The 57,671-nt window shown below is 45.6% G+C and carries 58 protein-coding genes (2 of these 58 cut by a window edge); 20 read left to right on the top strand and 38 right to left on the bottom strand.

All coding sequences use genetic code 11. The features are described 5' to 3' along the window. The 11 genes from slmA to glgC all read right to left on the bottom strand — a co-directional run. A protein-coding gene (gene slmA / locus C7H79_RS01725) for a nucleoid occlusion factor SlmA (RefSeq protein WP_242447086.1) crosses the window boundary here: on the bottom strand, nucleotides 1–43 show its beginning. It extends 560 nt beyond the left edge of the window; 43 of the gene's 603 nt are visible here — the first part of the coding sequence; it begins with the start codon at nucleotides 41–43; its stop codon lies off the left edge, out of view. A 183-nt stretch (nucleotides 44–226) separates the two neighbouring features. After that, nucleotides 227–544, bottom strand: coding sequence for an HNH endonuclease (locus C7H79_RS01720; protein WP_172592320.1), 318 nt, complete (start codon nucleotides 542–544; stop codon nucleotides 227–229). Nucleotides 545–632: 88 nt separating this feature from the next. Beyond that, a complete protein-coding gene (locus C7H79_RS01715) occupies nucleotides 633–983 on the bottom strand; it encodes a hypothetical protein (protein ID WP_106705568.1) in 351 nt (116 codons plus the stop codon). Between the two features lie 264 nt (nucleotides 984–1,247). Further along, nucleotides 1,248–1,667: a VOC family protein gene (locus tag C7H79_RS01705; protein WP_106705567.1), complete on the bottom strand. Its 420-nt coding sequence runs from the start codon at nucleotides 1,665–1,667 to the stop codon at nucleotides 1,248–1,250. An 82-nt stretch (nucleotides 1,668–1,749) separates the two neighbouring features. Continuing rightward, nucleotides 1,750–2,070, bottom strand: a complete 321-nt coding sequence (locus tag C7H79_RS01700) for a DMT family transporter (protein WP_106705566.1) — start codon at nucleotides 2,068–2,070, stop codon at nucleotides 1,750–1,752. 131 nt (nucleotides 2,071–2,201) lie between these two features. Continuing rightward, nucleotides 2,202–4,001 (bottom strand): c-type cytochrome, encoded by a 1,800-nt coding sequence (locus C7H79_RS01695; protein WP_106705565.1) that lies wholly within the window; start codon nucleotides 3,999–4,001, stop codon nucleotides 2,202–2,204. Nucleotides 4,002–4,031: 30 nt separating this feature from the next. Next, nucleotides 4,032–5,507 (bottom strand): glycogen synthase GlgA, encoded by a 1,476-nt coding sequence (glgA, locus tag C7H79_RS01690; protein WP_106705564.1) that lies wholly within the window; start codon nucleotides 5,505–5,507, stop codon nucleotides 4,032–4,034. Nucleotides 5,508–5,518: 11 nt separating this feature from the next. Beyond that, nucleotides 5,519–7,153: a glucose-6-phosphate isomerase gene (gene pgi / locus C7H79_RS01685; RefSeq protein WP_106705563.1), complete on the bottom strand. Its 1,635-nt coding sequence runs from the start codon at nucleotides 7,151–7,153 to the stop codon at nucleotides 5,519–5,521. Nucleotides 7,154–7,201: 48 nt separating this feature from the next. Further along, a complete protein-coding gene (locus C7H79_RS01680; RefSeq protein ID WP_106705562.1) occupies nucleotides 7,202–9,208 on the bottom strand; it encodes an alpha-amylase/4-alpha-glucanotransferase domain-containing protein in 2,007 nt (668 codons plus the stop codon). Between the two features lie 74 nt (nucleotides 9,209–9,282). Then, entirely contained in the window at nucleotides 9,283–10,995 is a 1,713-nt protein-coding gene (locus tag C7H79_RS01675; protein ID WP_106705561.1) for a glycoside hydrolase family 57 protein, read from the bottom strand. Between the two features lie 136 nt (nucleotides 10,996–11,131). Beyond that, entirely contained in the window at nucleotides 11,132–12,451 is a 1,320-nt protein-coding gene (gene glgC, locus C7H79_RS01670) for a glucose-1-phosphate adenylyltransferase (RefSeq protein ID WP_106705560.1), read from the bottom strand. 148 nt (nucleotides 12,452–12,599) lie between these two features. Between glgC and glgB the strand changes: the two genes are divergently transcribed. Next, nucleotides 12,600–14,798, top strand: coding sequence for a 1,4-alpha-glucan branching protein GlgB (glgB, locus tag C7H79_RS01665; protein ID WP_106705559.1), 2,199 nt, complete (start codon nucleotides 12,600–12,602; stop codon nucleotides 14,796–14,798). A 132-nt stretch (nucleotides 14,799–14,930) separates the two neighbouring features. Here the strand turns inward: glgB and C7H79_RS01660 are convergent, their stop codons facing one another. Both C7H79_RS01660 and C7H79_RS01655 read right to left on the bottom strand, forming a co-directional pair. Then, nucleotides 14,931–15,263 (bottom strand): SMR family transporter, encoded by a 333-nt coding sequence (locus C7H79_RS01660; protein ID WP_106705558.1) that lies wholly within the window; start codon nucleotides 15,261–15,263, stop codon nucleotides 14,931–14,933. A gap of 448 nt (nucleotides 15,264–15,711) precedes the next feature. After that, nucleotides 15,712–16,752 (bottom strand): 2-hydroxyacid dehydrogenase, encoded by a 1,041-nt coding sequence (locus C7H79_RS01655; protein WP_242447085.1) that lies wholly within the window; start codon nucleotides 16,750–16,752, stop codon nucleotides 15,712–15,714. A gap of 432 nt (nucleotides 16,753–17,184) precedes the next feature. On the opposite strand from C7H79_RS01655, the gene C7H79_RS01650 reads away from it, so the two are divergent. From C7H79_RS01650 to C7H79_RS01635, 4 genes are read left to right on the top strand one after another with little or no spacing between them, the layout of a single operon-like run. Then, the gene (locus C7H79_RS01650; RefSeq protein ID WP_106705556.1) at nucleotides 17,185–18,555 is read left to right on the top strand and encodes an HD-GYP domain-containing protein; all 1,371 of its coding nucleotides are present in this window, start codon (nucleotides 17,185–17,187) and stop codon (nucleotides 18,553–18,555) included. A gap of 53 nt (nucleotides 18,556–18,608) precedes the next feature. Continuing rightward, nucleotides 18,609–19,766 carry an efflux RND transporter periplasmic adaptor subunit gene (locus C7H79_RS01645; protein ID WP_106705555.1) on the top strand — a complete coding sequence of 386 codons (1,158 nt, stop codon included), beginning with the start codon at nucleotides 18,609–18,611 and terminating at the stop codon, nucleotides 19,764–19,766. Continuing rightward, nucleotides 19,766–22,834, top strand: a complete 3,069-nt coding sequence (locus C7H79_RS01640; protein ID WP_106705554.1) for an efflux RND transporter permease subunit — start codon at nucleotides 19,766–19,768, stop codon at nucleotides 22,832–22,834. The genes C7H79_RS01645 and C7H79_RS01640 overlap by 1 nt, the downstream gene beginning before the upstream one ends. An 8-nt stretch (nucleotides 22,835–22,842) precedes the next feature. After that, nucleotides 22,843–23,169, top strand: coding sequence for a P-II family nitrogen regulator (locus C7H79_RS01635; RefSeq protein ID WP_106705553.1), 327 nt, complete (start codon nucleotides 22,843–22,845; stop codon nucleotides 23,167–23,169). Between the two features lie 5 nt (nucleotides 23,170–23,174). Here C7H79_RS01635 and C7H79_RS01630 read toward each other — a convergent pair whose 3' ends face one another. The 14 genes from C7H79_RS01630 to rpsF form a co-directional block, all read right to left on the bottom strand. Continuing rightward, nucleotides 23,175–24,047, bottom strand: a complete 873-nt coding sequence (locus C7H79_RS01630; RefSeq protein ID WP_106705552.1) for a F0F1 ATP synthase subunit gamma — start codon at nucleotides 24,045–24,047, stop codon at nucleotides 23,175–23,177. A gap of 7 nt (nucleotides 24,048–24,054) precedes the next feature. Continuing rightward, complete coding sequence (locus C7H79_RS01625) at nucleotides 24,055–25,527, bottom strand: F0F1 ATP synthase subunit alpha (RefSeq protein ID WP_197714571.1); 1,473 nt, start codon at nucleotides 25,525–25,527, stop codon at nucleotides 24,055–24,057. Nucleotides 25,528–25,535: 8 nt separating this feature from the next. Further along, nucleotides 25,536–26,285 (bottom strand): F0F1 ATP synthase subunit delta, encoded by a 750-nt coding sequence (locus C7H79_RS01620; protein WP_106705550.1) that lies wholly within the window; start codon nucleotides 26,283–26,285, stop codon nucleotides 25,536–25,538. A 15-nt stretch (nucleotides 26,286–26,300) separates the two neighbouring features. Continuing rightward, nucleotides 26,301–26,567: an ATP synthase subunit C-like protein gene (locus tag C7H79_RS01615; protein WP_106705549.1), complete on the bottom strand. Its 267-nt coding sequence runs from the start codon at nucleotides 26,565–26,567 to the stop codon at nucleotides 26,301–26,303. A gap of 12 nt (nucleotides 26,568–26,579) precedes the next feature. Next, a complete protein-coding gene (locus C7H79_RS01610) occupies nucleotides 26,580–27,254 on the bottom strand; it encodes a F0F1 ATP synthase subunit A (protein ID WP_106705548.1) in 675 nt (224 codons plus the stop codon). Further along, entirely contained in the window at nucleotides 27,254–27,565 is a 312-nt protein-coding gene (locus C7H79_RS01605; RefSeq protein WP_242447083.1) for an AtpZ/AtpI family protein, read from the bottom strand. Before C7H79_RS01605 ends, C7H79_RS01610 begins: the two co-directional genes overlap by 1 nt. Continuing rightward, entirely contained in the window at nucleotides 27,532–27,939 is a 408-nt protein-coding gene (locus tag C7H79_RS01600; protein ID WP_106705546.1) for a F0F1 ATP synthase subunit delta/epsilon, read from the bottom strand. Before C7H79_RS01600 ends, C7H79_RS01605 begins: the two co-directional genes overlap by 34 nt. Next, nucleotides 27,936–29,333, bottom strand: a complete 1,398-nt coding sequence (atpD, locus tag C7H79_RS01595) for a F0F1 ATP synthase subunit beta (protein WP_309477315.1) — start codon at nucleotides 29,331–29,333, stop codon at nucleotides 27,936–27,938. The genes C7H79_RS01600 and atpD overlap by 4 nt, the downstream gene beginning before the upstream one ends. A gap of 122 nt (nucleotides 29,334–29,455) precedes the next feature. Next, the gene (locus tag C7H79_RS01590; protein WP_197714570.1) at nucleotides 29,456–30,679 is read right to left on the bottom strand and encodes a hypothetical protein; all 1,224 of its coding nucleotides are present in this window, start codon (nucleotides 30,677–30,679) and stop codon (nucleotides 29,456–29,458) included. Nucleotides 30,680–30,948: 269 nt separating this feature from the next. Continuing rightward, nucleotides 30,949–32,337, bottom strand: a complete 1,389-nt coding sequence (dnaB, locus tag C7H79_RS01580; protein ID WP_106705544.1) for a replicative DNA helicase — start codon at nucleotides 32,335–32,337, stop codon at nucleotides 30,949–30,951. A 111-nt stretch (nucleotides 32,338–32,448) separates the two neighbouring features. Then, the gene (rplI, locus tag C7H79_RS01575) at nucleotides 32,449–32,904 is read right to left on the bottom strand and encodes a 50S ribosomal protein L9 (RefSeq protein ID WP_106705543.1); all 456 of its coding nucleotides are present in this window, start codon (nucleotides 32,902–32,904) and stop codon (nucleotides 32,449–32,451) included. A gap of 10 nt (nucleotides 32,905–32,914) precedes the next feature. Continuing rightward, complete coding sequence (gene rpsR / locus C7H79_RS01570) at nucleotides 32,915–33,199, bottom strand: 30S ribosomal protein S18 (RefSeq protein ID WP_106705542.1); 285 nt, start codon at nucleotides 33,197–33,199, stop codon at nucleotides 32,915–32,917. Between the two features lie 18 nt (nucleotides 33,200–33,217). Continuing rightward, nucleotides 33,218–33,514, bottom strand: coding sequence for a primosomal replication protein N (priB, locus tag C7H79_RS01565; protein WP_106705541.1), 297 nt, complete (start codon nucleotides 33,512–33,514; stop codon nucleotides 33,218–33,220). Nucleotides 33,515–33,525: 11 nt separating this feature from the next. Then, nucleotides 33,526–33,939 (bottom strand): 30S ribosomal protein S6, encoded by a 414-nt coding sequence (gene rpsF, locus C7H79_RS01560; RefSeq protein WP_106705540.1) that lies wholly within the window; start codon nucleotides 33,937–33,939, stop codon nucleotides 33,526–33,528. Between the two features lie 245 nt (nucleotides 33,940–34,184). Here rpsF and C7H79_RS01555 point away from each other — a divergent pair, with 245 nt between their 5' ends. The 3 genes from C7H79_RS01555 to trpC are packed head-to-tail and all read left to right on the top strand — an operon-like array spanning nucleotide 34,185 to nucleotide 36,662. Then, on the top strand, nucleotides 34,185–34,748 hold the full coding sequence (locus C7H79_RS01555) for an anthranilate synthase component II (protein ID WP_106705579.1): 564 nt from the start codon (nucleotides 34,185–34,187) through the stop codon (nucleotides 34,746–34,748). A gap of 24 nt (nucleotides 34,749–34,772) precedes the next feature. Further along, nucleotides 34,773–35,798 (top strand): anthranilate phosphoribosyltransferase, encoded by a 1,026-nt coding sequence (gene trpD / locus C7H79_RS01550; protein ID WP_106705539.1) that lies wholly within the window; start codon nucleotides 34,773–34,775, stop codon nucleotides 35,796–35,798. A gap of 6 nt (nucleotides 35,799–35,804) precedes the next feature. Continuing rightward, entirely contained in the window at nucleotides 35,805–36,662 is an 858-nt protein-coding gene (trpC, locus tag C7H79_RS01545; RefSeq protein WP_106705538.1) for an indole-3-glycerol phosphate synthase TrpC, read from the top strand. 38 nt (nucleotides 36,663–36,700) lie between these two features. On the opposite strand, the gene C7H79_RS01540 is transcribed toward trpC, so the two are convergent. Then, nucleotides 36,701–37,525 (bottom strand): HDOD domain-containing protein, encoded by an 825-nt coding sequence (locus C7H79_RS01540; RefSeq protein WP_106705537.1) that lies wholly within the window; start codon nucleotides 37,523–37,525, stop codon nucleotides 36,701–36,703. Between the two features lie 193 nt (nucleotides 37,526–37,718). On the opposite strand from C7H79_RS01540, the gene C7H79_RS01535 reads away from it, so the two are divergent. Beyond that, nucleotides 37,719–39,281: a galactose oxidase-like domain-containing protein gene (locus C7H79_RS01535; RefSeq protein WP_242447082.1), complete on the top strand. Its 1,563-nt coding sequence runs from the start codon at nucleotides 37,719–37,721 to the stop codon at nucleotides 39,279–39,281. Between the two features lie 64 nt (nucleotides 39,282–39,345). Here C7H79_RS01535 and C7H79_RS01530 read toward each other — a convergent pair whose 3' ends face one another. Then, nucleotides 39,346–41,043, bottom strand: a complete 1,698-nt coding sequence (locus C7H79_RS01530; RefSeq protein ID WP_106705535.1) for a protein kinase domain-containing protein — start codon at nucleotides 41,041–41,043, stop codon at nucleotides 39,346–39,348. A gap of 353 nt (nucleotides 41,044–41,396) precedes the next feature. Here C7H79_RS01530 and C7H79_RS01525 point away from each other — a divergent pair, with 353 nt between their 5' ends. From C7H79_RS01525 to C7H79_RS01510, 4 genes are all read left to right on the top strand, one after another. After that, nucleotides 41,397–41,888, top strand: a complete 492-nt coding sequence (locus C7H79_RS01525; RefSeq protein ID WP_106705534.1) for a low molecular weight protein-tyrosine-phosphatase — start codon at nucleotides 41,397–41,399, stop codon at nucleotides 41,886–41,888. 15 nt (nucleotides 41,889–41,903) lie between these two features. Further along, nucleotides 41,904–43,010 carry an S-(hydroxymethyl)glutathione dehydrogenase/class III alcohol dehydrogenase gene (locus C7H79_RS01520; protein ID WP_106705533.1) on the top strand — a complete coding sequence of 369 codons (1,107 nt, stop codon included), beginning with the start codon at nucleotides 41,904–41,906 and terminating at the stop codon, nucleotides 43,008–43,010. Between the two features lie 2 nt (nucleotides 43,011–43,012). Continuing rightward, nucleotides 43,013–43,855, top strand: coding sequence for an S-formylglutathione hydrolase (gene fghA / locus C7H79_RS01515; protein WP_106705532.1), 843 nt, complete (start codon nucleotides 43,013–43,015; stop codon nucleotides 43,853–43,855). 202 nt (nucleotides 43,856–44,057) lie between these two features. Further along, nucleotides 44,058–45,419 (top strand): hypothetical protein, encoded by a 1,362-nt coding sequence (locus C7H79_RS01510; RefSeq protein WP_106705531.1) that lies wholly within the window; start codon nucleotides 44,058–44,060, stop codon nucleotides 45,417–45,419. Between the two features lie 267 nt (nucleotides 45,420–45,686). On the opposite strand, the gene rdgB is transcribed toward C7H79_RS01510, so the two are convergent. From rdgB to C7H79_RS01490, 4 genes are all read right to left on the bottom strand, one after another. Next, nucleotides 45,687–46,289, bottom strand: coding sequence for an RdgB/HAM1 family non-canonical purine NTP pyrophosphatase (gene rdgB, locus C7H79_RS01505; RefSeq protein ID WP_106705530.1), 603 nt, complete (start codon nucleotides 46,287–46,289; stop codon nucleotides 45,687–45,689). Nucleotides 46,290–46,299: 10 nt separating this feature from the next. Next, the gene (rph, locus tag C7H79_RS01500) at nucleotides 46,300–47,022 is read right to left on the bottom strand and encodes a ribonuclease PH (RefSeq protein ID WP_106705529.1); all 723 of its coding nucleotides are present in this window, start codon (nucleotides 47,020–47,022) and stop codon (nucleotides 46,300–46,302) included. Nucleotides 47,023–47,047: 25 nt separating this feature from the next. Next, nucleotides 47,048–47,854, bottom strand: coding sequence for a type I methionyl aminopeptidase (gene map / locus C7H79_RS01495; protein ID WP_106705528.1), 807 nt, complete (start codon nucleotides 47,852–47,854; stop codon nucleotides 47,048–47,050). Between the two features lie 101 nt (nucleotides 47,855–47,955). Then, nucleotides 47,956–48,450: an SPOR domain-containing protein gene (locus C7H79_RS01490; protein WP_242447081.1), complete on the bottom strand. Its 495-nt coding sequence runs from the start codon at nucleotides 48,448–48,450 to the stop codon at nucleotides 47,956–47,958. A 235-nt stretch (nucleotides 48,451–48,685) separates the two neighbouring features. On the opposite strand from C7H79_RS01490, the gene C7H79_RS01485 reads away from it, so the two are divergent. Continuing rightward, nucleotides 48,686–49,363, top strand: coding sequence for a c-type cytochrome (locus C7H79_RS01485; protein WP_106705526.1), 678 nt, complete (start codon nucleotides 48,686–48,688; stop codon nucleotides 49,361–49,363). 95 nt (nucleotides 49,364–49,458) lie between these two features. On the opposite strand, the gene hemL is transcribed toward C7H79_RS01485, so the two are convergent. Genes hemL through thiD form a run of 3 tightly spaced genes read right to left on the bottom strand, consistent with a single transcriptional unit; the run spans nucleotide 49,459 to nucleotide 52,263 of the window. Beyond that, the gene (gene hemL / locus C7H79_RS01480; protein WP_106705525.1) at nucleotides 49,459–50,739 is read right to left on the bottom strand and encodes a glutamate-1-semialdehyde 2,1-aminomutase; all 1,281 of its coding nucleotides are present in this window, start codon (nucleotides 50,737–50,739) and stop codon (nucleotides 49,459–49,461) included. Between the two features lie 47 nt (nucleotides 50,740–50,786). Continuing rightward, nucleotides 50,787–51,446, bottom strand: coding sequence for a thiamine phosphate synthase (gene thiE / locus C7H79_RS01475; protein WP_242447080.1), 660 nt, complete (start codon nucleotides 51,444–51,446; stop codon nucleotides 50,787–50,789). Further along, nucleotides 51,400–52,263, bottom strand: a complete 864-nt coding sequence (gene thiD, locus C7H79_RS01470) for a bifunctional hydroxymethylpyrimidine kinase/phosphomethylpyrimidine kinase (protein WP_106705523.1) — start codon at nucleotides 52,261–52,263, stop codon at nucleotides 51,400–51,402. The genes thiE and thiD overlap by 47 nt, the downstream gene beginning before the upstream one ends. A 52-nt stretch (nucleotides 52,264–52,315) precedes the next feature. On the opposite strand from thiD, the gene C7H79_RS01465 reads away from it, so the two are divergent. Both C7H79_RS01465 and gloA read left to right on the top strand, forming a co-directional pair. Beyond that, nucleotides 52,316–52,504: a rubredoxin gene (locus C7H79_RS01465; RefSeq protein ID WP_106705522.1), complete on the top strand. Its 189-nt coding sequence runs from the start codon at nucleotides 52,316–52,318 to the stop codon at nucleotides 52,502–52,504. Beyond that, a complete protein-coding gene (gene gloA, locus C7H79_RS01460) occupies nucleotides 52,505–52,900 on the top strand; it encodes a lactoylglutathione lyase (protein ID WP_106705521.1) in 396 nt (131 codons plus the stop codon). A 38-nt stretch (nucleotides 52,901–52,938) separates the two neighbouring features. On the opposite strand, the gene C7H79_RS01455 is transcribed toward gloA, so the two are convergent. Then, a complete protein-coding gene (locus C7H79_RS01455; RefSeq protein WP_106705520.1) occupies nucleotides 52,939–53,643 on the bottom strand; it encodes an SAM-dependent methyltransferase in 705 nt (234 codons plus the stop codon). A 59-nt stretch (nucleotides 53,644–53,702) separates the two neighbouring features. Beyond that, a complete protein-coding gene (gene apaG, locus C7H79_RS01450) occupies nucleotides 53,703–54,086 on the bottom strand; it encodes a Co2+/Mg2+ efflux facilitator ApaG/CorD (RefSeq protein WP_106705519.1) in 384 nt (127 codons plus the stop codon). A 153-nt stretch (nucleotides 54,087–54,239) separates the two neighbouring features. Between apaG and rpe the strand changes: the two genes are divergently transcribed. The 4 genes from rpe to C7H79_RS01430 all read left to right on the top strand — a co-directional run. Next, nucleotides 54,240–54,917, top strand: a complete 678-nt coding sequence (gene rpe / locus C7H79_RS01445; RefSeq protein ID WP_106705518.1) for a ribulose-phosphate 3-epimerase — start codon at nucleotides 54,240–54,242, stop codon at nucleotides 54,915–54,917. A gap of 42 nt (nucleotides 54,918–54,959) precedes the next feature. Then, complete coding sequence (locus C7H79_RS01440; protein ID WP_106705517.1) at nucleotides 54,960–55,685, top strand: phosphoglycolate phosphatase; 726 nt, start codon at nucleotides 54,960–54,962, stop codon at nucleotides 55,683–55,685. An 8-nt stretch (nucleotides 55,686–55,693) separates the two neighbouring features. Further along, nucleotides 55,694–57,166, top strand: coding sequence for an anthranilate synthase component I (trpE, locus tag C7H79_RS01435; RefSeq protein ID WP_106705516.1), 1,473 nt, complete (start codon nucleotides 55,694–55,696; stop codon nucleotides 57,164–57,166). A 408-nt stretch (nucleotides 57,167–57,574) separates the two neighbouring features. After that, nucleotides 57,575–57,671: the 5' portion of an RNA methyltransferase gene (locus C7H79_RS01430; RefSeq protein WP_106705515.1), read on the top strand. It continues 629 nt past the right edge of the window; 97 of the gene's 726 nt are visible here — the first part of the coding sequence; its start codon is at nucleotides 57,575–57,577; the stop codon falls past the right edge of the window.

The following is a 57,671-nucleotide window of genomic DNA, read 5'->3' as shown; positions in this document are numbered from 1 at the left end:
CCCTTTTTTCACTTGATTTTACTGATGCAGATGAATGTTCCAATGAGATAACCGTAACGCAGGAATAAAGCTGGGAATATAGCAAAATACTGGATTGATGTGATAATTATTCCAATGTAGCGTGGCTTCTTGCCGAATGACATAGCGTCAGATGCTTTACTAGCGGCCTCACTACGCTTGCGAATTTTGGGCATTGGTGCTGATACAAACTGAATCAGGTGATTTCTTAGGGATATCCCGGTGGTTGTGGAAGAGCTTGTTTGACAATGTCAGCGACCGACTGCGGGGTAATGCTTTTGTTTAGGCAATAGGGCGACGCAATCCAGTCATCCAGCAACCTTGTCCCTTTGCTTGCATTGCAGGAAACGCAACAGAGGGCAATGTTTTCTCTTGTCACGATCCGTGCATCGTTGGTGATATGCTCCCACGAGGCCTTTGATTTTCTGGCACTACCCGAACCGAACTGAATACCGCAATAAACACAGCATATGTCTCTTGCAATCACTTCGTTCTCCAACCAATTTGGAATATTCCACCGGTTCATAATGGGTCAGCATACAAATGTCCTTCGTTTAATGTCTGAACTCACCGGGCTGCACAGCATTTCGCACACTCGAACCTCAATCAGTTGCTCAAAAAACCATCACATGATCAACCAAATACTTTCCGTTTTTATATACCAACACCATCTCTGCAACGTATTCACCCGATACTTTCGTGAACGATTGTTTCCACACAATGGCTGCTGAGTCCGGACGTCTGAATAAGGCAACAGACTTACGATTGGAAAAATATCCTTTTTCGGATTGATACTGCTGACAAATACGTTGAAAATACTCCGGGGTCACGATGGCTTTCATCCGCTCAGTAAAATCCCGGACATGCCTGGCATGATTGATATGGGTTGAAGCATCCATCAAGTTGTCCATGATGGGATTAGCGATATCCCATATTTGCTGATCACTCATTTCTTCGAAGTTCATATTGGTGTCATTTCTGCATGTCTCCGACCACGGATTGCATTTTGTACGTTACATACGAACTACCTGTATCCGGCAGGCAACGATCACGATCTGGCTGGTCCATCAACCGGTCACACTCCTTACATTGCCACGACTGAACATGGTATAAAGTTGCCGGGTTGAGCAACCCGCAAGAGTGATTGCAAATACCCTCGGCACGATTCCAGAAACCAACAAGCGCGGCTGTTGACTGCAGATCAGTTGCTCATTGATTAGAGGTAACCATCAAACCACGACGTTGATCATCCAACTGATACCAAAACGATCGGTAAGCATACCAAAACGCGGCGACCAAAATGCTTTGGCTAACGGCATTTGCACCTGGCCACCATCGGATAGCGCGGTAAAGAAACGCTCCGCTTCATCCTCCGTAGCAACCGAGATCGAAAGTGAAATGCCACTGTATTGCTGACCTTCTTCACATCCATCCGAAGCCATCAGCACGTTGTCGCCGATGCGAAAGCTAGCGTGCATCACTTTATTGTCAAATCCCGGCGGAAGCATGCCTGGGGGCGACGGTTCCGGACTGTCTTTGAAATGCATCAACATGTCAATCTGTGCGCCGAGTGCAGTGCGATAAAATTCCAGTGCTTCTTCGCAGCGCCCGCCAAACATGATGTAGGGTTGAATCAATGCGCCTGACATGTTATCTCCTTGATATTAGAATATTTGTGTCTTGCAACATTCACGATCATCGAGCCATTATTCTCAGCAATGAGTGAGGCTATTAATCCGGTGTTGTGAGTTTGAGGCCAACGATGCCTAAAATAATAATAGCAACGCTGATTAAGCGTGCCGCATTCACAGGTTCGCCAAACAGTACGACTCCGAGAATCACCGTGCCAATCATACCCACGCCTACCCAGATACTATAAGCAGTGCCAACCGGAAGCGATTGTATAGCAATGCCCAGCAACCAAACACTGGCGATGATCGCGAAAATTGCCCCAATCGTGGGCCACAATTGCGTAAAACCTTCCGTATACTTCAATCCGATGGCCCAACCAATCTCAAACAATCCCGCGGCAACAAGAATAACCCAAACCATATACACTCCTTCCGAGTAATGGAACAGTCCCCTGAAAGAATTGGAGCGATGAGGTCGTCCTCTCTGCTTGCTATAAATTATTTTACTCTTTTGTATAACAGCAATCACACACCGACTTATTCAGTATGTGATCACAAAGTCTTCAAATATTCAATAATAGCAAAAGCGCTTTGTTTGTCACCAGACCAATTGAGGCGATAAGTTTTTTCACCTTCCACAATATCCTTATCGTGCCCTTTGTTGCTCAAAGCCGGGATCACGTTGACCTGAAACAAATAGCCCTCGTTTTGATTGACTGTTTGTTCAGAATTCCAGGAAAAACCGAGATATTGGGAATCGTAATCGAGGCGGCTTTTGATAAAGCTGGTGGGGCGTTCTTCCGGAATTAGTAAGTGATAAATAGTCGGTACCGTGCCATTATGCAAATAGGGCGCTTGCGCCCAGATACCGCTTAATGGTCGGGCATTGTAGCCATGATGTTCATTATTGGGCGACATCAGCAAGTCTTTTTTACCCTCAAGAGAAATACCGTCAAACTCGGCACAGGGCTTGACATCTTTACCAGCCAACTGAATGGAAGTATCCGGTGCACAGTTTGCATACAATTGTTTGCGTGCGGCATAATTTAGCAGCGTTCCGACCACATAGGCCCTTTTCATGCTGGTACCGAGATTGTCGTACACTTTACCATTTTTAGGTTGATGGCAATCGGCGCAGTGTTGTGCAAATAGCGCTTGCCCCTTTTTAGCCTGCACGATATCCACATTAAAAGGATAAGGGCTGGCCGGTAAGCCATCGAGCAGTTCTTCGGCAAATGCAGCTACCCGCACATCGGTTTTTTCCAGCCCCAGGGTCAGCATCGCGATCAGGTTGCGGTAGATAGGCATCGGCACATTACCATTCCATTGACCGCCACCATTGATGAGTCTTTTATGACCTTCATCCCAGCCTGTACGGCGCTTATCTTGTTCCCATACTGACATGAAATCGGTAATGCCCGGCTGCGGCGGAAGTGAGACACTGGCAAACCATTTAACAACTGGAATCTTGCGCAGACTGACATAGCCATTGATGGCACTCAACCCCGTCGCATCCGCCATTCCGGGAAAACCAGCCAGCATTTCTGATTCAAGACCTTCGTAGTTCTTGGCGATTAGTGCACCAAAACCTTCGTATTCAGCTTCGGCACGCTGCGCAAACTGCTTGATTGTTTGCACAGCATCTTGTTTGAACAAGGCAATCTGCGCAGCTTCGTAGTCAGCGTCAAAATTTCTATTGCCTGTCTGGAAATTGTTATAAAAATAATGCGGATTGTTTTTCTGAACCGCATCCAATGCATCAAGCAACTTCTGCGTTAACAGTTGGTATTTGTTGTCACTGGTTTCACCCGCGTAGGCTGTTTGTAAGGTCTGATATAACTTGACGCGGAATAACGCAATATTGAAAGTCATATTCACGCCGCCATCGAGATAGTCTATTTGACCGTTTTCAAGTCGTACACGGCCGATGTGGCAGGCGCCACAGGTGAATGATGCATAATCGATATTGCCCTGCGCCTCAGTGCGAGACAAACCGCTAAAGCCAATGCCGCGTGCAATGGGATAGGATTGCTGTCGCTCATCAATAAACAGACCCACCACATCAAGAAAATTTTCTTCACCTCCCCATAATTCCGGTGCAAGCTTGGGCAAGAGTTTCAATGCGATATAAGGAATGCCATCGACTTCGCTAAAAGCAAAATTGCCAAACCAATCGTAAGCGGCTTGATGAGACTGAATATAGTTTGATTTCTCTTGATATCTTCCAGCTTGCGCCTGCTCCCAGTTTTCCGGTACTTCACTCACTGCAGCGGGTGGAAGTGGCGGCTCTAGCGGATGATCAATGCAGGAAAGCAGTAAAATGGCAAATAGAATGCTTAGCGTGATTTTCATAACACTGAATCCTATTAAATTAATCGTGCCTTAGCTTAACAGTAACCGATAAAGTTCTTGATAGGCTATCGCGCTTGCATTCCAGCTGAAATCTTTAGCCATGCCATTTTCCTGCAAGTTTTTCCAGGTCTTTTTATTGTGATAGGCATGCGTTGCACGTTTTATCGTGTCCAGTAAGTTAGCCGCTGTCAATGGGTGGAACACGAAGCCGCTGGCAGTGCGATTTGCAAGTGTAACGGAGGTGCAATCCACAACCGTGTCGAGCAATCCTCCCGTGGCATGAACTACTGGTGGAGTACCATAGCGTTGGCTATACATCTGATTCAATCCGCAGGGCTCGAACCGTGATGGCATCAGAAAGCAATCAAGACCGGCCTCTGTCAGGTGAGACAAGTTTTCGTTAAAACCGATATGCATTGCAATTGACTCAGGGTAGGTTTGTGCCAGCATGAAAAGCAGATGTTCCAGTTCGGCATCGCCACTACCAAGCACAACCAGTTGTGCGGGTATTTTTATTAATTGTGGTGCAATCTGGATCAGCAGATCAATCCCTTTCTGATGGCTCAAACGGCTGATAATGCCAAATAGAGGAATATTCGCGTTAACTGCTAATCCCATTTGTCGTTGCAGCGCAGTTTTATTAGCCACTTTATTCGACAGATTACTGCTACTGTAGTTTTTGACCAAATAACGATCTGTTGCAGGATCCCATTCAGTGGTAGCTATCCCATTGATAATACCGGTGAGATCAGGACGACGAGCGGTCAACAATCCTTGAAAGCCGAAGCCCAGCGGTTCAGTTTGTATCTCTTTGGCATAATTGGGACTGACTGTAGTGACCTGGTCGGCATAGTACAACCCCGCTTTGAGAAAAGAAAAATTACCATAGTATTCTACCCCGTTGATATCCAGACTATCCGATGGCAACCCCAACTGCACCACGCTTCCAGGTGGAAAAATGCCTTGAAATGCCAGATTATGAACGGTCATCATCGTGGCTGCTTTCTCCCCCGCATGAAAATGCAAATAAGCCGGGGTGAGTCCACTTTGCCAGTCATTGCAGTGCACTATGTGCGGACGCCAGGCGATCGGACTGATATCACTGGCCAGTATGGCGCCAATTTTTGACAACAGGCCGAAACGTAATGCGTTATCAGGCCAATTATGGCCAAACGCATCCAAGTAAGGTCCTCCCTCGCGATTATACAACCCGGGGCAGTCGATCACGAACACCGGAATGTTCTCGGTTTTACTCAACGATAATCGCGCCGACAACAATGAAGTGGGTGGAAACTGTGACAATGTGTTGAATTCAGCAACTTTGGATTTATATTTGACCCCAGCGATAACTTGTGGGTAGCCGGGTAGTAACAGCCGCACATCGCTGTGTAACGCACGTAATGCAGCGGGTAATGCTGCGCTGACGTCACCCAGCCCCCCCGTTTTGCATAAAGGGTACACTTCAGGAGTGATAAACAGAACACGAAGTTCTTGAGATCGCGGCATAGGTGATAGTTCTACTGATTTATCTTAAAGTAATTGATTAATCCATTGGTGGATGTATCATGCGCTGTCGCTGAACCCACAGGTTCCAATTCGGTTAGAATTCTTCCGGCAAGCTGCTTGCCCAGCTCCACACCCCATTGATCGAACGGGTTGATATTCCAGATCACGCTTTGCACAAACACTTTATGTTCATACAAGGCAATCAACGAACCCAATGTCTGGGGATCAAGTTTCTTGAATAATATCGATGTAGTCGGACGATTGCCGGGAAAGATCTTGTGCGGCAGCAGTTGCGCCACGGATTCAGCCGACATACCTTGCAGTTCAAGTTCGGCACGTACTTCCTGTTCATTCTTGCCAGCCATCAGTGCTTCTGTTTGAGCAAAAAAATTCGCCAATAACAAATGATGATGGTCACCCATTGGATAATGACTTTGGCAAGGCGCGAGGAAATCGGCCGAAATGGTTTGCGTACCTTGATGCAATAGTTGGTAGAAAGCATGCTGTCCATTGGTTCCAGGCTCACCCCAAACAATTGTTCCGGTGGAATAATCGACTACTTCCCCACCGCGAGTGATGCGCTTGCCATTACTCTCCATCTCCAGTTGCTGCAAATAAGCTGAAAAACGGTGAAGCGATTGATCATACGGCAGCACAGCGTGCGAAGTTGTACCAAAAAAATTGATGTGCCAGATACCTATTAAACCGAGCATGACTGGCAAATTTTTCTCGAATGGTGCAGTAGCGAAATGCTGATCCATAGCTCTCGCACCCGTCAACAGCGAATAAAAATGATCCATCCCAACGGTCAGTGCAATCGGTAATCCAATGGCTGACCATAATGAATAGCGTCCTCCGACCCAATCCCAGAATTCAAACATGTTGTCCGTATCAATGCCAAATTTTTCCACCGCAGAGCGATTGGTTGAGACTGCGACAAAATGGCGAGCGACATCTTTTTCATTGCCGCCTTGGGACAAAAACCATTCCCGCGCGGAATGCGCATTGGTCAGAGTTTCTTGAGTGCTAAACGTTTTCGAAGCAATAACAAAAAGCGTCGTCGCCGGATCAAGCTGATGCAAAACACCTGCTAGTTGTGCGCCGTCAACATTTGAAATAAAGTGTGGCACGATGCCGTTCAGCCAATAAGGTTTGAGTGCTTCGGTCACCATTACTGGCCCCAGATCCGATCCACCGATACCGATATTGACAATATCAGTAAACTTTTTCCCGGTATAACCTCGGCGCTCTCCGGTTTGAATCGCAACCGAGAAACGCTCCATCTGCTTCAACACGCGCTTAACATCCGGCATCACATCCAAACCATCAACCATAATGGGCTGATCACCCCTTAACGCCGTATGCAGCGCCGCACGCTGTTCGGTCGAATTGATTTTTTCTCCCGCAAACATGCGCACAATCCAATCTTTTAGTTTCTGTTGATGTGCCAATGCCAGCAATAAATTAACGGTTTCCTGATTGATCGGCTGCTTGGCGCAATCCATCAGAATAGTGTTGAAATGCAGAGAAAATTTCTCGAAACGTTGCGGATCCTGTTGAAATAATTCGCGCAAATGTTGTTGCGCCATAACGGATTGATGTGCCTGCAAGTCTAGCCAGGCAGATGATTGCGTAAGAGAAGACATAGCGTTTGTTTGAGTTACTGAATATAATGAGTAATAAATGGAATACAACTATCGGGCATTGATCTCCAGTGTAATGATTAATTCCGGAGCTGTTACCGACCATTCCAACACGAGAGTTGTTGCCTGCATAATTTTCTCAAACCCGCTCTCAGATTGCGATACCGAGAAATGCGGGTGGGCACGTAATGCCATCGGATGTGACGTTCTTAACACAACACTACCGCCTAACGTATCATCCTCTAATGTTATTTCAGTCATATCAGTTAATTCAAGCAATTCACCGAAGCCACAAAGAATTTCTCCCTGATACTTATAACGTCCTCCCGTGCCATCACAACTTGGCATGGCAAAATTGATTTCGGTACTGAATCCATGTTCCAGCTTGGCGGTAAAATGATAATTGACCTGCAACCGACTTTGATCCAGCATGATTTGTTTATGAATCGGATAGGCAGTATTTTCAGATTGAAAATGGTTATTCTCCAGTGCTGAGGCTACTGATCGGTAAACAATAAATATGCCGTTCAAGCGATCAACAAACAAGCTGCGAGGATGATCATCGGCAACAATGTCTTCGGCATTGATCTCATGTTTATAACTGATTCTGTCGTGCGCCGAAGCAATGCCGCTCCTAGCATTGCTGCTTGAATCAAGCTGTCCTGGTTGAATTTTCTGATGATAGTGTTCGACTTGATTGCGCAAGGTATCGCCAAAATTATGGCGCAACAGATAGGCATCCAACTCGCAAATGCTGGCAAAACCGTCTAATTTCAGCACTGCCTGCAGCACGCCATTTTGCAGGTACGCTTCTTCCACGCCATCCAGGTCAGTATCTTCGGTAAAATACGAAGGACGCGGAGCACAGGTGTCGAGCAATGCTTCCAGTTCAACAATGCCATTGTATACTGCACGCCGTAGATGCGGGAGATACAATCCCCCAAATAAGCCATGCCAATAAGCATCGTTGGCTTGAGATTCGTAAAGTTTCTGCTGCATCTGGCTGGTACGTTGTGGCGCCGGTAATTCAACCAGTCGTGCAGAAAGCCCCAACATGCGCTTATGCATCCAATTGGATTCTGGATAGCGAGAAAAAAAGTTCTTCCAAATGCCGCCACGTATAAAAGCTTTCTTGTATTCATACCAGCCACTTTCCTTGGCCTGCTGCAAAAGCTCTGCGTAAATACTGGCAGAATGCGCAGGTAACGTCCACTGATTCATTTCTATGTAAGATACGGTGGGCAGATAAACGATGCCACGGGTTTTTTCACTGGCATGATATTCGCTGTAATGCTGGGTACAGATCTTACCTGAAGCCAGCACACTCTGGATAAAATGCTCAAGCCAGCCTTTCTCATATACCCAATGATAGGTTTCCGGCCAGATACCAAATTTCTCGATATCATCAAAATAAATCGCCGCAGCGCTGGTATTTGGCAAACGTTGATCCGCCAATGATTCCAGATAAGCGATGGTTTCTTCAACGGGCGAAAAAGGAATTTTATAGCGCAAGGATTCAGAAATTGGGAATAAATCGAGTTTATGAGCATCTTCCTCGGTAGTGAAATAACCATTTAATTCTTCTGGTGTTTTACCGGCACACAGAAAATGGTAATCATCAACAGTGACATAGCGAATCCCACAATTTACCAACGCCGGAACAACCGTGGATTCCCAAACACGCTCAGTCAGCCATGCACCTTGCGGACGTTGACCAAACTTTTCTGCCAGTTTATTAGAAAATATATCAATTTGCCCAATGCGGTCCCGGTTCGGAATGACCGCCAATACCGGCTCGGTATCACCTGCGCCAAACAACTCCACTTGCCGACGCGCAACCATTTTATGCAGCAATGCCATATCATCAGGAAAATGTTGCAGCAGATAATCGAGCAACCAACCTGAAAAATGAAAGGAAAAGCGAAAATTCGGATAGCGATAAAGTACTTGCAGAAAAGGCTTGTAACAGCGCTGATGTGCTTCCCTCAATACATCGGGAAAATTACCAACGGGTTGATGAGCATGAACACCCAAAAGTAGCGAAACACGTTGTGACATTCAATGACTCCGGTATCGTTAAGAACCAAGGCAACCCAGATTCCCTTTTCAATCCTGAAAAAATGTGATTTGCATTAATCAGTGCTTGAGGAGGATCTCTGCATCGCTCCGCTTGTTTCAGTGTATTCACTACCTTTGCTAACAGGCTCGAGAACTGTTGGGGGTATCGGCAGTTTAAGCAAATGATAAAGGTTCATCAGATTTTTCCTGAACAACTGATCGAAGCTGGCTACCGAATGTGCCGGATTGTAATCACCGAACCACCAAAACCAATCCGAGCTTTCACAAGATGCCAATTGTCGACTGGCTTGTATTTTTTCTTCTTCAGACAATCGGTCACCTTGCACCACCAGATCATAACTAAGTTTGACTGCACAGAGCATATCCCATGCGCAATTTTTTTCCTTGTCCCCAATCCAAGTTGAGAATGTTCCATACACCCAGCTGCCAGCCGACAGCGCAGGCAATGTTTCAATAGTATTGATCTCAACATGTGCAAGATAATCTCGATAAGTCGTGGTATGGATATATGGATGATCATCAAGCAGTTGATATAAATCATCAAGAAAATAAAAACCATTATACGGGTATGATTCCCAGGCATTTTCTCCATCGAGTATAATACTGACGACCGGATTTTCCTCAGTAGATGTATTGTGATAGATATGTTCCAAAGATTGTATAAAATTTTCTGCGGCGTCACGACCAAACCACTTGGAGTATTCAAAACCGATCAAGTCGGATAATTGATCATCGCGAAAAAAACAGATAATGTCTTTTGCTTCTCCAGCAATCCGGTAGGGATGATATAAATAGTGATTGCGATCTGAGAGGGTCGTATCAGGATCTGCTGAACGTAAACTATTGACCAGCACACCTTCCCCGCTTGCACTCCACTGACAATCTTGTTCCGCCAGAATTTTTATTAATGCAGTTGATAAACTTCCTTCAGCAGGCCAAACGCCGGCAGGTTTTTCATTAAAACGCTGGACATGGCTGGAAATTGCGGACGACAAGTGAAATGCCACACGATTACGTCCACCTGGATAAATATTGTGCTCGGGCAAGCTAATATCGGGCTGACTGTCTCGCGCAGAAGTAAAATCAATCAGTAACGGCGCGAGTGGATGATAATGAGGGGTGGTGGATAATTCAATCTGACCTGATTCAGCAAGCTTTCGATAGCGCGGAATCAGATCCTGAATTAATTCACCGATTAAAGTAAAGAGCTGCAGTCGATCTTCAAAATTAAACTCTTGGTTTTTAGCCATCAATTTCATTACAAACTCGTTGTTTCTTCGTACACTTTCCCCCATCCATGCCAAATGATACCAAACCAATAAATCAGCCATATATTGCCCGGAAAGATACTTTAATTCACGCTCGCTTACTTTGTTGAAGACTTGGTAGAGTTCGTGCAAGCGTTTATAAGCTGGATATGGTCGCAACATATTCTCATGATTACTGAGAAAACAGCTGTCAATAATATACAGGCGATCCTGCATCGTGATATTTTCGAGCTCGGGTGTTGCCAATAGACGCAATAAAGGGCAGCGTATTTGCTTGGTGGAAAATTGTTCAGTGAAATCATCTAGCTGATCCAGCAGTACCGGCACAAAATTGACAATCGCTTTGGTCTTTGGGTGCATCTCCAAGTGGTACGCCATATCGGTATAATCCTTAATGGCATGCAGATACACCCATGGCAGCACAAATTCATTAGTGACATAATCTCGGTAGTCCGGTTGATGCATATGCCACAACAAGACAAGATTTATTTGCTTCATAAAAAAACAATCTTTGTTAAGTTAATAGTTATAGGAGCTTTCTGAGCCAGTTAAGTTTCTGGCATGAACTGATCATCAACCAGCACCACACCCTGTTTCGCTAAGCATTAATTTGAAACGGTAACTCAATCATTCATTAACATATCTTATGTATATCCCGCCCTAGCATTTCTGATGTAATTAATGTAATGCCTTTCTCGGTAACGTAGAATCGCTTGCGATCCTCCTCAGGATCAATCCCAACGGTTAATCCTTCAGGAATCACGCATTGCTTTTCAACCACCACACGTTGCAGATGCGCATGCCGACCAATTTCCACATTGGGAAGTATGACCGAATCCTCCACATAGCTGTAACTATTGACTTTTACGTTGGAAAACAACAAAGAGCGACGAACAGTTGCGCCACTAATAATACAACCACCTGATACGGATGAATCTAATGCCTGACCACGACGATCGTCGTCATCAAAAACAAATTTTGCCGGAGGCAGTTGCTCCTGGTGTGTCCAGATTGGCCAATCATCATCGTACAGATTGAGCTGTGGTGTAACGGAAATCAAATCGACATTGGCTTCCCAGTATGCATCCACCGTTCCAACATCACGCCAATACGGTATCCCAGATGACATATTAACGCAGCTGTTCATGAACCGATGAGCAAAGACGCGATAACGAGGCACCAAATATGGAATCAAATCCTTACCAAAATCATGGGATGAATCATGATCCTGGTGATCACGAATTAATTGTTTATAAAGAAAATCGGCATTAAATACATAAATACCCATACTTACCAGTGCTTTCCCCGCTTGACCGGGCATCGGCACTGGATGGGCCGGTTTTTCAGCGAAACTGGTTACCTGGCGTTGATCATTGACGCCCAGAACGCCGAAAGCACTTGCTTCTTGCAATGGAATCTCGAGACAAGACACCGTCATATCCGCGCATTTTTCGATATGTTCAGCCAGCAGCTTACTGTAATCCATTTTATAAATGTGATCCCCACCCAGAATCAATACATATTTCGCATTATGGCGCAGCAATATATCGATATTCTGAAATACTGCATCCGCTGTGCCTTGGTACCAGGTTTCTTCGACAGTTCGCTGTTGCGCAGGAAGCAATTCGACAAACTCCTTAAAACGCCCATCGAGAAAACTCCAGCCATGTTGAATATGGCGAATTAAACTTTGTGCTTTATACTGTGTCACGACGCCAATACGTCGAAAACCTGAATTGACACAATTGGACAGAGGGAAATCAACGATGCGGAATTTCCCACCAAAAGGAACGGCGGGTTTCGCACGCCAGTCTGTCATTTGATGTAAACGACTACCTCGCCCACCGGCTAATATTAAAGCGAGCGTTTCATGAGAGATATTGTTATGAAAGCGGCTACTTGTTTTGTACTCCGCCTGGGATTCATTTGCATGTTTAGGTTCAATTTTATCCATTGGCAATTTGTGACCCTTTTGCGTTTTTGCGCTTATCTTATCTTATTTATGACACTTTCTCACAGATTGCTTCAGGTTTAATTGCCTTTTGTCAAAGTTAAGACAGGTTATAATCCAAGACTAATCAGCTAATCTCTTATTAAAGGTGATGACCACGAGCAAGAATAATTTTCTGTCAAATGCACTGCTCAACGCACAACTCCATGATCCCTATGCGTATTTAGGATTACATAGGGATCATGATCAAATTGTGGTGCGTGTATTTCGTGCTTTTGATGCGCAGGTATGGATCAAAACATCGATCGGCTTTGAGCCAATGCAACGCATTCATCCCGAAGGAATTTTCGAATGGCGGGGCAAATTGATGCCAGCCATGCCATACCGACTGCGCATTGAAGAAAAAAACACGCGGCATACCGTCTATGAAGCATATGATCCCTATGCTTTTGCGCCGCAAATTTCTGATCACGACTTGTATTTATTCAATCAAGGCAAATTGTGGCAGGCCTATCGCATGCTTGGAGTTCAGCCGACCAGGAATTCCGATGTTGATGGCATGCGCTTCGCGGTATGGGCTCCGAATGCCGAGCGCGTCAGCGTAGTAGGAGATTTTAATCGCTGGGATGGCAGAATACACCCAATGAAGGCGCATCACGCCAGCGGTGTATGGGAATTATTTATTCCGGAATTACCACCCGGCATTCATTATAAATTTGAAATTCGCAATTGCAATAGTGGTGAAATTCTCGTCAAAACAGATCCCTACGCCAAACAATATGAATTACGTCCCAATACCGCAGCACTAATACCCACAGAAGACTCCTATAATTGGCAGGATACCACGTGGATGGCTCGTAGAAAGGTTTGGGACTGGATGCATGCAGCGCTGAATATTTTTGAGATTCACGCCGGCTCTTGGAAGCGGCATCCAGACGGACGTTTTTATAGTTACCGAGAATTAGCAACCCATCTTTTGCCTTACGTGCAGGAAATGGGTTATACCCATATCGAACTGATGCCTGTCTCGGAGCATCCGCTGGATGAATCCTGGGGCTACCAGACAACGGGATATTTTGCTGTTACCAGCCGTTATGGCTCACCGGATGATTTCCGATTTTTCGTAGATACCTGCCATCAAGCGGGAATCGGTGTAATCCTGGATTGGGTACCCGCACATTTTCCTCAGGATACTTTCGCGCTGGCGCGTTTTGATGGCACTGCTCTGTATGAACACGAGGATCCTCGCCTTGGTTTTCATCAGGATTGGGGCACATATATCTTCAACTTTGGTCGCAATGAAGTAAAGTCCTTCCTTTTATCCAGCGCTCATTATTGGTTATCCGAATTTCATTTAGATGGATTGCGTGTCGATGCGGTGGCTTCGATGCTCTATCTCGACTACTCACGCAAGAATGGCGAATGGTTGCCCAACAAATATGGCGGACGAGAAAATCTAGAAGCGATTGATTTTCTTCGCGAACTGAATATCATGGTGCACGGAGAATTTCCTGGCGCACTGACACTGGCGGAAGAATCCACTGCTTGGCCGGGTGTATCGCACCCTACTTATGTCGGCGGTTTAGGTTTTTCGATGAAATGGAACATGGGCTGGATGCACGATACGCTATCTTACATGCAGCAAAATCCGATCTACCGTCGCTATCATCACGAACAGCTGACTTTCAGCCAGCTCTATGCGTATACCGAAAATTTTGTGTTACCGTTTTCGCATGATGAAGTGGTACACGGCAAAGGCTCACTGTGGAACAAAATGTCCGGAGATGCCTGGCAAAAATTTGCAAATTTGCGATTGTTATTGTTATACCAAATGACTTGTCCAGGCAAAAAACTCAATTTCATGGGCAATGAATTCGCCCAGCAACACGAATGGCGCGTTAAGCACGAACTCGACTGGTATCTACTGGAGCAACCTTTACATGCCGGTGTGCAAACTGCTGTCCGGGACTTGAATCATTGTTATCAAAATATTCCGGCTCTACATCAACTTGATTTTGCTGCTGAAGGTTTTCACTGGATCGACTGCCAGGATGTTGAGCAATCGATAATCAGCTACCTACGACGTGCCAAGGACGGATCATTTGTACTGGTCATTCTCAATTTCACTCCTGTACCCCGCATCGGTTATCGCATCGGTGTCCCAACTGCCGGAATTTATCGAGAAATCTTTAATAGCGATTCAACTTATTACGGTGGCAGTAATGTCGGCAATTTAGGCAATATTACCAGCATGCCAATACCCTGGATGGGATTCTCCGATTCGTTGGAAATTACGTTGCCGCCGTTGGCAGGAGTTATTTTCTCGTGGCAGGAGTTCCCTGTCGATTAAGTAAACCATGGATAAGTTACATCTGTCATTCCGAACGTAGTGAAGAATGTTTAGCAAAAACAGCATAAATTTCTCGCCGCACACGAAATGACAGTTATTCAGAGACTCCCCAAGATCTTTGATTAAACAGGTTCAGAGCGAAACAGTCCGAGAAAACATGTTGATTACCACAATTCCCGCAACGATTAGAATCAAACCAATCACAGCAGGGATATCCAGCGACTGCCCGAAAAAAATCCACCCGCTCAGCGCAATCAACACCAATCCGACACCGGACCAAATGGCATAAGCTACTCCGACTGGAATAGTTTTGAGCGTCAGCGAGAGCAAATAAAAAGCCAACAGATAACCCACAACCACTACTACCGATGGCCACAAGCGGGTAAATCCTTCAGACGTCTTAAGAAATGAAGTTGCAATCACTTCACTGAGAATCGCGATTGAGAGAAAAATCCAGTGCTGCATTCTAATAACTCCAGTGTGTGCGCTACTTGGTAGCGGATACATGCATTAATTTGAAATGGCGAACAGAGTACTACATATCGGATAGAGAGCAATCGATAGCTGACAATTATTTCAACTTCTTTTATTCTGAAAATCTGCAATCACAGTGGAGTGACGAGCTTTTCAAGACAATCTACCGCTTAACCTGATCAATTATGCAACTGCGACTTGCTTATCGCGACATCTATACACATTCCTAATTCTTCTTGCTTTTATAGAAAACATGCAGTGTGTGATTTATCCATTTTCCCTGGTAGCCAGTATTTCACAGCAACACCAGAAGGTTCTATATGTAACTCAATGAATTGAACAGGATAATTAAAAATCGCTACCGGCAATTTGAGTCCGTGGAGAGATTCCATTGTAAGATTGCCAGGAACATCATGATTCGTATTCTCGTGATCTTTCGCTATTTAGTCTTGCTAGCTGCACTAGTTATCTGATTAAAAGGTTTATGCTGGAAAAAATTCTCGATATTGTCTGCCAGTTGATCCAGCAACCGCTGCCTGGATTCCCGACTGGCCCAGGCGACATGCGGCGTAACAATCAGGTTGTCTGGTCGCTGTCGCAGTATCAGATTATCCATGCTTGGTGGTTCTTCCTGGATTACATCGATCGCAGCACCGGCAATCTGACCCTGAGATAAGCTCTGCAATAAATCGGTTTCATTGATCAGGCCTCCGCGGGAAGTATTGATCAAATAAGCTGAAGGTTTCATCAATTCAAGCTCCATGCCGCTGATCAGGTGTTGTGTTTCTCGCGACAATGGACAATGCAGCGTAATAAAATCCGACTGCTGTAACACTTCATCAAACGCGGCTCTACCGGGGCGTGGCGGCTTGCCCTTATGCTCAGCAATCAACACCTGCATGCCGAATGCTTGTGCCACGTTCGCCACCGCATGACCCAAATCACCATAACCGATGATTCCCAGCGTTTTCCCGGATAACTCCTGTATATCGAAATCTAGCGGGCAGAAAAACCTGCTGGCCTGCCAGCCGCCGCGTTTCACCAGTGCATGATAATCCACAAAATGGCGTGCCAGATTCAACATTAGCATAAACACGTGCTGCACTACCGAAGACGTGGCATAACCGCGCACGTTGCACACCGGAATATTGCATTCATCGGCGGCTGCGAGATCGACATTATTATACCCGGTCGCTGCCACGCAAATGAGCTTCAGATGTTTGGCCCCAGCAATTGCCGGATGGTCGATAAATACCTTGTTGCTGACGATCACCTCAGCCTCGCGGATTCTTTCCAGCACCTCCGACTCGGAGGAATCATGATAGTACTGCCACGGCGAAATCGCCTGCTCTAACGCAACGCAACTCATATCACCGCGGGTTACGGAACCAAAATCCAGAAAAACAGCGCGCATCTCAATACTCCAGTTATGATAGAAAATCATACCACAAGCGATACTTGGACGGTCTCTGCGAATCATAATAGGTATGTCCAAACCGGAAAACGCATAGCTCCGATCGGAGTGTCATCAAAGGCCGCGCGTTGGAAGCAGTGCGCGGCAAGAAGTACCCTTCTAAGATAAAGTGCTTTGCACTTTCTTATTTGAGCATTATCAATCTATTAGAATCCTGCCACGTGCCATTTAATAGCTTTCATTTCGAGCACAGCGATAAGTTTATATTGCTGATTCACTAAAAATCCCACTACGTGTTCGAAGTAAAAACGAAGTATTCAGATGGTTCTTAAACTACAGTCGGTTAGCAGTTTCAAGGAAGCGATCTCGCTGCAAACTTTACAAAATATTTGGTAGTGTACTTTTAACACGCGACTTGATACATTATTTATCTGCCTCAGATATCGGGTAAGATATCGATGTGCTATGACAGCAGATTTCAAGCAAGGAAATCCGAATATGACTGAATCAAAATCCAGCACTTTGAATGATATTGATATCAAGGTTGATTCACAGGAAGCACTTGCCATCAGCCAGTTTGTTCATCGGAAAATCCTGCTTCGCCTGTTTCTGGGATGGTTATTACTCAGCTTCACGATTGGAGGTATCGTCCTATGGCTTGAAATTTCGCGCTTCCAGCAATTTGTTCATGAGCTTGCATCCAAGGAATCTGCGGCACTCAGCAATGAATTTCCCTATGACCTGGAGCAACTGGATGCTTCGACTTATCAGCACTTAACCCATCTGGCACAACAATTGGTTAAGCACAATTTCCTCGTGGTTGAGCTCTATGATGTCAATAAACAACTAAGAGTCGAGGCAATCCGTCAGGGACAAGAAACGACCGAGCAATGGATCAACAGCCATCGCCACAATTTCCCTCAGCATGGCGATTTTTTCCAAGAATTTCACTTAACTCAAGGTAAATTGCTGCTACTCATACTGATTCCAATTAAAGGGCCTCAGCATACGTTAATCGGTTACTTCGAAGGCATTTATCAGGTCGATCAAAAGACCCAGGATGCGATCAAGAATGAACTGCTTCACACACTGTTACTGATCACTATTGGCATCACATTTACCACTCTCCTGATGTATCCTATTGTGCTGACGCTCAATCGTGAATTGACCAAACTGTCTACCGATCTTTTAACAGGAAATCTGGAGTTGATGAATGTGATGGGTTGCGCCATTGCAGAACGCGACTCCGATACCAACAGCCATAATTACCGCGTTACATTTTATTCGCTCCGACTGGGAGAGATGCTCGGACTTCGTCAGGAAAACATTCTTAATCTGATCACAGGAGCTTTCCTGCACGATGTCGGCAAGATCGGAATCCGCGACCCCATTTTGCTAAAACCAGGAAAATTGACCCCACAGGAATTTGAGATTATGAAAACGCATGTCACGCTGGGTGTGGATATATTAAAACAATCCAGCTGGCTCAAAGGCGCATGCGATGTCGCTCATTTTCATCACGAGAAATACGATGGCAGCGGCTATCCAGAGGGGCTCAAGGGCGAAAAAATTCCCTTGAATGCACGAATATTCGCCATTGCCGATGTATTCGATGCACTGACCTCCAAACGTCCGTATAAGGAATCATGGACTGTGCATGACGCGCTTGCCGAACTTGAACGAGATAGTGGCAGTCATTTCGATCCACAGTTGCTACGTAATTTTGTGTCGATCGCACCGGCACTTTATCAGGAGGTAACTTGCCTGGAGGAAAGCCAGATGATTGCCATGGTAAAACGTTGCATTGCACGCTATTTCCTGACAATGGCAATCAAAACTGACACCAAGCCTAAGGTTCAAATACTTTGAGTAAGAATTTATTTGATTGTTATCGGGTAAAAATCAAAATCCTGAGTGCGATCATGGAAAATCACATCTATTACATCCGATTCGGTACAGGACTATCCAGTTTGTTACTGATGCTAATAGCTTGCCAGCCACAAACCGGCCAGATGGTTGAGCAACTCACCACTCAACCATCAAATGAGGTGATACTCAACCCCGGGTCACAGGCGCATACCTACATAAAAGAGTCTGTGGTGAAATTGTTTCAACGACCCATCATGGCTCCGGTAACCGGAAAAATTGTCTATGATGAAACTCGTACCAGTCGTGTTACTTCGCCCATTTCCGGCCGTGTAGCCGGAAACATTGCTGAACTCGGCATTTATGTGCACAAGAATGATGCGTTGGCAGAGTTGGATAGCCCGGAACTTGGGCAAGCACAATCCACTTATGCAAACGCTCTATCCGAATTAAATTTGGCGACCAGAATTTATCAAAGAAAAAAGAAACTTTATGAATACGATAGCGTTCCACTTAAGGATGTGGAACAAGCCGAAGCTGATTTAGACCGTATCCGCAATGAAACAGAACGGGCACGTCTAAAATTGGCCAATCTCGGTATACACAGCATGCACCTGGACGATCGCTTTGTACTGCGTGCCCCACTTTCCGGAACTATCACCGAACGTAATATTAACCCTGGCATGGAAATCAGATCAGACCTGGACACCCCTTTGTTTGTTATTTCTGATTTGAAACAACTGTGGGTTCAAATGGATATTTTTGAAAAGGATATCGGTTCAATTCATGTCGGAGCACAAGTATTGCTCCGGGTTCCAGCCTATCCCGATGAAAATCATACTGCAACTGTCAGCTACATTAGCCAAATAGTTGATGAATCTTCACGTACTGTCAAAGTACGTTGTATTGTGCCTAATCCGGAAAATAAATTATTACCGGCTATGTTTGCTTCTATTGAAGTACAAAGCAACCCGAAAGACCTGGCTGTTGTCGTACCATTGACCGCATTATTTACCGAAGGTCAATCGGCTTGGGTATACGTTAACATGGGTGATTATCATTATCAGAAACGTTGGGTCAAGACCGGATTACGCCTCAAGGATCGCGCAGTCGTTCTTGAAGGACTTAATGTGGGTGAGCAATTGGTAATTGATGGCGCGTTGCTATTGCATGCTGAGCAAAATGCGCAACTACAAAGTAAAAGAAGATTGTAATGATTAATCACATCATTGCGTTCAGCCTGCAGCAGCGCTTGCTTGTTATTGGTGCATCATTAGTACTGGTCATTGCTGGCCTCATATCGTTTGGACGCTTACCCGTACAAGCCTTTCCTGATGTACAGAACATCTTCGTGCAAGTAGTGACTCAGTACCCCGGTCAGGCTCCGGAAGAGGTGGAAAAACTCATAACGCAACCGATCGAAAAAGAAATGAACGGATTGCCGCATCTGATAAACATGCGTTCTGTATCCATTTTTGGATTATCGGTTGTCACTTTAACTTTTGATGATGACGCAGAAGATTACTTTTCACGTCAACAAGTGCTGGAACGGCTGAAAACTGTCAAGTTACCTCAGTCAGCAAACTCGGTACTCGCGCCTTTAACAACGGGTGTAGGAGAAATTTATCGATATCGTATCGAAGCACCCGATCTTCCTTTAAAAGAACAACGAGCACTACAGGATTGGTTGATCGAACGAACCCTCCGTTCTGTTCAGGGAGTCGCCGATGTCGTAGCATTCGGAGGAGGTGTCAAGGAGTATCAGGTACTGGTCGACGGCTATAAGCTCAGAGATTACAAACTAACATTAACCGAAATTTATCAAGCCATCAACGCAAACAATGCCAATACCGGCGGTGGCTATATCGAGTATGGCGATGAAGCATTGGTAATACGAGGGACTGGTTTGTTAGAGTCTGCTGAAGAAATTGGCAATATTATCGTCTCTAGCCAAAATGACGTTCCCATTTTTGTAAAAAGTGTTGCCGATATCGTTATAGGGACGCAACCGCGTATTGGGATTGTGGGATATAACGAGCTTGATGATATTGTTCAAGGCATAGTTTTACTGATCAAAGGAAGGAACGCTATCGATGTTATCAATGGCGTAAAACAAAAAATTGAATATCTGAATAACCATGGCTTGCCTCCTGGCGTCAAAATCATACCTATTTACGATCGTACTGAATTGGTACAACACACAATTCATACCGTTGAACACAATATGCTGGAAGGCACAGTATTAATTTTTTTAATTCTACTTATTTTTCTTCGTCGAATATGGGTTGCTTTGGTTGTAATTGCAGTGATACCACTGTCATTATTGTTCGCTTTTATCTTGATCAATCTTGCGCATGTTTCAGCCAATCTGATTTCTCTGGGTGCTATCGACTTTGGCATTATCGTAGATAGCGCAGTAGTATTGACCGAAGCCATTCTAGTTAAAATGACCCTGGAGATGCAGCAACAGGAAAATGAATCGCATATGCGACAATCCATGCTCATGACGGCAACGGAAATGGCTCGCCCCATATTGTTTTCCAAAGCCATTCTTATCATGGCTTTTTTGCCTATTTTTACTTTTCAGCGGGTCGAAGAAAAGATCTTTTCTCCAATGGCCATGACACTTAGTTTTGCTTTAATAGGTTCGCTCATTATCAGTTTAACCTTAGTGCCTGTGCTATTAAGCTACTTGCTTGGACCCAGACTCACTGAATCACACAATCCGCTGGTGCAAAATATGGAGCGGTATTACCGGATATTTTTGGAAGCTGTTTTACGCCATCCCCGCAGGTTATTTATTGGCTCTGGCCTTACACTGGTCTTAACCCTTTCTGCTACACCCTGGATTGGCACCGAATTTATGCCCAAGTTGGATGAGGGTAATATCTGGTTGACGATTACCTTACCAACACCAATCTCGCTGAGTAAAGCAAAAGCATTGGAGGTAGACATTCGTGCCAGTTTACGTGAATTTAGCGAAGTCAAATCGATCCTGACTCACGTAGGACGCCCGGAGGACGGCACCGACCCAAAAGGATTCAATAACTTGGAGATTCTCATCGACCTCAAGCCCAAGGAAATTTGGCGTTTTAGCACTAAAGACGAATTGATCATGGCAATTCAAAAACGCCTAGAAGTATTCCCCGGATTACAACTTAATTTTTCACAGGTAATTCAAGATAATGTAGAAGAAGCCATTTCTGGAGTTAAAGGCGAGATTGCAATTAAGATTTTCGGTGAGGAATTGAGTATTCTCCAGGAAAAAGCTGATCAAATCACGGGTATTTTACGTTCCATCGAAGGTGCTACAGATATTGCTGCTGAACAACAATCGGGATTGGCTCAAATGGTCATTGCCATTGATCGCGCCAAGATCGCCCGTTATGGCATTAATGTGACCGATGTGGAAGATGTGATTTCACTGGCAATAGGCGGCAAAGCCGCAACTCAAATGCTGGAAGGAGAACGTCGTTTTGATATTATTGTACGCTTGGCTGAGTCGATGCGAAATTCAGTCGTTGCGATTGAGAACCTGACTGTACTTTCCCCTAGCGGCAGTCGCATTCCTTTAGCTGAATTAGCGCATATCAGAATTAATCAGGGTGCCGCTCGCATTAGCCGTGAGGATAATGTGCGTCGCATTGCGATTAAGTGCAATCTGATCGGACGCGATCAAGGCAGTTTTGTAGCTGAGGCCCAGCAAAAAATTGCTCAGCAGGTTGCACTACAGCCAGGCTATCATATTGTATGGAGCGGTCAATTCGAGAATCAGCAACGTGCCATGAAGCGGCTCTCATTCATTGTTCCAATCAGTTTAATTTTAATTTTTGTACTTTTATTTTGGACCTTCAACTCGATCAAGAATGCCGCATTGATTGTAATGAATGTCCCCTTTGCATTGATTGGCGGTGTCATCGCCTTATTGCTGACCGGCGTTCACTTAAGTGTCTCCGCAGCAGTAGGGTTTATTGCGCTGTTTGGCATAGCCGTTCAAAACGGCGTGATACTGTTATCCCGAATCAATTTACTAAGACGCGAAGGTGCGCCCATACGCGAAGCAATACTGCAAGGCTCGGTGAGCCGACTGCGTCCAGTCGTAATGACTGCGCTGATGGCAATGTTGGGATTGTTGCCTGCCGCACTTTCAACCAGTATCGGGTCTGAAACTGTCAAACCTTTTGCTGTGGTTATTATCGGCGGACTTATCTCGGCCACACTGCTTACACTGACCATGCTCCCTGCGCTTTATCGTAATTTTGAAGAACTATACGAAACGTGAGGTAAAAAGTGAAAGAAATCCGCGCCTATATTCAGCCTTTCATGTTGTCAAAACTCACACAGATACTCCTCGAGATTCCAAATTTTCCAGGCATGAGCGTATCTGATTGTGAGGGTTTTGGACGAGAGAAATTAGTCCCTAGACAAGACTATACGCCCTATGTATCGAGAAAACGTATAGAAATTTTTGCCCCTGATGAAATGGTGGAATGCATATTTAGTGCAGTCATGACCTCGGCCAATACGCATCAACAAGGGGCCGGGAAAGTTTATATCATTGACGTCGAGAGAGGTGGAAAAATCTGTACCGGTGAGCAGGGAGAAGAGTTGGCCTAGCAAAATCAAGGCATTGGTATCACCGATTCTTTTGGTTTACCCTCATCAACCAATGCTTCTACGCTGAGCAGAATGATTTCAATCTCCTCAGTAATTTCTTCTTGACGCAGTTTGTTGTAGCTCAAGCTTAATTGCGCTTTATTTTGCTGCAAATGATGAATGGCCTTATTCATATGCTCAAGCCGCTTACGATTCTCCACCATCAAGGATGCATAAAACACTTCGTGCAGTACAGCATAAAGATATTGATCGGTTAATTGAGAAAGAAATTGATGAGGTTCCAGATTAAGTATCGGCGGATACGAAAAAGCCGAATTCTCGTCAGATACTGCTATTGGCAATATTTGCCGCAATTGGATCGCATCTGTTTCATCGTCATGATAGACAACACTGATACGCCCCAATTTAGCTAAATTCATTTGCGCTTGTAGCCGACTGAGAACCTGTGACAAATGTAACAACGTTTGCTGTATTTCCTCGGCAACGCTATGTCCCTCGATAAAAGCTGCAATGCGTGTATCAGCTTGCAATTTAACTTCAATTCCTCGTCCTACTGCCAGTAATAGAATGTCCGATTGCTGAGGATGCGCTTTAAGAAAACACAGTAAGGATTCGTTAAAATCACCGCAAAAACCACGCTCGGAACCTATTACAATCCAAAGTTGTTGCAAGTTGTCCGGGTATGATTGCTGATGAGAATAGAAACTCAGAAAATCCTGTGCGGCCGCTTCGATGCTGGCAACGGACCGGCGCTGCGTTGCTATAAATAACTCCAGCTTGTGGATTTCCAGCAAAGCCAGATTCTTCATAGCACTCATAATGCCTTCAATTTCATCCAGAGTTACCAGATGCTCTTTTATTTCACGCCGCTTACTCATTTAAAATTTATTTTAACCAGGCACGTATTAACGCTTTCCATTGATCACGACCTTGGTCAATGTTTAACCGGGTGTTTGTAACTTGTTTTTGGAGATGCATTAGATGCGCTCTGATCTGATTCACATCAAGATTATCGAATAAACCTTCGTTATAGGCCACCAGCCATGCCATCTGAAATTCAACAGATTGTGGTGAAAGTTGATCCTGTTTGAGGATTTCGCGAAGAATCTGTCCTCGCTTTATTCGCTCTTCCATACTGGCCTCCAGTTTCGAACCAAATCGGGTAAAAACTTCCAGTTCCAGAAACTGCAGATAATCGAGTTTCATGCGCCCCGCCTCTTTCTTGATTGCCGCATGCTGGGCTTTACCACCAATACGAGAAACCGAACGGGTAACATCAATTGCAGGTAAAAAACCACGCGCAAAAAGTTGACGATCAAAATAAATTTGACCATCGGTAATTGAAATTAAGTTAGTGGGAATATACGCAGCAATTTCGCCCTGTTCAGTTTCTACAATCGGCAGTGCCGTCATACTGCCGCCACCCTGTTTTGCGGATAAACGCGTTGAACGTTCTAACAAACGTGAGTGCAGATAGAAAATATCGCCGGGATATGCCTCTCGGCCCGGCGGTCTTCGCAACAATAGCGAAAGCTCACGATAACTACGTGCGTGAGTGCTCAAATCATCATAAACAACCAGCGTGTCTCGTCCTGCAGCCATCCAGGCTTCTGCCACTGTACAACCTGCAAACGGGGCCAAATATTTAAGGCCCGGCATGGCTGTCGCTTCTGCCACCACCACAACGGTATAGGCCAGTGCCCCGTAACGACGGAGCGTTTCTATCACACTAACCACGGTAGAACGCTTCTGTCCGATTAAAACATAAATGCAATAAACATTTTTTTCATGCTGATTGATGACAGTATCGATCGCTAAGGTACTCTTGCCACTTCCATTATCTCCAACAATCAGTTGTCGCTGGCCTTTACCCATCGGAATCATGGTGTCTATGATTTTATTACCGGTGTACAAGGGCTGCGCTACGAAATCGCGCGCAATAATTGGCGGAGAGCGTACATCCATAAAACGATAAGTACTAAAAGAAATAGATCCGGCACTATCAAGGGGGATACCCAATGGATCAATCACTCGTCCGAGCAAAGCATCACCCACACCAATACTGAGTCGGTTCCCTGTCAGGAAAGCCTGGGTTCCAGCAGTTAGTTGCCCCGTCTGATGCAGCAAGATTGCTCCTAGCCGATCATGAGCCAGATGAAATACCAGAGCGCTGCTGCCGTCTTCCAGTTGCACCACTTCATCCATGCAGGCCGAAGGCAATCCATTAATCCAGGCAATACCGTCACCCACAGAAATGACAGTCCCTTGCTCCGACAAACGCAAACTATATTGATAGCGCGACAACCATTCGGCTTGCCTGATTAAGAGAGAATCGGGTTGATTAGTAATGTTAGGCATTACACATATCATCCAGCATGCCGCAGCACCCCGCCAAATGACTTTAGTTCATCGCGCAAATTGGCATGCAGAATCCATGCACCAATGTCAATCTGGAACCCGGAAATCAACTCCGGGTTTGTATTAAATACAACGGGCAATGCTTTCCCCGCTACTTCGTGCAATGAACGCGTTAACTCTCCACGCTTGCTGGTATCCAGCGGAAATGTACTTTGTATTTTGATCTGCAACCCCGGTTCTTCTGCAGCTACGGCGATCTCATGTTTATCGTGTTGGCTGAGTCCCTGCAAATCTTCCATGAGCACTATGTAGAGCCTGTTTTCGAGCTCAGGAGAAGCCAATCGCGAGAGTAGCTTGCTGGTAAATGCAACACCTTGTGCAATGCCCTTTTCTTCCATCGACCTCTCAAACTCGTGACGATTTCGCTCAGCCAGAACGCGCCTACGTTCCGCTTCTTCATTTACTCTTATTTCTAGCTCGGCCAATTTACTTTCACGTATTGATGCCAATTCTGTGTTAAGTTGTGCTTGAGCAGCTTCTTTTTTTGCCTCCCATTCAGCCAGGTATTGTTCATTCTTAGATTTTAGTTCGTTTGCCTCATTTCTGATTTGTAATGCATCAGATAACGATTTATCGATATCTGCTCGACGCCTGGCAATGACCCCGAGGATCGGTTGATATAAAAACCGCTTCAAGATCCACACCAGGATCAGAAAATTAATTATTTCAAGAACAAAGGTAGTCCAATCGAGGTCCATAGGCCTTATGAGTTTTTAATGAACCAGATATTCCAGCAGTGGATTGCGAAACAGTATTACTAACACAACCACCAGCACATAAATCGCCAAGGATTCAATCATGGCCAATCCAATAAACAATATCCGCATGATGGATTTCTCAGCTTCCGGCTGCCGCGCCAGCGCATCCAGCGCCTGGCTGATTGCACGACCCATCGCCAATGCTGGAAACATCATGCCTATGGCTACCGCTAATACAGCACCTACGGTAGAAAGTACCGTGAACCAAGTCATATCACTCATATATTGCTTCCTTTAATTGATTCCTTTATTACTTTCCCGTTGCGATTGCATGGCACCCGCAACATAAAGCAACGCTAACATTCCAAATATATAGGCTTGTACTAGAGCCTCGACCACATGCAACATCAATAAGGGTACCGGAACCAACAAACCGGCTACCAGCAGAACCAGCAATGCTGCCAACTCAAGACTCATAATATTGCCAAATAAGCGGACCGCCAGTGCAATGGTTCGTGTCACTTCACTGATCAGATGGAAAGGCAATAGTAGTGGAGTTGGACTTAAATAATGTTTTAAATAGTTGCGAATGCCTCCACTGCTTATTCCAAACCAATGAACCGATAGAAATACCAGTAATGCAAGCCCGGCAGTTACAGAAAAATTACCGGTTGGGGAATGTAGCTGCGGGATCAATCCGGTAAGATTTGCAGTCACAATATATATCCATAACGTTGCAATAAAGGGCAGCACTTGTTGCGTATGGTCCGGTATAACAGTATTTATATTATCTTCTATCGCCAAGACCAGGCCCTCCAGCATGGTTTGTACCTTCCCAGGAACAAGCGCAAGGCGTCTAGTTGCAAGCCAGCAAAAAATACCTAATGTAAGCATAATCCCCCAAGTAGTGACTACAATGGAGGTGATGCCGAAAGGTCCAACATAAAATATTACAACCGGGTTATCCATTAGTGATGTTCCCGCACATATAAATAGACATTGACCATGCCTATTATAAGACCCACCACTATCAATCCAATCGTCCACTGAATCGAATAACTTTCTGATTTATCATCCAGCCAATTACCCAGATAAGCGCCAAGGATAACGGGTAAAACAAAGAGCAAAGATAATGTTCCCATGAATATTGATTGCGCCAGTAATGTTGGGCGTTCTTTCTCAGCCCTTTGCATACGCTTGATTTGTTGTTCGACAGATTTGCGCAATTGCTTGTCATCCATGATCGCTATCCCCTGATTCCACTCCGTCCCATTTGCCATAAGCGGCGAAGCATCTCCTGTTCCAATTGGCGCAAACTATCTTTGATACTTTTTAACTGCGTTTCCTCAACCAACAGTTGCTCCAGTAATCCTGCGCTGATACGTTGATAATCGGTATCAGAAAGATAACGTCGTGTACTGATGTAAAGCTGGTTATCCAGACAATAAAGAATCCCACCGGGGAATGCCAGATAGCACCAATCGCCATTTTGTAAGCGATAACGGGCTAATCCATAATTGAGCGCCGTCATCATACGCGCATGTCCGGCCAGAATGCCAAAACTACCCGAAATATCCGCCCCCACAAAACAGGTTACCTGTTCCACACGATTGTATTGCGTGGCACTTTGAAGATGCAAAGTAAATGTCTTCACCCCTCCTCCTGCATGGATCCGCGCATATAGCATTGCTCTTCTGGAACGCCATCGTAATCACCGTTTAAAAATGACTCGCAGTCAGTCAGTGTCTGATCCAATTTGACTGACACTCCTTGGATACCGCTATGCGCGTCCATTACATGAAACGGTTGTGTCAAATAGCGCTGTAACTTACGTGCACGCATAACAATCCGGCGATCATTCTCAGATAATGCTTCCAAACCCAGCATCGCAATAATATCTTCTAATTCCTGGTAACGTGCAAGATGTTCACGCACACTCTTAGCAACCTGGTAATGACGATCGCCGAGAAATGTACGATCCATCATTTTGCTCGATGATTGCAATGGATCAACTGTGGGATATATGCCTTTGGCTGCTTGGCTTCGAGATAAAATAACCGTTGTATCCAAATGAGCCAGTATCGTACTCACTGCGGGATCCGTCATATCATCCGCCGGCACATACACTGCTTCCACCGCGGTGATATTGCCTGCACGAGTTGAAATGATCCGTTCCTGCAATTCCGCCACCTCACTCATCAAGGTCGGTTGATAGCCCACCGTTGCAGGCATGCGCCCAAGTAAGCCAGAAATTTCACTACCCGCCTGGACAAAGCGAAATACATTGTCTATCAATAATAAGACTTCTTTACCTAAAGTATCGCGAAGATATTCGGCATACGTCAATGCTGACAAACCCACTCTGAACCGTACACCCGGAGATTCATCCATTTGTCCAAACAACATCAGCGTACGCGGCATCACGCCAGCATCTTGCATTTCATGCCACAACTCATGGCCTTCGCGAATGCGCTCACCGACGCCCGCAAAGACAGAAACACCTTGGTGCATGCTGACAATGGCATGCATAAATTCCATAATCAGAACGGTTTTTCCGACACCGGCACCGCCGAATAACCCAGTCTTACCACCTTTAACAAAAGGACAAAGCAAATCAATCACCTTGATACCTGACTCCAGGAGACCCTCAGAAGGCGCCGTATCAGTCAGTAAAGCGGGAGGTACAATGATATCGCGCATTTCCGATGTCTGCAGTGGCGATTCACCATCAAGCGGCGCCCCAAACATATCCAGCACACGGTTCAGACAATCAGGTGTGACCGGGATACGCAAAGGCCCGCCACTGTCAAACACTGTCAAACCGCGACGAAGCCCCGCTGTTGAATGCAAGGCGATTGCCCGAACATGGCGTGCATCAAGATGACGATGGACTTCGAAAACATAATTTTGATGCTCAACAATACAGAATAAAGCTTGATGCAGTGGTGGCAAAAATTCACAGACCACATCAACAACGGGTCCATGAATTTCCTCGATAACACCTATTGGATCATTAGAAGATTCTATACCCTGCATCATTTGATTCATGAAATCGAACTCCTTGCCTTGCAAATATCGGTATCTTAATTCTTACGCAAGATATGCTCTGAATTAATTACTTTAAATTCTAATAACGTATCGACTTTCAGGCATTGGTTTCAAAATTTTAACTATTTGGCAATCGTAATACTGGGCACACCAATGCGAGGCAGATCAGTGACAGTCATTTGAAACAACAAGAACAATAGCTGAAATCCATCCCGATTCCAGCGCGCATGCGGTCCGATAGTATTGACCGCATAGTACCGCTCCTTCCAGCGGATAGAAAAATCGACATCCGGAGATGGCAGACTAGAAACTACAAATTCCATGGTTTGATCAGGATTCTCGTTATTGAGGATAGGCGGTGTTCTTGCATCTTTCTCGACATGATATCCCTTCTCGTAACCGAGTGATTTGCCGAGAAAGCCAAGGATCGAATGAAAGCTTCTCAGCCGGAAAACACCGCTCATTGGCCACTCGCCGCCATAATGACCGGCACGGATATCAAACGCAATATCGCTGACGTCCCAGTCTCTAGCGCGCTCATTCAGCTCTTCGCGCTCTGCTTCAGGAAGCGTATCGGGATCATAGTTGGTGATCATAACTGGTCCAGGAATTTGTTTGCGCAAAGTATAGCTATCATCCTCAGCATGATAGTGCACGATAAATTCTTTTTGCAGCGACTGAAAGCTATCAGGCGCAATTGAGTTGGACGGAATTTTCCAGGCATGTTTCAGCAATAACGGCTCGACATACAACTGATTATGATCTTGAATCGCGGAAAAATGCAGCACCACGCGACGGAACATTTCATAACCGTTTTTATCCGAAGGATCGTTGCGATGAACACCATATTGCTCAGGATGTATCATGCGCACTTCCTGCGCCATCATTCGCAACAGCATGTCAACATCAAAATGCTGACGCAGCAGCAACGTCAATTTGCTTTGCGGAAACGGTGTCAGCAAGCGTTTGGTGAACTCTTCTCCTTCGATCGGGACAATGCTAATCGTAGGACTCTCAGCCAGACTACCACCAAAAACTGGCATCAGCGTTGCACCTGCAAGGCCCCCTAACGCAGGCGCAGCACCTGCATTGGCAACAAAAGTGTAGGTGGCCGCAATATTGGACACACCCGTAAAATGTACCGGTTGCCGGTAATGTGCCCGTACGATATTAACCAATAGCTGCTGCGATACGGAATCGGTAATCGCTTCATCATAAGCAATTACAGCGCGATTCAACGCCATCGGCGAGATACAACCGGACAGAGAGATCAGCACGGACAGAAACAACAATCGTTGCGAAAATAACCACTGATAACTTGACTGCCTCGTTTTATACCTCACCATCTCTCTATCCTGAATAACGCCTCTTCGATATAAAGCACATAGATCCATTGTCAGCGAACAGCACGCTGAATCATAACACTCACCCCAATGCTTTTGCTTTTTAAACTGATAAATCCAAGTACAATATCAGCAATTATCACTGCAAGGCTTTGGATACGAATCGCAGAATTAGAGTTAATTGAAACCCATCAGGGCAGCAAGATACTTCGTAGTACTCTGGAAGTTAAATGTGAAAAAATCAAGAAGAACGTTATCGCGAAAAGATTCAATTAATAATATTCCGGCCTGGCATGGCTCTCGAAACGTGTATATTCGCCCAGGAAAGTTAAATCGACTTTTCCGATCGGACCGTTACGTTGCTTGCCGATAATAATTTCAGCAATCCCTTTGTCGGGTGAATCCGGGTTATACACTTCATCACGGTAAATAAACAAAATCACATCGGCGTCTTGTTCAATCGCGCCAGATTCGCGCAAATCCGACATAACTGGACGCTTGTTGGGTCGCTGCTCAAGACTGCGATTGAGCTGTGATAATGCAATTACCGGTACTTTCAATTCTTTCGCCAATCCTTTTAACGCACGTGATATTTCCGAAATTTCTGTGGCGCGATTCTCCCCTTGGCTACTTGAAGACATAAGCTGTAAATAATCAACCACAATCAAACCCAATTCACCGTACTGGCGATATAGCCGCCTTGAGCGCGCTCTGAGTTCGAGTGCATTTAACGCGGCTGTCTCATCAATAAAAATGGGTGCCTCATTCAGTTTGCCTAAGGCGTGCGTCAGTTTAGGCCAATCTTCATCTTCCAAACGACCGGTACGTACCTTATGTTGATCCAGTTTCCCTACTGACCCCAGCATCCGCATGGCTAACTGTGCCCCTCCCATTTCCATACTGAACACCGCAACGGGTTTGTTGAGCTCTAGGGCCACATGCTCTGCAATATTCAATGAAAAAGCGGTTTTCCCCATAGATGGTCGACCCGCAACTATAATCAGATCACCTGGCTGGAATCCGGATGTCTTTTGATCAAGATCATGAAAACCCGATGCAATTCCAGTTACGTTGCTCGGATTATCCTGGCTATATAGTAATTCTATCCGTTCGACCACTTGCCGCAAAAGTGGTTGAATGCCCATGAAACCTTCTTTACCGCGAGCACCTTCTTCAGCAATCTCGAATACTTTCGCTTCCGCTTCATCCAGCAAATCTGCAGCAGAGCGCCCCACCGGGTTATAAGCTGAGTCGGTGATGTGCACACCCACTTGCGCTAAATTACGCATGATTGAACGTTCGCGGACAATTTCCGCATAACGCTTAATATTTGCCGCCGAAGGCGTGTTCTGCACGATGGCGCCAATATACGCAAGTCCACCGATTGTCTGTAGCTCTGCTGATGTTTCAAGCGATTCCGCCACGGTAATGACATCTGCTGGCCTGTTCTGTTCAATCAGCTTACAGATATGGTGATAAATCAGTTGGTGATCCTGCCGGTAAAAGTCGCTATCCATAATGATATCTGCGACTTTCTCCCACGCATTATTATCCAGCATGAGTCCACCTAGGACAGATTGCTCACTCTCAATCGAATGGGGAGGTGTTTTATAGGGATCTACAAGCTGATCCTGATGGAGGCTGATCGGTGATTGCGCCATTGATATCGAAAACTCAGTTGAAGAATGTTAGATTCTACCACTTGCCGAATCACAAATGAAAAAAGGACTACGAATAGTCCTTCTTATAAACAAATCAAGATAATTGCTCTATCAGAGCACTGAATCACCCAGTACCGAAACAGTAACGCTCGCTGTCACATCGCTATGTAACGAGATCGTCAGTGGATAATCTCCCACTTGTTTTAATTGACCATGAGGCATATGAATCATTGCGCGTTCAACCGCAAAACCCAGTCCAGCAAGCGCTTCAGCAATATTTGCATTGGTTACGGAGCCAAACAATTTTCCATCACTTCCGGCCTTCTGAGTAATCTGAACCAACAAGCCCTCAAGTTTTGCCGCAATAGCCTGAGCTGCCGTTAAAGTTGCTGCTTGTTTCTTCTCCAGTTCTGCCCGTTTGGATTGGAATTCTGCAATAGCCTGCTCGGTTGCACGCTTTGCCTTACCCTGCGGGATCAGATAATTACGTGCAAAACCGCTTTTAACGTTAACAACGTCACCTAATTGGCCCAGATTGCTAACTTTTTCCATCAAAATGATCTGCATTACATTCTCCCTAGTGACGATCCGTGTAAGGTATCAATGCCAGAAAACGAGCCCTTTCTATCGCTGTACCTAACTGACGTTGATAAAAAGCAGTCGTACCGGTAATTCGTGCCGGAATTATCTTGCCGTTTTCATTAACGAAATCTTTTAAAATTTCAATATCCTTATAATCCACCTGTTTGATGCCTTCCGCGGTAAAGCGACAAAACTTTTTGCGCTTGAATAAAGGGCGATTGGCTTTTTTGTCTCTTTCTTTTTCCTTATTGTCTTTACGTCTAGTAGTAAAACGTGCCATATATATTCCTATTTATAATTAAATGAGTTCAATTTGATCTGAGTGCAACACCAATTGTTGATTCATATGGTTCTTACGATTGAGAAATCCGGTGAGCTTAACCCTGCTGTTAAGCTTGAATTCGGCAACGGTCAAAGCCAGCTTTCCCATTGCAACCACAATAATATCAAAGACTATTTTCCTCACAACGCCCGCTTCTTGTTGTTGAGATCCGTGACTTACAGTAAATTCAATCACAGCGATGCCAGCAGGCGTGTAACGTAAAATGCCTAATTTAACAATTTCCCCACAAATAATTGTCTGGTTACATTCCAATTGTAATCAGACTATGCAGTAGCAGCGGGTTCTTCTGCAACCTCATCAGAATCTATTTCATCCACGGTCTCCTCTGGACTTGGCGAACTCGCGGAGCCGGCTCTCTCTACCTGACGCATCATAGGTGACGATTCAGTGATAGGCCCCTTAGTTTTGATGGTTAAATGCCGTAGAATCGCATCACTGAATTTGAAAGCATGATCCAGATCATCCAAAATCTCCTGATCACACTCAATATTCATCAATACATAATGTGCCTTATGAACTTTCTGAATCAGATAAGCAAGCTGGCGACGCCCCCAATCCTCCACACGATGAACTTTTCCATTCTTAGAAGTTACAATACCGCGATAACGTTCGATCATTGCTGGCACTTGTTCACTTTGATCAGGATGAACAATAAAGACTATTTCGTAATGTCGCATACATTCCTTACGGGTTAAGCCTCCCATCAATTACGATGGTGAGACAAGGGGTTTAAAAACATGCTATTTTACTGAATTAATATAGCAATATCAAATAGTGTTCAAATAACTGTGATAATGTTATTTGCATATCAACTTGAACTGGTAAAATTTGTCCGCCGGATTCTAGAATATTGTTCTTGTCATTAGGTATTGTTTTTTTCAAAAAACCTCAAAAAAACCATTACAAACAAAGCGCACAAATCATGTTGCTAATGATTGATAACTACGACTCCTTTACTTATAACTTAGTGCAGTATTTTTGTGAATTGGGAGAGAAGGTTGTTGTATACCGTAACGATGAAATTACTGTAGATAAAATCTCGGAATTAAACCCCGAGCGAATCGTGATTTCCCCAGGCCCATGCACTCCGAATGAAGCAGGCGTATCGCTGTCCGTCATTCACCAGTTCAGCCAGAACATTCCTGTTCTAGGCGTTTGTTTGGGACACCAGAGCATCGGACAAGCATTCGGTGGTCGGATTGTTCATGCAAAACAACTGATGCATGGCAAGACATCACCTATTTATCATCATAATACCGGTGTTTTTAGAGACTTACCCAATCCCTTTATTGCCACTCGCTACCACTCTCTTGTCGTTGAACGCTCAACACTGCCCGATTGTCTGGAAATAACGGCATGGACTGAAGACGATGAAATAATGGGTATTCGTCATAAAACCCTCGCCATCGAAGGCATCCAATTTCATCCTGAATCCATTCTGAGTGAACATGGACATCAAATGCTCGAGAATTTCCTTAATCGCTAGATCGGATTGAACAAAGGCAACCACATGAATCCTCAAGAAGCACTACAACGGATCGTCGCGCATCAAGAGATATCGCATGACGACATGATCGTGCTGATGCGGCAGATCATGCAAGGTGAAATTTCACCTATACTCATCGCGGCAATCATCACCGGTCTTCGGGTAAAAAAAGAAACCATCGGAGAAATAGCTGCTGCAGCACAAGTCATGCGTGAATTTGCGACCAAAGTCGATGTTGCCAATGACGCCCATTTAGTAGATACCTGTGGTACGGGCGGAGATTCTTTGCATACTTTCAATATCTCAACGGCATCGGCTTTTGTGGCTGCAGCTGCAGGTGCGCGGGTCGCCAAACATGGAGGCAGATCGGTTTCAAGCAAATCCGGCAGCGCCGATGTGTTGGAAGCACTTGGCGTTAATCTCAACCAAACACCGCAGCTAGTTGCTCAAAGTCTGGACGAAATTGGCGTTGGTTTTATGTTTGCCCCCAACTACCACTCCGCCATGAAGCATGCTGCTCCGGTACGACGAGAGCTAGGCATCAAAACTTTATTCAATATACTGGGGCCGTTAACGAATCCTGCCAGTGCCAGAAGACAAGTATTGGGTGTTTTCAGTGAAAATCTCGTTAAAATTTTGGCGCATGTCCTGCAACGGCTGGGCAGTCAGCACGTACTCATCGTTCATGGTAAGGACGGGCTGGACGAAATCACGATCACAGGTGAAACGATTATCGGTGAATTAAAAAATGACCAGGTAACCGTTTATAGCATCAAACCAGAAGATTTTAATCTTACACCCTGTTCTATTGAAGCTATTCAGGTTACTGATAGCGAGGATGCAAAAATGATGTTGCTCTCAGTGCTGAAAAACACCCCCGGGCCTGCACGGGATATTGTTGTAATGAACGCCGGCGCTGCGATATATGCTGCTGGAGTCACTGACACACTGGAATTGGGAATCAGGGCTGCACTGAGAGCGATCGAAAGTGGTGGCGCATTGAAAAAACTTCATGATCTGGTGGAATTAACTCATAGAAATCCGAATTAAAAAAACATGCCTGACATTCTAAACAAAATACTCACTGTAAAAAAACAAGAAATAGAGGCTGCTAAGGCATTAAAACCTTATTCCATATTACTTCAGGAAGCACAATCCGCAGCATCGCCGCGAGATTTTGTCGCCGCTATTCAAAATAAAATCGCTGCAGGAAGATCGGCAGTCATTGCTGAAATCAAACAGGCCAGTCCCAGCAAAGGTATTTTACGTGGACGTACCCCAAAAAACGCTCAATCTTTCGAGTTTCTGCCTGCCGAAATAGCAACAACCTATGCCCAGCACGGCGCAGCTTGTCTTTCCGTATTAACCGATCAACAGTTTTTTATGGGTAGCCCCCAATATTTACAAGCTGCACGGAGCGCCTGCTCACTTCCAGTCTTGCGTAAAGATTTCATTCTGGAGGATTATCAAATTGCTGAAGCACGCGCGATGAATGCAGACTGCATTTTATTGATAGTTAGCGCCTTCTTAATAGAAAGCGGCAATCATTCAGAGGACTCAGACTATCATCCCCTAGCACGCATGCTAAAGCTTGAACAACTGGCCCACTCGCTGGGAATGGCCGTTCTGGTAGAAACCCATGATGCTGCTGAGCTGGCCATGGCTTTACAGCTAGCAACACCATTAATTGGAATCAATAACCGTAACCTGCGTACTTTTGAAACATCGCTCGATACAACCTTAAAACTACTGAACTCAATCCCACCCGAGAAAATTGTCGTTACCGAAAGTGGGATTCATACACCTGCAGATGTCGCCCGCATGCGCACTCATCAAGTTCACGCATTTCTTGTCGGAGAAGCTTTTATGCGCGCGGAAGATCCAGGCATTGAACTAGCACGTTTGTTTTCGTAATGATTGCTTGTGACTGTTCAGGCAAGACTGATTTTCTCTTACTGCTTGTTAGCACCGACAATAGTCATGACGTCACACGCTTGCAGGTGTAAGAGTTTCGAAATATCTTCATAATCGTCAGGTAATGCGGCGTCGTCCCAGCCATTCGCTGAATGTCTGGCTAAATTTACTGCCAGTATGACATTGCGAACACGCTGCAATTTTGCATGCTCATCATCCGTCAGAGTTGTGAGTAACTCAGGCAATTTCCATTTGACAGCAAGCTCATGTTGTAATTGATTAAGGGTGAACCCCAAAATCTTTTCTTGCGCTGCTGCACTCCTTAATGCTTTGTTCTGTTTTTGCAATTGCTTAATCATCAGCATTTCATCGGGTGCAAAACACCACATCAACATTTCTGCTATATCGTGTAACTGGGCGGCAAGACGAATGTCAGAAAAATGCAAATCATGCAAACGAATTGCCCAGTCATAGGCATATGATGCAGCAATATTGGAGCGATGAGCAGCTTTTAACAAATGGATGAGCGCGCTCATATTATTGCGCCCAAGAGTTTCTTCGACCAAAGGTTTAGCAGGAATTTTATTAAGCATCGTTTCCAATCCAAGCATCATTGCAATTTGCTCAACTTCCATCACATCGTGTTCCTGGCAACGGTGTTTGTGATCTTGCATATAACGCATGAGCTTTACCGTCATCAGGGGATCGTTTTTCACAACATTTGCATAACTTCGTGCATTCAAGTTCTGCTCATCTTGCGCAAGCATTTCAAGATTCCGTGCAGTTTGTTTGAGAACAGGAATATCTGCCCTTGTGAGGAAATTGACCCAATCTGATAGTTTTCTTGAGACTGGTTGAGGCATCTTAGAACTCCTGAAAAATATTTACGTGAGATTCCTTACGACATTTCCTTATAAACCTTGAGGAAACAATAGGCTACGCATAAAGAATTCAGGCAATTGTTTGTTATTTGAACATGGAATTCTCTTTACTATTTTTTATAGAAATATAACAATCCATTATCAAGATTCTCATACTTTTAATATCGGGAGATATATGATGTTTAAGCGCCCTGAAATTTGGCATCTAAAGTATCTTTTCCCGGCTGTCCTGGTCTTGTTTCTTTCCTTCACAATTGCCGCTGTCGCAGTAGCCGCAGGGTCACAGGCACATCTGAAAGGCAGATTCGGCCTGCTGCACGACTGGCCCGTTGTACCGATCGCAATGATGCTGATGCCGGATGGGCGAGTAGTTGCTTACGGAACCGATACTGTGGGCACGCAGATTGGCAATTTGCTCTATGTTACCTGGGATCCGACGCTCGGCATTGGATCCAATGCGTTCGAGACATTGCCCAACACAACCCTTACCGACATTTACTGCGCTGGTCAGGCGCATCTTCCAGATGGCCGCGGTCTTTTCTTCGGTGGTGATGCTTTTTTGAACACTAAGAGACAGTATGCTCACGATAACGTGAATATTTTTGATTCGTCTACTGACACCCTGACACACCTTCCCCAGAATATGACGTTTAAGCGTTGGTATGCGACCGCAGTAACGTTGCCTAATGGTCAGCATGCCGTGATGGGTGGGCGTAACAGCAGGGATTTTCCAGGAACACGAACGATACCCGCTACTGTAGCAACCTACTCACCGACACCGGAAGTGCGTGCGAAAAATGGCCGCTGGCGTACACTTAGCTCCGCAACCAGTGACGCTGCTTACGGAGCGCTGGGTAGCACTGGAGAAGAAGCCTGGTTTTATCCCCGGGCTTGGGTAAACCCACAAGGCAAGTTGTTTATTCTCGGACACAACGGCGCAATGTACCAGCTCAATACATCAGGCACCGGCACACTCTCAAAGTATCTATCGACTATAGCGCCGGGCCTTAACAGCTTGCCAAGCATAATGTATGCTCCTGGTCGCATACTATCCATTCGCGACAACCGCACGGCGTTTGTTGTCAACATCAATGGTAATGGCGAGCCTGTCGTGACTTCGGGCGGCACTCTGGCAAAAAATCGTCAATACAGCAATGCAACAGTACTCGCTAATGGTTTTGTCTGGGTCAATGGCGGATCATCAACCGGGAATGATTTGGTTGGTGCAGCTTTAGACTCTGAGCTTTGGAATCCCAATACAAGAGTTTGGAAATCGACAGCCAGAGCAGCCACTCCTCGCCTGTATCACTCAACCTCACTGCTTCTTCCCGATGGAAGCGTGATTACTGGAGGCGGCGGCACACCCGGCCCTCTGACTCAACTTAATGGTGAAATTTATTATCCGCCTTACTTATTTAAAAAAGATGGCAGCGGCCAATTTTCTCCCCGACCGGTTATCGTGGATGCTCCAACAACCATGATTAGCTGGAATCAGCAATTTTCTATCGAAGCAACCGAAAGCATTTTCAGAGTCACATTGGTGCGCATTGGTGCAACCACACACGCATTCAATAATGAGACACGTTTTTTTAACCTATCGACTCCGCAAAAAGGTAACAATATCGTCACAGTAAAGACTCCGGTCTCAGCCAGAGTAGCCCCTCCAGGTTTCTATATGCTTTTCGTATGGAATATTGACGGAACACCATCGGTGGCCAAGATTGTGCAAATTGGTTAATCTGCCGCCTCGAAGATATCTAACTCAATTTTCTGTGCAGCGGGTATTCACCGAAAGGAGATGTTCATTGAGCACTCGCCAATTCAGCTCGAATTTTCTGTAAATTAGGGTCATCCGGCAAGACAGACTCCGCTCTTTGCAAATAAAGCTTAACCGCATCGAATTTACCTTCAGCCTTCGATTTCTCAATAAATTGAATATACCGTCCCACAATTCTCTGCAATCCTGCAAGCGCTTCTGCATTATCAGGCTCTATCGCCAGCACCATCTGATAGTACTTGTAAGCGTTGTCTCTTGAAGGTGTGGTTAAGCGCTCTGCTATCATGGATTTTTCAGCGGCAGTCAAATGTTTCTTTATTAAGCCTGAATCAATTGGTTTTACCGATGAACTCTGCTGCGTGGATTGAGACGGCGACACATCAGCCATCGCTAATGGCTGAACATTGTCTGATACCGGTTCGGCGATCTCTCTAGTGTTACGTTCCGGCTCAACAATCGATAGATTCTCTGGGAGAGACATACTTTCTGTTGATTGATTCTCAGCCTCGCTCAACACTTCTTGCATTGTTTCGGATATTTTCTCGGAAACAGATTCTGGACTTGCTTCAGTTGCAACCGAAGTAACGGATGAGTCATCTTTTGTCTCTGGTGTATCGATGGCTTTACCGGGATTACGTTGAAATAAAGGCTCAGTGGCAACAGTGCCTGAACCGTCATTCGGATTCTCGTCGAACCACAAACCAACTGTCACCAGGACAACGATACCGACCATGACACCCATCAATAACCTGTTATTGGCAACCGGCCGGCCATGGGCAACTGAATCAGCAACCGCCTGTTTTTCGGATGAAGTTTTAGATTCACTGGTATGCTCTGATTTCAGCAATGTCAGAATCTCTCCAGCCGATTGCGGCCTGTCCTGATATTCAGGTTGCAACATCCACTGAACCGCTTGCAATAATTCAGCACTGTAGGCAGTATCCGCAGATCTGGAAAGAGCATTCATGGGATCGGGTTCTCCCTGGCTTAAGGTTGCTCTCCTAATCTGGGCGGCAACAGGAGAGTGGTGTGTCATACAGGCATAGAGGACTGCACCCAATGCATAGAAATCCGTTGCGGGCCCAGGTTTATTGCCGGACTCATATTGCTCCGCTGGCGCATAGCCGGTGGCTAACTCCTCGGCAAATCGCGGGGTGCGCGCAGCAATCGCCAATCGTGCAGCAGCGAAATTGATCAGCAATGGCTCACCATCCTTACCGATAAGAATCACCGCCGGTTGAATACCCCCATGCACGATCTTGTGTTCGTGTATTTTCTGCAAGGCATTCAAGACCGATGTCAGTATGAATTTTAATTCTGTTTCAGCAAGGGATGCTTTCGCTTCTAATAACTTGGAAAGTGGCATGCCTTCCTGCGCACCCATAATCAGATAAGCCGTTCCATTTAATGAAAGGATATTTTCTGTTACCGCAATATTAGGATGCTCGATCTGTGTGAGAACCTCCGCCTGATCCAGGAATGCCTTTAATCCATAGTCATAATTCTCTTTATCAGCCAATGACCTGGGTTCAACGCCAAGACCATCCATTGAGCGTATGGCAAAATCGTGAGGAAAATACTCGCGTATTTTTACCCGTTCCTTAAGATGATGATTCAAGGCGCGATAAGTAATATCAAATGAACCAACTTTTGCAACGCCTTTAATTTCATAGACGCCGATATGAGTGCCTTCAGGTAGAATTTGATCGTGTATATGTGTCATGATAGATAATATCCCAGTTACTAATATCAATTAGGTGTCTAATTTTTATTATATGCACCTTAAAGCTGCAATGTTAACAATAAATGCTTCCGATGAAGCATCGTTTATGTCTAATAACAAGAATTCAGAACGGAAGTCATATATTGATCCTGCATAGGCATTATGACACTATTGGAATAGAACCATTCTAAAGTTTTCAAAAAGATGGCTTGCCAGGTTTGATGTCATATCAGTAAACTTTAGGTTGAATCAAAAACGCTTGAGAGGCGCTAAAACCAGCTTGGTGAATTGCTAATAATTATGGCGACTCATCGAATATTATTAATATCTGCTAGCCTAGAGTCACAATAATCATGGTCCAGAATAAAAAAATAAAAGTACTATTTGTCTGCATGGGAAATATTTGCCGATCTCCAACTGCGGATGCCGTGTTCCGGCATATTGTCAAAGCGGCCGGAGCGGATCACATGATAGAAGTTGATTCCGCAGGCACGCATGCTTACCATATCGGCAACCCGCCGGATCAGCGCGCGCAGCATACGGCCTTACAGCGCGGGTACAAAATGCACGAATTACGCGCCCGTGCAGTGCAATCGAGTGATTTCGAGGAATTTGACTATATTCTTGCAATGGACAACGAAAACCTAACCTTATTGCAGCAACAAAGCCCTCAGCATCATATCAACAAGATTCAATTATTCATGCAGTATAGCGAAAATGCCTCTACACTTATTGAAGTGCCTGATCCCTACTTCGGTGGACAGCAAGGATTTGAACAAGTACTGGATATGGTCGAAGAAGCCAGCCGTGGCCTGCTGGCTCATCTACGCAATCACAGAATATAACCAGGAGAAATTTCAATGAAAACAAGAGCTGCAGTTGCCTGGAAAGCCGGCGAGCCGTTAACGGTCGAAGAAGTCGATCTGGAAGGCCCGAAGTCCGGAGAAGTACTGGTTGAAATCAAAGCCACCGGCATTTGCCATACCGATTATTACACGCTATCCGGCGCTGATCCCGAAGGGCTTTTCCCGACCATTCTGGGTCATGAAGGTGCCGGCATAGTGGTGGATGTTGGCCCCAACGTAAAATCGTTGCGTAAAGGTGATCATGTCATTCCGCTCTACACGCCGGAATGCCGCGAATGTAAATTCTGTCTATCCCAAAAAACCAATTTGTGTCAGGCCATCCGTAGTACGCAAGGGCGCGGCCTGATGCCGGATAGCACGTCGCGTTTCTCAATCGATGGGAAGCCGCTGTTTCATTACATGGGCACCTCGACATTTTCCAATTACACCGTCGCACCCGAAATCGCACTGGCGAAAATTCGTGAAGATGCACCTTTTGACAAGGTTTGCTATATCGGCTGTGGCGTCACCACCGGCCTTGGCGCGGTAATCTATACCGCCAAGGTTGAAGCCGGTGCGAACGTGGCGGTGTTCGGTCTGGGCGGGATCGGCTTAAACGTAATTCAAGGCGCACGCATGGTCGGTGCCGACAAAATCATCGGCATCGATATCAATCCTGAACGTGAAGCGATGGCGCGCATATTCGGCATGACACATTTCATCAACCCTAATGACGTACCGAATATCGTCGATGCTGTGGTGCAATTGACCGATGGCGGCGCGGATTACAGTTTTGAGTGCATCGGCAACACCAAAGTCATGCGCCAGGCACTGGAATGCACCCACAAAGGTTGGGGACGCAGCATTATCATTGGCGTCGCTGAAGCCGGTGCCGAAATCAGTACGCGCCCTTTCCAGCTGGTTACTGGCCGCAAGTGGGAAGGCTCCGCTTTCGGCGGCGCACGGGGACGCACCGATGTGCCTAAAATTGTCGATTGGTATATGGAAGGAAAAATCGACATCGACTCACTTATCACCCATACCCTGCCGCTGGATAAAATCAATGACGGCTTTCAGTTGATGAAAAGCGGCGAATCCATTCGCTCCGTAGTGATTTACTGATCATGACAGTACTCGAAACCCGCAGCCAGCACGGCTGCTTTGACGGCATCCAGAGCTACTATCAGCATTCGTCGGAAACTATCGGTTTGCCCATGCGCTTTTCGGTATATCAACCACCGCAAGCAAGGTCTCAGCGCATTCCGGTACTATTTTTTCTCGCCGGACTCACCTGTACCGAAGAAACCTTCATGATCAAAGCCGGCGCGCAACGTTACGCGGCAGAGTATGGTCTGATGCTGGTATCGATGGACACCAGTCCACGCCAAACCGGCATTGCCGGGGAAACCGACGATTGGGATTTCGGCGCAGGCGCAGGGTTTTATTTGGACGCAACGGAGCAACCGTGGTCGACCTATTACCGCATGGAAAGTTACATTACCCAAGAGCTACGCCAGATCATCATCGATCAATTCCCCGCAGATCCGAATCGCATCGGTATTTTCGGCCATTCGATGGGTGGTCATGGTGCCTTGACACTAGCGCTGCGCTATCCCGATCTGTTTCGTTCAGTGTCCGCGTTCGCGCCGATTTGTGCGCCCATGCAGTGTCCGTGGGGGCAAAAAGCGTTTCGCCATTATTTGGGCGAAGATCAACAAAACTGGCGTCAGCACGATGCCACCGCGCTGATCGAAGATGGCCGTCGTATTCCGGATTTATTGATCGATCAGGGCCTGGACGATCAGTTCCTGGCGCAGCAACTGTACCCCGAAGCTCTGGAAAAAGCATGCCGCGAAGCAGAGCAGAAGCTGACGCTGCGATTTCACAGTGGGTATGATCACAGCTATTACTTCATCAGTACGTTTATGAGTGATCACCTGAAGCATCATCGCGATGCGCTGTTATGATAATTGGTGAGTCGAAGTTCTGTTTTTTGTTTTTCTTGATTCGCGACCTGACCCCGTTTTTTTCCTCTCCTTATTGCCAATTATCTTCCAATCTGTAACAGATCTGTAACGTGTGAACTGATATATTTATTTGTGCAGCACGAATAAAGATTGGAATCTGAAAAATAGATATATTCGATTGACTTTTACGGAAGGAAATATCATGAATAATATCAACAAACGATTTGCCGTCGCGGTTGGCGGAATAGTCGCCATATTGCTCTTGCCACTCGAGGTGGCGCTTGCAGCTCCAACTGATGAAATGGGATGTATTTTGAGGCAACCTGGGTCGATGAAATTTGTGAGAGGAGATCAGCTCGATAGGCAAACCATCATGGAGGCTGTTAACGTTCAAGTGTTACAGGGAGCCAAAGTTATTGATCCGTGCCTGACCGGGCAGATTAGGAATATTCCTGCATCGGTATACGCCAGGCTGGCGGAAAAACACCCTGAAAAATTCCAGCCGCTGGAAAATAACAATCAAAGCGTCGTTTTACCTGAGAAAGCAGCCGCAACAGGTGTGGGCTTGGGTATAGCGCCGCAGTATCGCTATGTTGGTATCTTTGAAACATTTCCGCCGAATGCCTTCTTTTTTACTGCCGCTTTTACCAACGATAGTCGCGTTTACGGCACCTTTTTCGAGTTCTTAGATGAAGTCCCATTTGTCTCTTTATCTGCTGCTGTGATTGAACATGGAGTCGTGACCGTCCTGCAAGGATCGAAGGGCCTTTTTGCCACTACAGCTAACGAAAGCGGTACGTTCGGTGGTTCTGTGATTACTGATTTCGAGAATTTCTTTGGTCAAGCGGCATTGTTTACTGGGAGTAAACTGCAATTGATTCCGCGGATGCCGGGAGAGATTCACAGTGAGGTGCTGAAAATCAATGATCCGGGGGTGGCGATAATTTTTTCTCTTGACGAAAACTTTAATGGAAGGCTGGCACTTTACAAAAATGGCGAAGTGTCTCCACTAGATTTCGGGCCGGATATTCGATCTCCCTTTTTCCTTAATATGAACAACAAGGGAATTATTGCCGGCACCACGTTTATTGATGGACTCGGCTATAGGGGCTTCCGCTTTGACCCCCGCGCACGAAAGACCACACTGCTCGAGCCGCTCCCCACGGAGCCGCACGCTTGGGCGGTGGGTATCAATAACCGTGATAACGTATTAGGCTATTCATTCATTGGCGGCGCCATTGAACGCATCGGCGTGTGGGATGCAGCGGGGAAATTCCGCACCTATTTTGTTGAAGGAATCTCTGAATTTCCTACCATCAGCAATCGATTGAGGTTCAATGACAACAACATGATTCTGATCACATTAGTGACGAGGCCGAGAAGTGAGGTCGGCAATAGCTATCTCGTACCTAAGCCGGGTGTGCGTTTGAACGTGGCCGATTTAGTAACAGGTGTGCCCCCGGATCTTTTTTTACCTTTTTCCTTCCTTGAAGCTATAAACAATCAAGGGAACATACTTGGGGGCTTCCTGCTGGAACGCACAGGTCTCGGAGGAACCCAATAACATTGTATTCGGATGGCTTGGGTATCTAGAAGAAACTAGGCGGCGCGGACAAAAGCAATGCGCCGCCTGTTATCATTATTGCTTGAATTGCTGAAACGGATACTTTACTCCCAGTTTTCAAAAAATACCTGGAATCAACCTTCGTCAGCAATACCCGATTTATCGCCGCTTGCAGGAAAAACAGGGTCAAGTCTAGAATTGAGAATTTTTTGTTTCTGTGAATAATTACTACGATAGGCCAAGGAAATTTTGCAGGTTATTGGTTTTTTAGAATTCCCCAGCACGTAAAATTTCCACCAACTTTGCCAGTGCCTGCCCACGGTGGCTGATTTTGTTTTTCTGCTTAGCCGTCAATTCGGCGGCAGTTTTACCGAATTCCGGTACCAAAAAATACGGGTCGTAACCAAACCCGCCTTCGCCGCTCGGCTGGTCGATAATTTCACCGTGCCACGATCCGTCGACGATGATGGGCTGAGGATCAGCGGCATGCCGCAGCAATACAATCACGCAATAATAATAAGCACGACGATCGGATTGGTTTTTCAGCGCTTCGATCAATTTTCGGTTGTTACCTTCATCCGATTTCGGTTCCCCGGCATAACGCGCCGAAGAAACACCGGGCGCGCCATTTAACGCACTGACACAAATCCCCGAGTCATCCGCCAGTGCTGGCAACCCGGAGCAGCGGCTGGCATGACGTGCTTTGGCCAGTGCATTTTCAACAAAGGTACCATAGGGTTCATCCACTTTACCTACATCAAAATCAGCTTGCGGTACCACGGTAATAGCCAGGGGTTCAAGTAATGCGCCAATTTCACGCAACTTGCCTTGATTGTTGCTCGCGATCACCAGTTGCTTCAGTGTATCCATAATTACCCGATTATTCCGTCATCAAAGCTTTCTTCTGCAGCGCAATCAGTTCCTGGATGCCCTGTTGTGCCATATCGAGCATCATATCCAGTTCTTTGCGATTAAACGCACTGCCTTCGGCCGTACCTTGCACTTCTACGATTCCCAGATTTCCTGTCATCACCACATTCATATCCGTATCACACGAAGAATCTTCGACATAATCCAGATCCAGCACTGGCACGCCTTGATGCATCCCTACTGAAATTGCCGCCACATGATCATTGATCGGCGTAGTTTCAATGAGTTGCTGATAAATCAATTTCTCGATCGCATCGTGCAGCGCTACAAATGCCCCGGTGATACTGGCCGTGCGCGTACCGCCATCGGCCTGGATCACGTCACAATCAATTTGAATCGTGCGTTCTCCCAATTTCGTTAAATCCACCACGGCACGCAAAGAACGTCCAATCAGACGCTGAATTTCCATGGTGCGCCCCGATTGCTTGCCTTTTGCCGCTTCACGCTGCATCCGGGTATTCGTCGAACCGGGCAGCATGCCGTATTCGGCAGTCAACCAGCCTTGCGCCCGGCCTTTGAGAAAAGGAGGAACTTGTTCGCTGATGCTGGCGGTGCAGATCACTTTGGTGTCACCGCACTCGATCAGCACCGAACCATCGGCATGCTTAGTGTAATGGCGAGTGATTCTAACCGGACGGATTTGCACTGGCGTACGCTGATGACTTCGTATCATGAATTAAATATTATCGAATGAGAATCTAGTTTGAAAAACGATATGCTGGCTTACCCGGCGTGCCTGCTGACACGGTAAGCACTTCATAACCTACATCAGTAACCAAAATGGTATGCTCCCACTGCGCTGACAAGCTGCCATCTTTGGTGGTAACAGTCCAACCATCCGGCAGATGGCGAATAGCCGCTTTACCTGCATTGATCATGGGTTCTACCGTAAAGATCATTCCAGACTTCAATTCCAGTCCGGTTCCGGGTCGACCATAATGAAGTACTTGGGGATTCTCATGAAACTTGGCGCCGATGCCATGGCCACAAAATTCCTTTACGACACTATATCCTACTCCCTCAGCCAGTTTCTGAATGGCATGCCCGATATCGCCCAGATGTTTGCCCGGTCTTATTTCATCGATACCTCGCCACATCGCTTCAAAGGTAACTTCACACAAGCGTTTCGCCCGAATGGAAGGCTCCCCCACATAAAACATTCGGCTGGTATCTCCATGATACCCCTCACAAATCACGGTAATATCAATATTAATAATATCTCCGTTCTTTAACTTCTTTTGGCCAGGCACACCATGGCAAATCTGATTATTCACCGAAGTACAAATCGATTTGGGGTAAGGGGTATGCCCTGCAGGAGCATAATTCAATGGTGCAGGAATTGTTTTTTGCACGTCCACCATATAATGATGACACAATGAATCCAGCTCCTCCGTCGCAATGCCTGCTACGACATAAGGGCTGATGTAATCGAGAACTTCCGCGGCCAGTCGTCCTGCAACGCGCATTTTTTCTATTTCTTGCGGTGTTTTAATCAGTACCGTCATTATAAAATTATTCGATTAATTAGTGATAAATCCTGAAATATCAGTCAGTCTTAATGGGTTGCAACTAATTCTGCTAATCAAGCGTGACAAAGCATTGCCTATTATAAGCGTTCACATTCGCCTTGAACTAATTGAGTATCCTCAAATTGCCCAACTATTTTTTGCATCTGTTCCCTAATCAATTGGGTCGGATTATGTATGACGATCTTCCTTAGCAAAACACTGCGGTCTTCTATCTTAGCATTGGTAACCCCTTTTTTCTCTGTTTCTCGCAATTGTTTCAACGCATCATTTTGATCATAAAACATACCTAAAGAAATTGCATTTTTCCATTGAGTTTCATCTTTAACACGAAAACTGACAATACCCAGATTTCTTAATTTGTTAATCTCACGATTGGCAGCTTCTTTATTTGAAAATGGTGGAATATATAACCAATACATGATTGTATTACCCGACTCTTCGAAGCCATAAAGCAGTTCAGGAAACAATTCCGACAAAACGGTTTGAGCATATTGCATTTGCTCCTCATAGAAATTACTCCAGATCAAACAACTTGCATGCGTCGGAACTAATACTATTTTTTCAGGATTCACTTGCGGGGGTATAATCTCATTATGCCTTTCATTAAGGCTCCGACTGCTTATCACATAGGCTATGTTCACTATCAGTAAAATAATAAAGATTATTTTCATCGAAAAATTAAAATATTAATTAACAAAGATCAGCCTAATTTTGTTGTTAACGTTGTTATGCCTTGTTAAAATACGCCGTTATTTCCCGAACCTATCCAGCAATTTTTGAAAGCCCTTTAAAAACGGAATAAGAAATATGAAAATGATTAAAACGATGGTAATGCTCGCTGCATTTGCTATGGCTGCGCCAATTTCGGCTGAAACCACAGAAGATGCTCCAACGACTCCTGTTGACACTCCGGTTGATGCTCCGGCGGTTCCTGCTACTGCTGAGGAAATTGCATCGGGAGTGTGCGCTGGTTGCCACAATGCAGATGGCAACAGCGTTATTCCGATGAATCCTATCCTGGCGAATCAACATGCCGAGTATATCACCAAGCAGCTTATGGATTTTAAAGCAAACGGCGATGAACCACCCAAACGCAACAGCCCGGTCATGTCCGCCATGGTGGCAGCACTGTCACCGGAAGACATGAAAGAGCTTGGCGCATACTATGCTAAACAAAAAAACATTCCAAGCCAAATACCAGCGAATAAGAAATTAGTTGAGACAGGCAAAATTCTTTATCACGGTGGACACCTCAAGGACGCCATCCCCGCCTGCGCCAGTTGCCATGGCCCCACGGGTGCCGGTATTCCGCCTCTTTATCCTGCCATAGCCGGACAGCACGCCGAGTACATAGTGATGCAGCTAGAACAGTTTAACAAAGGTGAGCGTGGCGGCGCTCATAATAATGTCATGCAGCAAGTGATCAGCCGCATGAATGCACGGGAAAAAAATGCCGTTTCAGTCTATATTTCTACCATGCACTAAGTAAAGCCCTGAATATCCGTGATCAATAAAAAGGTGGCGGCTGCCACCTTTTTTACTTTCAGTTCACACAAATATATAAAAGCAAATTCAGATCACTACCAATTCTTAAATATTTTATCCGCCGCATATAGTGTTTTATCCAATTCATTGTCTCCATGCGCTGATGACACAAAGCCTGCTTCAAATGCCGACGGAGCGAAATAAATACCTTCCTCCAGCATGGCGTGAAAGAACCGGTTAAATGCTGTTTTGTCACATTGCATGACTTCAGCAAAACTACCAGGAATTTTTTTACTAAAGTACAACCCAAACATTCCTCCAATGAATTGCGTACAAAAATCAACCCCATGGTTTCTGGCTTTAATCGCAATGCCATCAACCAATTGCTGCGTTCTATTCGATAATTTATCGTAAAATCCGGGAGCTTGAATTAACTTCAACGTCGCCAACCCCGCCGCAACGGCCACCGGATTACCGGACAATGTACCCGCCTGATAAACCGGACCCAGTGGTGCCAGGCATTGCATGATATCGCGACGCCCGCCGAATGCCGCCATTGGCATGCCACCACCGATGACTTTACCCAATGTGGTCAGATCAGGTTTGATTTGATACAGCCCTTGTGCACACCCAAGGCCAACCCGGAATCCCGTCATCACCTCATCAAATATCAGCACACTGCCGTTTTGCGTACACAATGCCCGAAGCCTGGTAAGGAAATCTGTTCTCGGGGCTACCAGATTCATATTGCCGGCAACCGGCTCGACAATCACCGCGGCGATTTCTTTTCCCCATTGATTGAAGGCGGCATCAATGCTTGCAATATCGTTGTAGTCCAGAACGATCGTATGGCCGGCTGTTTCTGCCGGAACTCCGGCGGAGCTTGGATTGCCGAAGGTCAATGCACCTGAGCCTGCCTTGACTAATAGTGAGTCATCGTGACCATGGTAGCAACCTTCAAATTTAATGATTTTACTTCTGCCGGTAAATCCCCGTGCAAGCCGAATTGCACTCATGCCTGCTTCGGTGCCGGAGCTCACCAATCGCACTTGCTCAATGGATGGAACCAATTGACAAATCAACTTTGCGATTTCCAGCTCCGCTTCAGTTGGCGCGCCGAAAGTCAAACCATTCTGTGCCGCAATGTGAACTGCTTTAACGACTTCCGGATGCGCATGCCCCAGAATCAAGGGACCCCATGAACCGACATAATCGATGTATGATTTACCATCTGCATCCCAAAAATAAGCACCTTCGCCACGTTGAAAAAAAACGGGCTCGCCTCCAACCGATTTAAAAGCACGTACTGGAGAATTAACGCCGCCAGGAATATATTGCTGAGATTGTTCGAACAATAGATGATTACGTGAAGTCATTTAGTTACTCATAAAAAGTTGATAAAGATAATTCGTATTAAAATGTATTACAGTTTCCCTGCAAATAATCGCGCGTATTGCGCTGCTCTTACCTTAATATTTTCAGCCTGAAACAAATCGCCGCAAACAGCAATGGCATCACAACCGTTTTGAATAACCACTGCAGCATTGATTAAGCGGATACCGCCAATCCCAACAATTGGCTTTGTTATTATTTGTCTTGCTTGATTGACCAGATTGATCGAAACCGGTATTGCATCCGGCTTGGTCGTTGAGGGATAAAAAGCACCGAAAGCAACATAATCAGCGCCTTGTTTTTCTGCTTCCAACGCCGATTCCAGATTGTTATAACAGGATGCGCCAATAATTTTACCGGGCGGCAGCAATTTTCTCGCAGTCGATATTGATATGTCGTCACGGCCCACATGTACTCCATCCGCACCAATCTCAATTGCAAGTTCAATATGATCATTGATGATAAGCGGAATTTCATGCTGCCTGCACAACTGCAGCAACAATCCGGCTTGTTCCTTACGTAACACCTTATCCGCTGACTTATTACGGTATTGAATAACTTGCGCCCCGCCTGTCAACGCCTGTTGCGTCCCATCCAGCAGATCATTGGTATTTTGAGAATCCGGAGTTATCGCATATAACCCTCTAATTCTCAGGTTTCTCAATGGACGCATCGACATCATCGTTTTCATGCTCTACGATATCCTTGACCCAGAATAGCCGGTTGGGAATATATTGCCCCATACCAGGTCGAAATCCGGCTTGTAATGTATGCCAGGTGTAATCCTGTGCCTCAATGACACTCTCGCTAATAGATAACCCATTGGCTAACGATGCGGCGATTGCTGATGACAGCGTACAACCCGAACCATGATAAGTATGCTCAAGTCGATCCCAATGATCGGAACGCACCAAACCATCCATGTCAAACAAGGTATTGGTCACCTGCGCTGTATTCTCATGCGTGCCGGTTATCAATATATATTCGCACCCCATGTCCAGTAATCGATGCGCACAAACGGTCAGATCCAGTCTGCTCTCATTACTGTCGTTATCCAGTTGCGCTAGATGCCTGGCTTCCAAACTATTGGGCGTTAATATCGTAACCTGCGGCAACAATAATTCGCGCATTGCATCAATCATTTCTTCATTAGCCAGTTCATCCCCACGTCCGGAGGTCAATATCGGATCCATCACTAAAGGGATATGCGGATAATCAGAAACAATTTCTGCGATAGCAGCAATAATTTCAACGCTGCCCAGCAATCCAATCTTAAACACATGAACCGGCATATCTTCCAATACGGCTCGCGCTTGATCCACAATCCACTCGGAATCCAGCGGCATTATTTCATCTACACCCGCTGTATCCTGGACGGTTATAGCCGTCATGACGGACAAAGGATGACAACCCAGACTGGCTATAGTCAGCATATCGGCCTGGAGACCTGCCCCACCAGTGGGGTCATTGGCAGCAAAAGAAAGTACGATTGGGGGTGGCTGTAACATGCATTAATACCGTAAAATATTATTTTAACCTAAAAGGACATTGCTATCTATCATGCCTACCGAAGAGAATAGTCAATATAATCGTTACATGTGTTTAATTTGCGGCTACATCTATGATGAAGCCTTAGGATCTCCGGACGAAGGCATTGCACCGGGTACGCGCTGGGAAGATGTGCCAATTAACTGGACTTGCCCGGAATGCGGTGCGCGTAAAGACGATTTTGAAATGGTAAAAATTTAAATGCGTATTCTACATACTATGCTTCGAGTTGGTAATCTCAAAAAATCACTTGCGTTTTATACGCAAGTTTTAGGGATGAAATTACTACGCAGCAAAGACTACCCGGATGGCAAATTCACTCTCGCTTTTGTAGGTTATCAGGATGAAGCTAACGGTACCGTATTGGAACTGACGCATAACTGGGATACGCCTTCGTATAACCTGGGTGAAGGTTTTGGCCACATTGCCATTGAAGTGGAGGATGCTTATCAAGCCTGCGAAAACACCAGAAAAATGGGTGGCAAAGTAACCCGTGAAGCAGGTCCGATGAAACATGGCACAACAGTCATTGCATTTATCGAAGATCCCGATGGCTACAAAATAGAATTTATTCAGAAAAAGCATCCAGATCAATAATCGCTCAAAGCTCTGAATTAAGCCCGTACCGCGATTGGCTATCCGTGCAATAAAAAAATCGCCGGTATTTTATTGATATCGGGTAAAGCACATCGCCACTCTTTGATCGATCTGGTTGCAATCATCTCACTGAAGAATGTCAAATCGGTTGCAACGCACAAATCAGTGTTGTCATTGCACACCTTGACTAATTGCTCGAGCAGTTTCTGGTTGCGGTAGGGGGTTTCAATAAAAATTTGCGTTTGTTTCAGCTTGATTGATATTTTTTCAAGCTCTATGATTTTACTTGCTCTGGCAACGCTCTCAACCGGCAAATAACCATGAAAAACAAATCGCTGTCCATTTAAACCTGAGGCCATCAATGCCAGCAATATGGATGATGGTCCAACCAAAGGCACGACAGTAATACTATTTTTATGCGCCAGCCTGACTAACTCGGCTCCTGGATCCGCCACCCCCGGGCAACCTGCCTCAGACAGCAAGCCAACATCGTGTCCAGCCAATAATGGATCCAGCAAAGGCAACAAATCTTTTGCCTGCGTATGTTCATTCAGGGTCTGCACATTTAATTCCTGCAGAGGACATTTGCAATTCAGCTGCTTCAGAAAGTGTCTCGCCGTTTTTGGGTGCTCAACGATAAAATAAGAAATTCCCGCGACACATTGTTGCACTGCCGTTGGTAACACCCAGGCGATATCGTTTTCACTGATTGGCGCCGGAACCAGATAGAGTTTACCGGCCATTGAAATATTGAAAATTACAAGAAATCACACATTACACCAGAATCAAAAAATCAGCCACACTAATGCAGCGTCCTGGGCACACTCAGGATAAACTCCGGTATGGCCACATCAAAATGAAAACCGTCTTCAGCCGCCATCTGGTAACTGCCTTTCATTGATCCGACTGAAGTCGAAATCACCGTTCCACTGGTATATTCAAAACTATCTCCCGGTTTCAGTAACGGCTGCTCGCCCACAACACCCAGTCCGCGCACTTCCTGAATAGTGCCATCACCATTATTGATAATCCAATGCCTGCTGATGAGCTGAGAGGCCACCGTACCGTTATTTGCAATGGTAATGGTATAGGCAAACACATGCCGATCCGTCTCCTCGTCCGATTGATCAGGCAAATATACGGTACGAACATTGACATCAATTTCATATTTCTTCTCTTCGGTCATCTTTTTGTTCCAAACTGTTTTTCGTTTTCAGCAGTAGTTTACCAAGAAACAGATATATGATTAATGGAAAAATTTGCTCATTAACAATCACTCTTTTACGCGCAGCCTGACATTTACGGTTAAAATAGCGGATTTGAATATCGAGAGGTTCTCATGCAACGTTTAGCACCCAGCATTCTTTCTGCTAATTTCGCCAAATTGGGTCAAGAAGTCACCGATGTTATTGATTCAGGAGCGGATATTATACATTTTGATGTAATGGACAACCATTATGTTCCCAATCTCACCATTGGGCCTTTGGTTTGCGAAGCCATTAGACCTATCACCGATGCAATTATTGACGTGCATCTAATGGTACAGCCTGTAGATCGCATCATCCCTGATTTCGCCAAGGCCGGCGCCAATATCATTTCATTTCATCCGGAGGCCTCGAATCACATCGATCGCACCATCGGATTGATTAAAGAACAAGGCTGCAAAGCAGGATTGGTCTTTAATCCGGCCACACCGTTATACTATTTGGATCATGTGCTTGATAAACTGGATTTGATTTTAATTATGTCAGTCAATCCAGGGTTTGGCGGACAGACATTCATTCCTGAAGCGCTGAACAAACTGCGTGCTGTCAGAAAACGTATCGATGCCAGTGGCAAAAACATTATGCTGGAAATCGATGGCGGCGTGAAAGTGGATAATATTGCCGAAATCGCTCGTGCCGGCGCCGATACTTTTGTCGCAGGTTCTGCGATATATCAGGCTGGCAAAGATGCCGATGCACATCGATATGACAGCATAATCGCTGCATTCCGGGCTGAACTTGCAAAAGTTTAAGCAAACGCAACTTTACTAAAATATTACTTTTCCACTATCCAAATGAATCATAGCTCTTCTAGCAACACGGCTTCAGCTGACAAAACAGTATCCCCAATCGCGATCAAGGTCATTATGATTGACCTGGACGGCACATTGCTCGATACCGCTGAAGACCTCGCACTTTCCGCAAACCTGATGCTGAAGGATTTGGGTATGCCAGAACAATCGACAGCAACCATTCGCTCCTATATCGGGAAAGGCATACAAAAACTGGTCAAACGCACATTAACCGGACAACTGGATGCTGAACCCGACGCCGCTTTATTTGGCAAAGCTTTGCCAATTTACGAACAGCATTACGCCAACAATTTAAGCGTAAATACGCGCCCCTATCCGGGCGTTGTCGACGGCATACAAGCCCTGCAGCAAGCTGGCTATAGATTGGCCTGCATCACCAACAAAGCTGAAGCATTTACCATACCGCTGCTGCAAGCGACGGGGTTATTTGAAAAATTTGAGATCGTTCTGTCGGGCGATAGCTTACCCAAGAAAAAGCCTGATCCCATGCCGCTCATACATATTTGCAAGCACTTCGATGCACAACCGCATGAAGTATTACTGATCGGCGATTCATTGAATGATGCGATCGCCGCCAAAGCAGCTGGTTGCCATGTATTCTGTGTACCCTATGGTTACAATGAGGGGCGCGATGTGTACGAACTGGATTGCGATGCGATCGTTGATACCCTGCTGGATGCATCAAAGCTGGTTAAAAGAGTCGCTTAAAAACCTCAATGACCGAAGCAGAATTCAATCAGCTCGCGCAGCAGGGATACAATCGTATTCCCATAGTTCTGGAAACTTATGCGGATCTTGATACCCCTTTATCGATTTACCTGAAACTGGCCAACCAACCCTACTCCTATCTTTTGGAATCGGTACAGGGTGGCGAGCGCTTTGGCCGGTTTTCGATTATTGGGCTCCCGGCAACAACGCGCATGGTCGTGTACGAAGACACGATCACTATGATAAATAACGGCACAGTAGAAACGGTCACGGTCAGCGACACCCTGGCTTATGTCGAATCCTATCTGGGGCAATTTAAAGCCGCTCCCTGCCCAACCGGAAAATCCCGTTTCTGTGGCGGTCTGGCTGGTTACTTCTCATACGACGCTGTGCGCTACATCGAGCACAAATTGAAAAGCCACACTAAGCCGGATACCTTGAATACACCGGACATTCTGCTGTTACTTTCGGAAGAACTGGCTGTGGTCGACAACCTCTCCGGAAAGCTCTATCTGATTGTTTACGCCAATCCGACGCAGGAAAACGCTTATCAAACCGGACGTCAGCGACTCAAGACCCTGCTGGCAAAACTGCGTCAACCGGTAACAATTCCAACCGAACAAGCCGTTGCCTCCGGCGCCGCAGTTTCAGAATTTCCTGAAGCAGCATTCAAAGCCGCTGTAGAGCGTGCCAAGCGCTATATTTATGATGGCGATATCATGCAAGTCGTGTTATCGCAACGCACCAGCAAACCCTATACCGCATCGCCGCTGGCACTCTATCGCGCGCTACGCAGCCTCAACCCTTCTCCCTATATGTTCTTCTACCATTTTGATGATTTTCATGTAGTAGGCGCATCGCCTGAAATATTGGTGCGCCTGGAAGGCAATACGGTCACCGTGCGCCCGATTGCCGGCACTCGCCCGCGTGGCAAAACCCCTCAGGAAGATGCCGCATTGGCAGCCGATCTACTCGCCGACCCGAAAGAAATCGCCGAACACGTCATGCTGATGGATCTGGGCCGTAATGACATCGGCCGCGTAGCACAAACCGGAACCGTCAAGGTTACGGAAAAAATGCAAATTGAAAACTATTCACATGTCATGCACATCGTATCCAATGTAGATGGCAAACTAAAGCCCGAACTCAGCGCGATTGACGTGCTGCGTGCCACATTCCCGGCCGGCACTGTAAGCGGTGCGCCCAAAGTGCGCGCGATGGAAATCATTGACGAACTGGAAATCTCCAAACGCGGCGTGTATGCCGGAGCAGTCGGTTACCTGGGATTTAACGGCGACATGGATCTGGCCATTGCGATTCGCACCGCCGTGATCAAGGATGGCCAACTGCACGTGCAAGCAGGCGCGGGAATCGTTGCTGATTCAATCCCTCAAAACGAATGGATAGAAACACAGAATAAAGCCAAAGCCATTCTACGCGCGGCGGAACTGGCCGAGAATGGGTTGGATAGTAAAATTTAAAAGCCCCCGCCATCCGCGATGGGGATTTAATTCAGCTTTAATCAAAAATATTAGTGTTATTCTTTTTTCTTAACTCCCGCTCCCCAAAAAAGTAAATCGTTCGCTATAAATATTCTTTACTTCCCTCATCCAATAATGATTGAGGATTGCCATCCTAAAGCACCAAGAGCCTTAATTTGTTATATTTCTTTATTTGGTTTCAATAGCTTAACAATATTAGCCATGAAATAATTAATAATATCCTTAAAATGAATAACAAACATCAAGATAATTAAGAGATCCATGAATGAAAAGATCCATATATAGTTCCATATTTCAGATATCTGAGCATATTTAACGGCTTCAAGGTTCATAGCAGCATTGATCGCCCTCTGAAGTCAGTCGCTTCGCTTGAAAAAACTCACTCTTATGAATACAGTTTCCCCGCTCGACCATGTTCGCATCATCCTCAGCCACACCAGCCATCCCGGCAACATTGGCGCAGCAGCGCGGGCAATGAAAACGA

The organism is Nitrosomonas supralitoralis, assembly GCF_003011925.2.
Lineage (GTDB): Bacteria > Pseudomonadota > Gammaproteobacteria > Burkholderiales > Nitrosomonadaceae > Nitrosomonas > Nitrosomonas supralitoralis.
This window is presented reverse-complemented; position numbering and strand designations above follow the sequence as displayed.

Coding starts and splice junctions, on each gene's coding strand:
- C7H79_RS01720 (WP_172592320.1), bottom strand. CDS start 544: ATGAACCGGTGGAATATTCCAAATTGGTTGGAGAACGAAGTGATTGCA.
- C7H79_RS01715 (WP_106705568.1), bottom strand. CDS start 983: ATGAACTTCGAAGAAATGAGTGATCAGCAAATATGGGATATCGCTAAT.
- C7H79_RS01705 (WP_106705567.1), bottom strand. CDS start 1,667: ATGTCAGGCGCATTGATTCAACCCTACATCATGTTTGGCGGGCGCTGC.
- C7H79_RS01700 (WP_106705566.1), bottom strand. CDS start 2,070: ATGGTTTGGGTTATTCTTGTTGCCGCGGGATTGTTTGAGATTGGTTGG.
- C7H79_RS01695 (WP_106705565.1), bottom strand. CDS start 4,001: ATGAAAATCACGCTAAGCATTCTATTTGCCATTTTACTGCTTTCCTGC.
- glgA (WP_106705564.1), bottom strand. CDS start 5,507: ATGCCGCGATCTCAAGAACTTCGTGTTCTGTTTATCACTCCTGAAGTG.
- pgi (WP_106705563.1), bottom strand. CDS start 7,153: ATGTCTTCTCTTACGCAATCATCTGCCTGGCTAGACTTGCAGGCACAT.
- C7H79_RS01680 (WP_106705562.1), bottom strand. CDS start 9,208: ATGTCACAACGTGTTTCGCTACTTTTGGGTGTTCATGCTCATCAACCC.
- C7H79_RS01675 (WP_106705561.1), bottom strand. CDS start 10,995: ATGAAGCAAATAAATCTTGTCTTGTTGTGGCATATGCATCAACCGGAC.
- glgC (WP_106705560.1), bottom strand. CDS start 12,451: ATGGATAAAATTGAACCTAAACATGCAAATGAATCCCAGGCGGAGTAC.
- glgB (WP_106705559.1), top strand. CDS start 12,600: ATGACCACGAGCAAGAATAATTTTCTGTCAAATGCACTGCTCAACGCA.
- C7H79_RS01660 (WP_106705558.1), bottom strand. CDS start 15,263: ATGCAGCACTGGATTTTTCTCTCAATCGCGATTCTCAGTGAAGTGATT.
- C7H79_RS01655 (WP_242447085.1), bottom strand. CDS start 16,752: ATGATTCGCAGAGACCGTCCAAGTATCGCTTGTGGTATGATTTTCTAT.
- C7H79_RS01650 (WP_106705556.1), top strand. CDS start 17,185: ATGACTGAATCAAAATCCAGCACTTTGAATGATATTGATATCAAGGTT.
- C7H79_RS01645 (WP_106705555.1), top strand. CDS start 18,609: ATGGAAAATCACATCTATTACATCCGATTCGGTACAGGACTATCCAGT.
- C7H79_RS01640 (WP_106705554.1), top strand. CDS start 19,766: ATGATTAATCACATCATTGCGTTCAGCCTGCAGCAGCGCTTGCTTGTT.
- C7H79_RS01630 (WP_106705552.1), bottom strand. CDS start 24,047: ATGAGTAAGCGGCGTGAAATAAAAGAGCATCTGGTAACTCTGGATGAA.
- C7H79_RS01625 (WP_197714571.1), bottom strand. CDS start 25,527: ATGCCTAACATTACTAATCAACCCGATTCTCTCTTAATCAGGCAAGCC.
- C7H79_RS01620 (WP_106705550.1), bottom strand. CDS start 26,285: ATGGACCTCGATTGGACTACCTTTGTTCTTGAAATAATTAATTTTCTG.
- C7H79_RS01615 (WP_106705549.1), bottom strand. CDS start 26,567: ATGAGTGATATGACTTGGTTCACGGTACTTTCTACCGTAGGTGCTGTA.
- C7H79_RS01610 (WP_106705548.1), bottom strand. CDS start 27,254: ATGGATAACCCGGTTGTAATATTTTATGTTGGACCTTTCGGCATCACC.
- C7H79_RS01605 (WP_242447083.1), bottom strand. CDS start 27,565: ATGGCAAATGGGACGGAGTGGAATCAGGGGATAGCGATCATGGATGAC.
- atpD (WP_309477315.1), bottom strand. CDS start 29,333: ATGAATCAAATGATGCAGGGTATAGAATCTTCTAATGATCCAATAGGT.
- C7H79_RS01590 (WP_197714570.1), bottom strand. CDS start 30,679: ATGGTGAGGTATAAAACGAGGCAGTCAAGTTATCAGTGGTTATTTTCG.
- dnaB (WP_106705544.1), bottom strand. CDS start 32,337: ATGGCGCAATCACCGATCAGCCTCCATCAGGATCAGCTTGTAGATCCC.
- rplI (WP_106705543.1), bottom strand. CDS start 32,904: ATGCAGATCATTTTGATGGAAAAAGTTAGCAATCTGGGCCAATTAGGT.
- rpsR (WP_106705542.1), bottom strand. CDS start 33,199: ATGGCACGTTTTACTACTAGACGTAAAGACAATAAGGAAAAAGAAAGA.
- rpsF (WP_106705540.1), bottom strand. CDS start 33,939: ATGCGACATTACGAAATAGTCTTTATTGTTCATCCTGATCAAAGTGAA.
- C7H79_RS01555 (WP_106705579.1), top strand. CDS start 34,185: ATGTTGCTAATGATTGATAACTACGACTCCTTTACTTATAACTTAGTG.
- trpD (WP_106705539.1), top strand. CDS start 34,773: ATGAATCCTCAAGAAGCACTACAACGGATCGTCGCGCATCAAGAGATA.
- trpC (WP_106705538.1), top strand. CDS start 35,805: ATGCCTGACATTCTAAACAAAATACTCACTGTAAAAAAACAAGAAATA.
- C7H79_RS01540 (WP_106705537.1), bottom strand. CDS start 37,525: ATGCCTCAACCAGTCTCAAGAAAACTATCAGATTGGGTCAATTTCCTC.
- C7H79_RS01535 (WP_242447082.1), top strand. CDS start 37,719: ATGATGTTTAAGCGCCCTGAAATTTGGCATCTAAAGTATCTTTTCCCG.
- C7H79_RS01530 (WP_106705535.1), bottom strand. CDS start 41,043: ATGACACATATACACGATCAAATTCTACCTGAAGGCACTCATATCGGC.
- C7H79_RS01525 (WP_106705534.1), top strand. CDS start 41,397: ATGGTCCAGAATAAAAAAATAAAAGTACTATTTGTCTGCATGGGAAAT.
- C7H79_RS01520 (WP_106705533.1), top strand. CDS start 41,904: ATGAAAACAAGAGCTGCAGTTGCCTGGAAAGCCGGCGAGCCGTTAACG.
- fghA (WP_106705532.1), top strand. CDS start 43,013: ATGACAGTACTCGAAACCCGCAGCCAGCACGGCTGCTTTGACGGCATC.
- C7H79_RS01510 (WP_106705531.1), top strand. CDS start 44,058: ATGAATAATATCAACAAACGATTTGCCGTCGCGGTTGGCGGAATAGTC.
- rdgB (WP_106705530.1), bottom strand. CDS start 46,289: ATGGATACACTGAAGCAACTGGTGATCGCGAGCAACAATCAAGGCAAG.
- rph (WP_106705529.1), bottom strand. CDS start 47,022: ATGATACGAAGTCATCAGCGTACGCCAGTGCAAATCCGTCCGGTTAGA.
- map (WP_106705528.1), bottom strand. CDS start 47,854: ATGACGGTACTGATTAAAACACCGCAAGAAATAGAAAAAATGCGCGTT.
- C7H79_RS01485 (WP_106705526.1), top strand. CDS start 48,686: ATGAAAATGATTAAAACGATGGTAATGCTCGCTGCATTTGCTATGGCT.
- hemL (WP_106705525.1), bottom strand. CDS start 50,739: ATGACTTCACGTAATCATCTATTGTTCGAACAATCTCAGCAATATATT.
- thiE (WP_242447080.1), bottom strand. CDS start 51,446: ATGAAAACGATGATGTCGATGCGTCCATTGAGAAACCTGAGAATTAGA.
- thiD (WP_106705523.1), bottom strand. CDS start 52,263: ATGTTACAGCCACCCCCAATCGTACTTTCTTTTGCTGCCAATGACCCC.
- C7H79_RS01465 (WP_106705522.1), top strand. CDS start 52,316: ATGCCTACCGAAGAGAATAGTCAATATAATCGTTACATGTGTTTAATT.
- gloA (WP_106705521.1), top strand. CDS start 52,505: ATGCGTATTCTACATACTATGCTTCGAGTTGGTAATCTCAAAAAATCA.
- C7H79_RS01455 (WP_106705520.1), bottom strand. CDS start 53,643: ATGGCCGGTAAACTCTATCTGGTTCCGGCGCCAATCAGTGAAAACGAT.
- apaG (WP_106705519.1), bottom strand. CDS start 54,086: ATGACCGAAGAGAAGAAATATGAAATTGATGTCAATGTTCGTACCGTA.
- rpe (WP_106705518.1), top strand. CDS start 54,240: ATGCAACGTTTAGCACCCAGCATTCTTTCTGCTAATTTCGCCAAATTG.
- C7H79_RS01440 (WP_106705517.1), top strand. CDS start 54,960: ATGAATCATAGCTCTTCTAGCAACACGGCTTCAGCTGACAAAACAGTA.
- trpE (WP_106705516.1), top strand. CDS start 55,694: ATGACCGAAGCAGAATTCAATCAGCTCGCGCAGCAGGGATACAATCGT.